Raw genomic sequence first — 57,671 nt, forward strand, 5'->3', positions numbered from 1 at the left:
ATGACGTTGTTCTTTCGTTGCCTGATGAACATTCCCCTGAATCCGATTTCCGGAGACAGGGCAGCAACTTCCCATGCTCCAGAGAGCCTGGAAAGTGTGGATCAAATGAACGACCATGGACTGGTCGAGCTCTTCCGCCCGGCATTTTACGACGCGCACCAGGCATTTTCCCATGCGCACCTCACACGACTGGCTGGCTGGCTGCGACGCTATATCGCAAGGGTGCGCCAGGAAGGAGAACCCGAGGGTCTGCGTTACCATCGCATGAGCCGTGCAAATCCCAAATATGTACTACGCAACTATCTCGCACAGCAGGCAATAGAAGCACTGGAGCGGGGGGACGATTCCGTGATAATACGGTTGATGGAAGTACTGAAGCACCCCTATGACGAACAGCCCGAGCAGGAAGATCTTGCAGCAAGACGCCCAGAGTGGGCGCGTAATAAGCCCGGCTGTTCCGCTTTGTCGTGCAGCTCCTGAGCATGTTTATTGGATGACGACGTGCTTCTGATGTAGGACCGGGAGTTGCAGTGGAAAGAAGGACATGTGCGCTTCTTTTTTATAAAAAGCACGAAAACCAATGGGAAGCTTGCGATGTGGCTCGAAGACCGGTTTCCATACCTGCTCAACATTTGGTGCTAACGCTCCTCTCATCTGAAATAAATAACAACTAGATCATGAGTGCTGTGCCCGAAAAGCTGCTTCCTGAAAGACTGGAAGGGGGATCAGAGGAAGGTTCTCCCGGCACTTCCACTCAGGCGATAGATGAGGAAGCTGCGGCGCTTCGCGCTTTACCTCGTTTTGGGACAGCTATCGCACTCTGGATAATCGCACTGGTTGCACTGCTAGGAGGTCTGCATTTTGCGCAGACCTTTTTTGTTCCCTTGCTGTTCGGCATTCTCGTGAGTAACGCGTTAAGTCCTGTGGTTGATTGGCTTGAGCGCTGCCGTATCCCTCGCGTACTCGGGGCTGCGCTTGTGCTTGTTGTTCTGCTTGGCGGCGTTTCATGGGTAACTCTATCCTTGAGCGGTGATGCAGGTCTCATAGTGGAAAAGCTTCCTGAGGTTGCGCACAAATTGCGGCATAGTCTGAGAACTCTGCGAGCCGACGGTCCAACCGTATTGCAGCAGGTCGAGAAAGCGGCGAAAGAGCTTGAGAAAGCGGCGGTAGATGCGGGGTTGAAATCGCCCGCGGCGGCGGTGGTTATTACAAGCCAGCCGGAAGATGGCGCATGGGTGAAGGATTTTCTACTCAAGCAGTCCGCGTTGTTGGTTTCGTTTGCCGCGCAAATGCCGGTCGTGTTGCTGCTGACCTATTTCCTGTTGGCGGCAGGAACACATTTTCGCCGTAAGCTCATAAAACTGGTCGGGCCATCGCTGACACGCAAGAAGGATGCAGTTCGAATACTGGAGGAAGTGCATTTACAGGTCCAGCGCTACCTGCTTGTCTTGATCATATCGAATACTTTGATCGCCGTACTCACCTGGGGGGCATTCGAATTGTATGGATTGGAACACGCCGGAGTGTGGGGGGTCGCTGCCGGGGTATTACGTTTTGTTCCTTACCTCGGGACGATCATTATCCTGCTGGCAAGCGGTATAGCAGGCTTGCAGCAATTTGGTTCCCTTCCGCTTGCGCTCGCGATAGCGGCGACAACAGTTTTCATTTCCGGCTCCATTGGAATGTTGTTCGGCACTTGGGTGCAGGGAAGATTTGCGCGGGTGAATGAGGCGGTGCTGTTCATCGTGCTGTTATTTTTTGGCTGGCTGTGGGGAGTGGCTGGCTTGCTTCTGGGGGCGCCGCTATTGGCCGTCGCAAAAGTGGTTTGCGACCGCATCGAATCGCTCAAACCTGTGGGTGAAATGCTGGGGCGATAGCGTTGAGTATCCCCTTTGGAGTTGTTATGACGGAGGGTGGCAAGAAATATATAAAACGATAGTATTGCCGCTTTCCGATATTTTACATCTCGCGCCTGAAATCCAGCCAAAAGGTGTACGGCATCAGGAGACTGCGTGAACCAGATCGATCGGAATATACCATCGTGATGCCATGGCATCGAACCAAGATTGTTTGTACGCTGGGTCCTGCAACGGATGCGCCCGGAGTTATCGAAGGTCTGATCAGCGGGGGAATGGATGTCGCTCGCGTCAATGCCTCGCATAGTGATCACATCACACATTCGCGTCGCATCGAACAAGTTCGCCAGGTGGCAAGTGAGGCTGGGCAACCGGTAGCTATTCTTGTCGATCTACCCGGTCCAAAGTTTCGTCTTGGCAGTCTGCCCGATGACTGTTGCAGACTGGCTGAAGGCGCTATCGTTACGCTTGTGGAAGAGGGCAGGGCGCTAGAGGCGGGTACTGATGATATGGACGGCAGCAGGTTGCCAGTGCGCAACCCCGAATTACTCCAGGCGCTGCGTGCAGGGGAGCGGGTATTTCTGGCTGACGGATCGGTCGAGCTTTGTGTAGAGGGCAGTGCGACGGCTCAGTCGGGATTCGACGCCCCCCGAGTCCGATGTGAAGTTCTTATCGGCGGCGTCGTGCGCTCCGGGTCTGGCATCAATATTCCTGAATCGGCACTGCTTGAGCTCGTTCCGACTGACGATGACCGGCAACATCTTGCCTTTGCGCTTTCCCGGCAGGTGGAATGGATAGGAGTTTCCTTTGTTCAGTCAGTTGATGATATCCACCGCGTGCGTGCGTTGCTTCCTTCCACTCGGGGACCGCTCGTGATGGCAAAGATAGAAAAACGCAAGGCACTCGTCAATCTGGAGGAGATTGTGGAGGCAGCCGATGGGGTAATGGTGGCACGGGGAGATCTGGGTGTGGAAACCGATCTTGCCGAAATTGCGCTGATACAGAAGCGAATTATATCGGTGGCGAACGCTCGGGCACGTCCCGTAATTACCGCTACCCAGATGCTCGAATCCATGGTGGCGTACGAGCATCCGACACGTGCCGAGGTAACCGATGTGGCCAATGCGGTGCTGGATGGCACAGACGCGGTAATGCTTTCCGCTGAAACGGCAATCGGACAGTTTCCCGTCACGGCTGTGAGGATTCTTCACCGGGTGATTGCTGCTACCGAAGCAAGGCATAACAGATCCGCCAAACTCGAAAATGCGGGCTTGTATGACAGGCGCGCGCTGGATGAGATGCAGTCTGTGAGCATATCGGGCTCGAAACAGGATAATCTTGGCTTTTCGGCATGTGAACTTGCAGTACGTATGGGCGCGCGGGCTGTCGTTGTTTTCGTTCAATCCGTGGCAGCAGCGCTGGAAGTCGCGCGTTTCCGCCCGCAAGTGCCCATAGTCGCCATCACCGATTCTGCCGCGTTATATCGCAGCATGGCGCTCGCTCACGCGATTGCACCGCTTTTATGCGACGCATGCAACACTACTGCCGAGCCTCGAAGTTTGATAACGAAGGCACGGGCCTGGTTGCTGGCACAAGGATTGGCGCGACCGGAGGACGAAATCGTTCTTCTGACCGCCTCACAGATGATTGACGGAAAACTCGATACCTTGCAGATCGTTCAGTTGGCTTCCTGATTCAGTTCATTTGGCATCCTACGCTTTGCTTATGGACGCTCCACCATGTCGTCCGTTGTCACTACACGATTACGGCCTCCTCTTTTCGCCTCATACATTGCCGCATCTGCCCGCTCAAGCAGTGATTCTTTGGATTCCCCAGGCTTCAGCATTGCCACGCCCAGGCTGATGGTAACGTGGATGTTAAATTTTTTTATATGAAATGGCGTACTCATGACTCCCATGCGTATGCGTTCGGCAATTACCTTCGCCAATTCGAGGTCAGTGTCCGCCATAATGACGACGAACTCCTCCCCGCCGAACCGGCCGATCATGTCGAAGTCGCGCGTGGCGGATTTTATACGCCTCGCCAAATGCTGTAGCACCAGATCGCCGACCATATGGCCGTAGGTATCATTGATTTTCTTGAAGAAATCGAGATCCGACATGATGAGGCACAAAGGGCTGCGTTCTTGGCCTCTACGCATTGCTCGTTCGACATGGTGTTCGAGAGACTCCATGAGCTTTCTGTAGTTCATCACACCTGTCAGCTCGTCAGTCCAGGTTCTTTGCTGCAAGCGCGATGCTTCTGCGCGCAGCTTGTCCAGCTTTCCTTCCAGCTCATCGAGCTCCGGAAGGTGATAACCTTCGGCGGCAAGGTACAAGTCAAGTGCAGTGAGTTTCAGGATAACGCTTAGGAGTATTCTGGTTTTATCCGCATCAAGATCAGACTTGTCCGACAGATTGTCTATCAAAGCCTGCTGTATGAGAAAAGAAGGAAGCTGCAAGGCTCCCAGTGGGATGTTTGCACGCGCGAAAGCAGCAGCCAGCGCCAGCCGCTCTTCAAAATAACCTGGAGTAGCAAAATTTTTGCCAAAGGATTGCAAGCGATATTTCCATTCCTGTCGGAAGGCTTCGGTACCGATATCCCTCTCGATCAGTTCAAAACTATCGCTGCCCACAATCACGGCAAAGCAGGAATTGATTATTTCATCGACCCTTTCAGCGATGACTTCGGTCAGCAGGCTGATTGCCGCCGCTTCTTCTTCATGATCCGCAGCCAGTCCCAGCAAGGAAAGTGCCTGCTGGATTCGGCCTTTGTCGAACCCAAGCGCTGCACAATACGGCGTTGCTTCGGTATTCACTTATTCGCGGACGATTGATATGTAGAAAATCCTGCGGTTGAGCGGTTGCGACATAAAGGATAACGCATTATTCTCCTTCATTGTATTCTTACTATTGGTCCCCTTGTCTGGCGAGGAGCCAAACGCGGCCCCTTCTGGAGTTTCTATGAATATCAGCCGTAGAATAGTACTCGGCTCTGTTATTGCTTCTTTTGCACTGGCCGGCTGTACTTCGCCAAAAAAGTCTTTTCTGGGTGCGTCTTTTCCCAGAGTTACCTATAGGGACATCGCGGAGCGAAATGTGCCGCTTCGGTTAAAGCTCAATGTTGAATTTCAGCGCAATGGCAAACACTTTCCCAAAGGCGATATCCCCTTGAAGGATTATGCAAATGCGATACTCAGGGATACGCGGGTAGTAGTGCCGGTGATTGATCGGGCGGAGGGAGAGGTCAGAGTGGTCTTGAACAACATCGCCGATAGCGGAACAGTCGCATCGGAGGCTGCACGCACGAGATACCCGTTGTGGGTGATTGGCAAGACCATTACTGATGCGTATGAATTATCCATGTTCATCACGACCAAGGAGGGGACGATCAGCCGGACAGGAATAAAACAGGCCGTCCATACCGCGATTGGCAATATGAGCATACCGGAGGAAATACCGAGTTTTCCTCAGGACCAGGCCTTCGGAAAAGTGCTGGAACAGATGATTCTACAGGCGCTGGTGGAGATGCAGCAAAGTGGAGAACTTGTATGGATGAGCTTGCCAGTCGTTGTTTTATCGGGAGAAACAACGCATAGGTATTGTAGGTCAGGCTGTGCCTGACAAAACCGGGGAGGTGGGGGAAATTGACTTCCGATGGTTTACCGGACTATTGTGATATCTGGAGAAATTGCGGCAACTGTTGGTGAATCAAGGCTGGATAAAAACAAGGCTGGACAAAACCGAGATGTCCGGTCAGACTGACAACCTGCAATAAACCAGGTCGGCAAAGATAACGAGCGGAGAGTTTTCCGTTCCAGATGGACGAAATTGGCTTGTTTCTTCTGATTTCGCTTAGTTTCGTTTAGTGCCCCGGTAGAACATGTCTTCGAAGCGGCTCGGTGGCCGGTCCCTCGATGACTGCGCCATCAGGCGCGAAGCGGCTTCCGTGACAGGGGCAATCCCAGCTTTTTTCCACCGCATTCCAATGCACCTTGCACTTCATATGGGTGCATACAGGTGAAACAGCAAATAACGTACCCTCAGCATCCCTGTAAGCAGCAAGCGATTCGCTCTCGAATTTGACTATCGCAGCTTTTCCTGGAGTGAGTTGGGACAGCGGTATAGCCTCCCGATCCGTGATGTAGTCCTTGATGAACGACTTCATTACCGAGATATTTTCCTCGACTATCCCCTTTACGCCTTTCACCGGTTCAAAACGGCTTGCCTTGACAAGCGGGGCAAAGACGTTGTCGCGCCCCGCAATCTGGTCAGCAATGAGTGAGGCCGCAAGAGTTCCATAGGTCAGGCCATCGGTTTCAAATCCGGTTGCGATGAAGCAATCCGTTGCGTCACGGCCGATGTATGGCAGACCATCGGCAGCGCTATAATTCTGGGCTGACCACCGGTAATCAATTTCCTTCATGCCAAGATATTCGCTTGCTGCTGTTTCCAGCCGGTCGATGCTGGTCCTGGTATCCTGCTGTCCGGTTTTATGCTCTTCGCCGACACAGATGAGGTATGTCGCATCCTCGACATCCAGAGTCCGAACCGAAAGCCTCTCCAGGCCGCTGCTCCAGAAGATTCCGGCGGGATATGTATCCTTGGTGATGCGCTTGGCAAGTCCGTATTCTCGGTTCACCACCATTTCGGTCTGCACGAGGTGAACACCCTTGGGCGAGTGAGTTGCAAGCACGATTTCCCTGGCAGTTACTTTGCCATTGGCGGTACGTACGACACGCTGATCCGCATCCACTTCCAGGACCATGGAATTTTCGAAGATGCGGCAACCCTGGTTTGCTGCCTGCTGCGCGAGTTCACGGACATATGTCTGCGGATGGAACTGAGCTTGGTTATCCAGAACCAGCACTCGTCCATGTGGAGCAGGAAAAGGATGGGGAAGCTTGTCTTCCAGACGCACCGATAATCCCGCGGTTAGCGAACCTTCGTATTCCTGTTGCACGCTATCCTTTCCCCCTGCTGAGGTAGCATAGCGGTGTAATGGGCAACGCCAGAACCCGCAGGTAATATTATATTTTCGCACCCGCTCCTCGATCTGATCCACTGCCTGGCGTCGGGCAGTGGTGACAGCATGAGCCACATCCTTGCCCCATCGCTCGACGATGGGATGAATACCACGGCTTAGGGTTTCGTAAAGATTGCCAGTGGAATTTCCTGTGCTGCCAAAACCGCAATCATGCGCTTCCAGCAATACCACTCCGATGCCTTGCTCAGCCAGGTTCAAGGCCAGGGATACGCCGGTTATTCCGCCGCCCACAATCACGATATCCGTAGTGAGTTCTTCCTGTAACATCGGGAAACCGGCAGAAGGCGCTGTGGCGCGCCAGACAGAAGTTGTGTTCATCACGTATTCCTTTTTGTTTGACATTCTCAAGCTATGGGGGTCGGCTTCAAGGAATCACCCGACACGTGCCGAACTCGCTCAGGCATTGGCAGCGGCTTTTAAGAAGTTCTCCTCCCACGGAATAACAGGATTGCGGAAGATTGCTCGTTAGCATTAACGATTCTCCGGGATCTTTCTGTACGCTACGGCACAAAGCGCCTGCCAGAAACCGGTGGGGTTGGAGCACTCCGCCCCATTGATTGATTAGGTGATGATCTTGTGAACTCTGTAGAGCATTTTGTCGAGTCTATGCGGCAGTTTGATTTTTTGTACCAGTGACTCGGCAATGGCAGGGGTAAATTGATTGGCCAACAATGCAGCGAGAGGCCCTGCGGCGGCGGCTGCGGCAAGCCAGGGCATGCTAATGCCCAGCCCGAAGTAAATTCCCACCCCGGGTAGGGCAGCGAGTGCACTCGTGCCGGCAGTGAACAGTTTTGCCAGTTTCTTCTCCTTTGCGATAAGGTCAAAGGACTCAGATTCAATGGCATTGTATTGGCTGATCAAATCCTGCAATTCGAGCTTCCTGCCATCCACATGTGAAGCAGGGCCTAGTTGGCGCAGAATTTCCGCTGCTGCTTTGAGCCTGGAATGGTTGCGCTCCAGAACATCGATGAGTGAATCGATCATTTCATCGGTGAAGACAATCTGTGCCGGGTCCTGGTTGAGGTGTATTTTCAGGGACGCGATGCTGTCCGGGTTCAGAGGCGAATTTTTGTCGAACAGGCAATAAAGCAGCTGGTCGATGAGCTCATCATATTGCGGATCGTCATGAACAGGATCCGAGGGGTAGGCGCGCAGCCGCGTCAGCTCCTTGTATTCGTCTGGCATAATATTGTAAGTGGTGCCGAACGACGCGGTGATCGGTGCGGTAAAATTGAGATGGCATATGCGGGCCAGATGCATGAATTTCGCCATATCCTCAACCGAGTGGGCCGCACGTCCATATGCTTCCGTGAGCTGCTGATTGATCTGGTAAGGGAGATAACCTTCCACGGAACGAAGATATGCGTAGTGCCAGAAAGTGGCAGTTTGCGCTGCCTCGGCATGATAGTTTTCGTATTGCAACGGCTGGCTGGTTTTATTGCCAGAGCCGGTACGCTGGGGGGTTTTGGTAATGGCCGCGTCAAAGATGCTTTTGCGTATCGCGCTGCCGAAATACACCGCGTTCGGGGCTTGGGTAAAGAGCTGTTCAAGCCTGAGTTGACAGGCGTGATGACCGGCGAGACCATTCTGCAGGTCGGAATCGTAGTCCCGCAGATTCAGGTAAATGAATCCTTTCCGTGCGAGCTTGCATAGAGAAGCTAGAGACAAACCGAAAGGCGCGGGGGATTTCAGGGTTTCCAGCGTAAGATCGACCGTCAGTTTCGACTGAGTCATCAATTGCAGCGGGAGCGGAAGGGAATCGATCCAGCTTCCCGTTTCGTTGGCAATCGTTCCAAACTCCTTGATCACCGCCGCCATCGTGTCCCGGGAAAAGTCAGCGAGGTCGGAAATATTCGGGTTTGCAGGCAGTTTTCGAGCCATGGCTGCCTGCGCAGCTTCATGCTGCTGCTGATCATGGCGTTTTATGAGATCATCGGGTGTCATGAGAAGCTCGGCGAAGATATTTATTGTAGTTGGGATGAATCATTATGGAAAAGAATCGCATGAAACTGGAATCTCTGGCATTGCATTACGGATATAAATCAGAAGCTTCGACGAAGGCCGCGGCAGTACCGATTTATCAGACGACTTCCTATACATTTGACAATACGCAGCATGGGGCCGACCTGTTTGACCTGAAGGTGGCGGGAAATATTTATACCCGGATAATGAATCCGACCAATGCAGTGCTGGAGCAGCGTCTGGCAGAGATGGAGGGTGGAGTGGGTGGGCTGGCAGTTGCTTCAGGTATGGCGGCAATCACTTACGCCATCCAGTGCATCGCCAATGCCGGCGACAACATTGTGAGCACCAGCCAACTGTATGGAGGTACATATAATCTGTTTGCGCATACTTTTCCCAGGCAGGGGATCGAGGTGCGTATGGCCTCACATGAGGATTTTGATGGGATCGAGCAGCGTATAGATGCCAAGACCCGGGCAGTTTTTTGTGAATCCATCGGAAACCCCTCGGGAAATGTTGTCGATATCGAGAAGATCGCTGGCATCGCTCATCGGCACGGCGTGCCCCTCATCGTCGACAGTACGGTTTCCACCCCCTATCTATGCCAACCTTTCAAGCTTGGTGCGGATATTGTTGTGCATTCCCTGACTAAATATATCGGTGGACATGGTACGACAGTCGGAGGAATGATTATCGATTCCGGGCAATTCGACTGGGTAAAGCATAAGGATCGCTTTCCCTTGTTGAATGAACCTGATCCTTCATATCATGACGTTGTTTATACAGAAGCATTTGAAGCTGCGGCCTTTATCGGTCGCTGTCGGGTTGTGCCATTGCGCAACACGGGTGCAGCGCTGGCGCCCCACAGCGCATTTTTGATACTGCAGGGACTGGAAACACTGGGCTTGAGAATGGAGCGGCACTGCGACAATACCTTGAAGGTAGCGCAGTATCTGGAAGAGCACCCCATCGTCGAACGCGTCAATTACGCGGGTTTGCCCAGCAGTAAATATCATGATCTGTGCAACAGGATCAGCAAAGGGAAAGCATCCGGCCTGTTGAGCTTTGAGATCAAGGGTGGAGCGGTAGCTGGCAGCCAGTTTATCGATGCTCTGAAGATGATCCTGCGGCTGGTCAATATCGGCGATGCCAAATCGCTTGCCTGTCATCCTGCATCAACCACTCACAGACAGTTGAGCCCCGACGAATTGAAGGCTGCGGGAGTTTCACCGGGTCTCGTGAGGATATCGGTTGGAATTGAGCATATTGACGACATCATCGGGGATATCGCGCAGGCGCTTGATGAAATCACCTGACTTTACGCCGAGTTCAACCAGCCTGCCAGGATGCCTCCTGAAGCATCGAGACGGAGTGGTCCAGGAAAAGTTCGATTTTTCGCTTGAGATCGACTGCCATCGTGATTTGCCGGGATCGCTGATCCTGGGGGTCCATGCGTTCGATGAGCAAACCGTGATCAATGGCTGTCTGGATATATTTGATTGCTGTCCGCTGGCTGATGTGCGGCATGAGCTTATATAACTCGGATTTGCGGAAGGTATCGTCCTCCGAACTGTCAATCTTGAGCCACATCTGCGTGAAAAGGTCGTAGTAGTTCAAGTCATGGAAAAGCTTGTTCCCCAGAACCTCTATCCAGTACTCGTCGAGATCTGTCAGCAGTTGAACGAACTGGCGCCGCCGGGCGTTTGACTGCTTATAAAGTCCGGTCATTTTTCCTTTCTCTTCCTTCCCTTTGTTTTGGAATCCGTGAACTTGATTATAGCGCCAAAATAGTGCACATATTCATGCATTTTTACATGTATAATTGACATATTAGATTTGACATGCCTCTATGGGGCGACTTGTAGTTTCCGGCTGGCGGAGGCGCAAAGGCATAACTGTTGAGAGCTATAAAACCATGCTTACGAAAATCGAAGAAATGTACTTTCGCTGTAAAGGGGGCTTGCTTCCGAGTGTTTCAGCCTTGCTTTATTGTCATTTGAGCTATCTGGGAGGACTCGGACTTATCCTGTCCCTGCACCCGGTTCTTATGGTAATCGGCACATTTGCCTTGGCTCACGGTATGGTGATTGCCTCGTACCTGATTCACGAGTGTGGACACAATACGCTGTTCAAATCACCGCGGCATAATGCGTTGTTGGGTAGCATGCTGAACTGGTTGACCGGGGGTTGCTATGGCACTTTCAAAGATTTGCGGGAAAAGCATATGCAGCATCATGTCGATAATGCAGATGTGGTTGAGTTCGACTACAGAAGTTACCTTGCCCGTCATCCCATCCAACGTAAATTTGTGGAAGTGCTGGAGTGGCTGTATGTGCCCGCTATAGAGCTTCTTATGCATGCCGTGCTCATTTTTGCACCATTCATCTTCAGGGAGAAGAAAGATCAACGGCTTCGTACAGCACAAATTATTCTTGTCCGTTTCAGCTTGCTTGTGATGCTATTCGTGTATTCCCCGCTTGCCTATCTGTGTTACCTGATCGCCTATATCATATTTCTGACAATCCTGCGCTTCATGGATGCGCTTCAGCATAATTATGACATTATTATAGGATTCGATAACGATGCGGAACTGGTAAAATACCGGGGTGACCGGGATTATGAGCAGGCTCACACATTCAGCAATCCGGTTTCGATCAAGCATCCATGGTTGAATCTCATTACTCTGAATTTTGGCTATCATAACGCCCACCACAGCCGGCCGACCACGCCCTGGCACGAGTTGCCGAAGCTGCACGGAGCGCTGTATGGGGCGCAGTATGAGAGCCGGCTGCCGTTTGTCATCCCGTTCCGGAAACAACTCGCGAGCTTCCATAAGAGCAGGGTTGCGCGCGTAATGGGTGATGACAGGGAAGGGCGAGGGAATCTTTTCGCACATCGGCTTCAAAGTGGCTCTGCTGTGGGCGCGAGCGGCGTATCTTTCCTGACTCCATTCTAGAAACTGCTGCCCGCGCCGCAAGTTTCTTTGCGGCAATGGGCACTTTCCCTTATCGCTTTATCGCTAAAGTCATCTGCTACGGGTGACAAGAGGTGATCGCACGATTAACAGTCAGATCAGAGCATCAGTTTCGCCTAGGCAAATATCGGTCCAGAAAATCCAGTATGCGATTTTCGTATTCCCTGCCTGCGTAGGTATGCATATTGAAATGCCCTCCGCCCGGAACGATCCATAATTCTTTTGGTTGACGGGCAGCAGCAAACAGCCTTTCGGTTTCTGCTACTGTCGTATGCCGATCGGCAGTCCCTGAGATCAGCAGAAGAGGCGAGCTGAGATTACCGATGCGGTCGATGGGATTCAACTCGTCGGGATTTACATCGAGACGAAAGGAGAGCTGCCATAGCAGCAAGGAGGAGAAAACCGGCCCGAAGTTTCCAAGGTGAAGTCTGAGGCGGTTATCCACTGCTTCATCGATGGTGGGATGGAGGGATTCAAGCACTATAGCATCGAGCCGCGGTGGATTTTTCGCGAGCACAATCGCGGCTGCCCCAAGCGAGACGCCAATCGCGCCGATTCGCTCGCCGGAAAAAGTATTACGTAGCCAAGCGATAGCCGCTTCCACATCTTCAGCTTCCTGGACGCCGAAGGTGATGCGTTCTCCCGGCGTTTCACCGTGCGCTCGAAGATCGATGAGGAGCGCGCCATATCCCTGCCGGTTCAAAAATCGGGCACGGCTCAGCATTTCCACCCGGTTGCTCCTGAGAGAGTGAACTAGCAGTACCATGCCGCGTCCGCGTACTCCACGCACCAGCCAACCATGCACGTTTGAGTTTGCTTTGTGGGCATCAATGTAGACGGGAATCTCCACTGGTTCGACTGGCAGATCGATCGAGAGCGTATTTACTGCAGTGGGTACTGCTCCGGACAGGAGTTCGCCCACACCAAGCGCTGCCAGCAAGATGACAGCAACGCAGGAGGAAAAGAAAAAAATCCCGATCAGGATCCAGCGGCGCATCTTATAAGAAGATAATGGATCTGTCTCAGGCAGGGTAATGCGGCTGTGTCCGGGCTTGCTGTAAGTGTCCTATACAAGACTTGCCTCTTCCGTCCATCAAGCTTGATTAATGAGAGAGGGTGGCACCAGGAGGTTAAGCCCGGTGCCAAAATCAACATATTTAATGGCAGGATCTAGTCTGATACATGCTCTTCGAGAATCTATTTCAAGATGTGCAGGATTGTGCAATTCCGCCGAGTATGCTGGATGCAAGTGCCGTACCTTGCACTCGTGCTGCAATTTTCGCAAACGCCGTCTCCCTGGTGGTAGAGATATCATCACAAAAAGGCGAAAAACCGCAATCGTCAGTTGTTCCCAGCTGCTCAACCGGTATGAACTCCGCTGCTTCCACGATAAGGTCACAGATGTGCTCGGGCCGCTCCACCTCCGGGTTGATTGGGGAGGTTACTCCAATAAAAATTTTTTGATCCGGCTTTAGATGGGCCCGAATCATATTAAGGATACGTAGACGGTCTTTCTCACCAGCAAAGGCTATATAAAAGTTTTTTGCCTTCAACTGAAACAACTTTGGCAAGAGTTGAGAATAGTCGATATCGGCACTGTGCGTAGAATCGCGGTCCCCTCCAGGACATGTGTGGACGCCTATTCTGGAAAGCTCATCTGAATTAAATCGGGATAGCGCCATATTATTAAGATCAATAAAACTATCCAGAAGTCTTCCTGTGGGATCAATTTTCAGTGCCAGGCGTCCCTCGGTAAAATCGACCTGGACTTTGTGGGCGCCTTTATGGAGGCAGCGTCGAACCTCCGTTTCGTGTTCGTTCAATAAATCCTCGATAAACTGATCCCGAGAGTATCCCTCAATTTCTTGGGCGGGGTACATTAAACTTAATGCAGAAGGGGAAATAACAGCCTGTTTTACAGGTAGATTTGTGTAACGCATGGCTGTTTCGAGATAATAATCCGCATATATGCGATACCGAAATGGTCCTTTCTTCAACATTGGCATCCTTCGATTATGTCCCGCGGAGAAGGGAATAATAAAGCCTTCAGGTGTCGTATTTTCCAGTCCATGGACGCAATACGTCCAAAAGTTGTGATATTTACGCTGTTCGCCATCGGTTATAACAGGGGAGCCCGTCGCTTCAAATCTTCTGATAGTTTCTATTATTGCTGCTTCGTATAGGTGATCAAGTGAGGAATCCATCCGCGGGTTCCAACCCTTGCTCTCAATGGTCTGGATGAGCTCGAGAGGGCGGGGGATGCTTCCGATCGGCTCGGTCGGTATTGTCAACATCATATATTTCAAGTCCCGTTATAGCTGTGTTTTTCAAAAATCCATTAAATTGAGTTTTTCTCCTTCTGGCTTTAGGTGGGCGCAAAGCCAGAGGTTATGTCATATACTTATTTATTATTATTTGGTTCTGGCGTATTTTTTTCAAGTCCCCGCAGACCTAGGGATTGAGCTATATACGATAGGGGATTAGGCAGAAAAGCGCCTGGGGATGTCAGGAAATGCGGATAAGAGTCAATGGGAGAAGGGTCCGTTCAAGTGGCGTAAACGGAATTACGTTCCCCCTTGGTGATAAAGGGGAGAATTCTTTCTTATATAGAAGCAAAAAAACTTATTGAGCTTCCATGAGAGATGAATTATGAGAGGGATTGGCCTGGCACGAGGTCTGTGATGGCTGCAATCAACTTAGGCGTGTCCAGGGGCTTGATGACATGTTTCTGGTAGCCTGCAATCATCGCTTTTGTCCGGTCTTCGGGACGGGCAAAGCCGGTAAGCGCAATTGCTGGTGTAGATGAGCCTGTACTTTTTGGCATGCTTCTTACTTCCCGGATAAACTGATATCCATTTTTGCCTGGCATGCTGATATCGCAAATTATCACATCCGGTCTCTTTGCTTTTAGAATTTCCAGACCTTCTGCGGCACTGCCCGCAATAATTACTGTGCCACCTTGCGTTGTAAGGGCCTCTTTCGCAACTTCAAGAGAATCTCTCTCATCGTCGATGACCAGAAGCGTGAGGCCAGTGAGCGGGAGGCGTGTGTCGTCGCACTCTAATAGAATATCGGTTTGATTCTCGATTCCAGTCCCCGTATCGCGATGCTGAATCAAAGGAAGGCTGATAGTAAAAACCGAGCCTTTACCTTCTCCGTCGCTTTCGGCAATCACGGTGCCTCTGTGAAGCAAGACTAGTTCCTTCACAATGGCAAGTCCTAGACCGAGACCGATCTGTTGCCGACTGGCAGGAGAATCAGCTTGACGGAAGCGATCAAAAACATGGGGCAGAAACTCTCGTTTAATGCCGATTCCCGAATCCTTTACCTTTACTTCAGCGCGAGAACCCACCCTCCGAACATGGATTTCTACTTCTCCTTCCGCAGGGGTAAATTTTATGGCATTAGACAATAAATTCCACAGGACTTGCTGAAATCGATTTTGGTCGGCCAGGACAAATCCTACCTCAGAATCGATTATTTTTCGTAGCCGAACTTTTTTTGCTTCCGCCCCTGGTGCTGCCGAATCTACAACGACTTCCGTAAGACTTGAAAGATCGATTCTCAGCAGTTCCAAGGTAACTTTTCCGGCAGTGATCCTGCTCATTTCGAAAAGATCCTCGATGAGCTTATTTTGGATCTTGGCGTTTCGCTCAATGGTCTCAATTCCTTTACGAATACTCTCGCTATTCATTGTTCCCTGTAAAATAAGCTGGGACCACCCGAGAATGGCATTGAGCGGATTCCTCAATTCATGTGACAGCATTGCGAAAAACTCGTCTTTGGAGTGATTGACTCGTTCCGCGTCTTTACGCATTTCCCGTTCTTTTGCAAGAAAGCGCCCCAATTCTTCGGTTTTCATCTTTGTTTCGTGGATGTCCATACAATATCCCACCCACATCCAGATCCTATCGCCAGCATCGCGGATCGGTATGGCGCAGGATGAGTGCCAGCGATAGCTGCCCGTTGCGTGTCTGAGCCGATTTTCCACCCAGAATGGCTCGCCGGTTCGTAGGGATTGTTTCCACCGTTTTAAATTCTCTTCTATGTCCTCGATGTGAATAAGATCAACCCATGCCCAGCCTACCAACTTCCCCAGACCCACTCCCGCATATTCGAACCAGCTCTCGTTAAAGTAATCCTTGGTGCCATCGACGCGCGCAGTGAATATTTTTAGAGGAGTTTTTTCAGCGACAACGCACGTCCGACATTCGGCTTTCCGCTTGTATGCTTCCTGATATAGATACCCAGGCATTTTCCTGAACTCCGATCTTTCCCTTTCGACAGTACTTGTAGCACGAAGAATGGTGAGCGAATGATCCAATTGTCTTGCCTTATCTTGCAAGTCTAATTTTGCTTGTTCAAGAATGCGCTCAGCCCGGAGACGGGCTCTCAAAATTGTCTGAGCAGTTTGTAAAGCAACCGATTGCAGTAAAGCGTCTTCATTATCCTTTCTTGACATGGGCTATCCTTTCTGGAGAGACTGATCGCACTATGATCGGGGAATCGCTAAATGAAGCTACAGGCCCAGGCTCTGGGGTACTACGGCCTCGGGATATTGAATAGAACGGTGTGTAACGGCTGAAGCGAAATGAAATGAAATGAAATGAAATGAAATGAAATGAAATGAAATGAAATGAAGTCAATGCTACTGAGCAAAGAGGAACTGGTTGCAAACTGTTCTTGCAATGCGGCTAGAATGCAGTGGCATAACATGTACTGTACCACGTGAAGCGGGTAAACGTGGTAATATTGTAGAGGCTGGGCCGCTGCGTCCATGTAATCGGAGTTGTGCTGGGGGTATTAGGCCCGTGTCCCGTTCCTTCCGCGTCAACTTGCCTGTCCGCCTGTCCAAGTATTTATTTACCCGCCCACGCTAGCTACTTGCTGTTTTTGCTGGCGCCATAAGGCTTCCGATGGAAGCGATCAGTTCTTTTGATTCCACAGGTTTGGAGAGGTGCACCTGATAACCCGCCATCATTGCACGGGTACGATCTTCCGAATGCGCAAACGCGCTCAGTGCGATTGCCGGTATCTCCCCTCCCTGGATTGCAGGAAGCCTTCTCACTTCGCGAATAAACTGGTAGCCGTCTTTTCCCGGCATGCCAATATCGCTGATCATCACGTCCGGCATCTGGCTTTTCAGTATCAACAGTCCTTCCATGGCGTTTGCTGCGGTAATGACCTCAGCCTGCTGCTGCGCGAGCACCTTATGGATGAGCTCGCGCGAGTCCCGTTCGTCATCAACGACGAGAATCCTCATACCTGAGAGAAGGATATTGCCATCCTTCTTGGTGGAAGGTGTGGCGTCAGGGAACTGTTGTCTGTCCATACCGTCCTTGATCGGGGCGGGCGGCAAGGTGACGAAAAATGAGGCACCCTGACCTTCTCCCTTGCTCTCTGCGCGAACCGTTCCACCATGCAGTCCCACAAGCTGCTTCACGATGGCAAGTCCCAGCCCCAGGCCCCCATGATTTCGGGTAAGGGAAGAGTCGGCTTGCCGGAAACGATCAAAAACGTACCCGAGGAATTCAGGTTTGATACCCACCCCGGAATCTTTTACGATGACCCTAAGCTGCGATGCGGCGCGTTCCACGATTACCTCTACAGTGCCGCCGTCAGGCGTAAATTTGACAGCATTGGAAAGAAGGTTCCAGATTATCTGCTGAAGGCGATGGTTGTCACCTAGAACCCGTCCTGCAGTGGCATCGATCGTTCTTCGGATACATATTCCTTTAGCTTCGGCTGCGGGTGCAACAGATTCGACTGCTGCCTCGGCTATTGCGCCAAGGTCCAGTTCCTGCATATCCAATCGGATTTTGCCAGAAATGATGCTGCTCATTTCAAGAAGATCTTCGATAAGCTTGTTCTGTGCCCGGGCGTTTCGCTCGATGGTTTCCAGACCCCGCTGAATGTCTTCGTTTTTCATTGTTCCCTGCAAGATGAGCTGCGACCATCCGAGGATGGCATTAAGCGGTGTTCTAAGCTCGTGGGACAGGGTTGCCAGGAAATCATCCTTGATGCGGTTCGCACGTTCGGCTTCGCTTCGCGCAATCCGTTCATTTTCAAGGAGCTGTTTTTTCTCTTCATTTGCGCGTTTGAGCGTATCGATATCCGTGTTCGAACCGACCCACATGGATATATACCCTTTCGCGTCGCGCCGCGCTTGTGCCTGAAGCAGGTGCCAGCGGTAAGTGCCATTCGCTTGGCGGAAACGGCACTCCATCTGCAGATGCTCTCCAGTGTTAAGCGAGTGTTGCCAGTGCCGCACGCACTCCGGGACGTCGTCGGGATGGATGAGCTTGATCCATTCCCAGCCCTGCATTTTCTCAGGAGCAAGACCGGTGTAATCCTTCCATTGCTGATTGAAATAATCCACGGCTCCATCCGCGCGCGCAGTGAATATTTTCTGGGGCATGGCCTCAGCCATGAAGTGGAGGCGCTCGGTACTTTCCTGCAACGCTTCTTCGGCATGTTTACGCGCCGTGATATCTCTAAAGCTCCATACACGGCCTACGCATAATCCCTTTGCATACTGAATCTTCGAAAACCGTTCAAACATCCGGCCATCGGTAAGTTCCAGCAAGTCGTACGTTTCAGGCGGCCAGACAGCATATATTTCCTCTATTCTCTCAAGATATTGCTTCGGGTTCGCCAAGTACTTGCAACTAAGCTTCTGCAGTTGCTTATGCTGATGCAATTCAACGATATCGGGGAGCTTAATCTGCCACATCTGTAGATACCGTTCATTGTAGCGAAGCATATGGCCATACTCATCGGTAACCAGAATTCCGTCGGCAGTGGATTCTATGGTCGCTCGCAGGATAGAGAGTGACTCATCAAGCTGCTTCGTTTTATCCTCAAGGGCCCTTTTGACCTGCTGGAGCTCATGCTCGACCCGTTGACCGGCCTGAAGTACGGCGTTTGTATGCAAGGTAACTGAGGGCGGCAGGCTTTCATCATTATTATCCATTATCTTTTTTATTCCCCTTTATGAAGTTTGTCCAAGCCAGGGTAGCTTTAAGCGGTAATCACCGGCAGCAGACACGCGTGTAAACTGATCTGTTCAAGAGTTTTGACAGCCATATATAGAGGAGGTTTTACTTATTGGGTCTCTGCAAACTCAAGACTGCCCCTGACGCTGGCCGTCATGAATGATTCAAGCAGGACTTGAGGGGGGCCTGCCTTGTTGATGTCGTGGTTGTGCGCAGAAGGAGGGGAAGTGTGCTCCTTGTGTATGGTGTGGCGAGAACCGGAGCGATTTTACGGATATTCGCATTAGAGCGCTCCAGATCATATTGAAATCAGTCAGGAATCGGAAATTTGGAGAGCTTCGTCAGGCTCCGGAGCATGAGTTATGCTAGGCTTTGAACAGGATTCTCCACAATGCGTAATATCAATATTGTGTCAGAAAGAGGAAGGGATGAACGAGCGGGAAACCACAAGCTCTGCAGAACTGCCCAGTTGGCTTCGAGGCAGCGAGATGGGTGAACTGATTTTTGCCCATGATTGGATCGATTCGGGTCTTGGACCTATATCGGCATGGTCGCCTGCTCTTCGATTCGCAGTCAACATGATGTTGCTGATGCCTTCGGCCGTCCTGTTACTGTGGGGACCAAAGCTGATACAAATCTATAACGATGGTTATCGCAATCTGATGGCTGCCAAGCATCCGGATGGATTGGGACAACCTGTTTCGGAGTGCTGGCCTGAGGTATGGCATTTTCTTGCGCCCATCTGTGAGGGGGTGATGGAGCGATGCGAGTCCTTCAGCTTTGATGATCAACCGCTCGTCATTAATCGGACCGGAAACCCTGAAGAGGCTTTTTTCAAACTCACCTACAGCCCCGTTCCCGATATCAAGGACAACTTTTCCAGGGATGCTTCCCCAAGTGCGAAGCAAACCGGAGTGTCGGGTGTACTGGTGACGGTAACCGAGACAACAGAGCTTGTCCGGGCACGTGCTCATGAAGTGGAGAAAATCAGGTTCAAGGAGGCATTGGCTGAGCAAGCGCTTCGTGAGAGCGAGCAGCGCTTCTGCCAGGCACTCGAGATTGAAACGGTCGGAATCATTTTCTTCAATAGCGAAAATCGGATTACTGAAGCGAACGACGCGTTCCTGGAAATGAGCGGCTTCAGTCGGGAAGATGAGCGAGCAGGGTTGCTGCAATGCGATGAGCTAATCCCGCCAGAGTGGCGAATGACTACTTTCCGGGCTGCGGAGGAACTCAAGGCAATGGGACGTGTCGCCCCTCATGAGAAGGAATTATTTCGCAAGGATGAGTCCCGATGGTGGGCATTAATCGCGATGAAGCAACTCAATGGCAACGAGGCGGTAGCATATGTGGTCGACATAACGGAACGCAAACGCGTCGAACATAGCCTGCGCGAGAGCGAGGCAAGATTCCGTGCGCTGGCCGAGGCTTCCCCAGCCTTGATCTGGCAGGTGGATCCACAAGGAAATGCGGTTTATCTTAACCAGCGCTACCAGTACATGTTTGGGAAGAGTCTGGAAGAGTTGATGCCGACCGGATGGCGCGGGCTTCTTCACCCTGACGATGCACCTGCATATATTGCCGCGTTCGAGCGGGCGCTACATGATCGCGCGCATTTGAGATATCGGGTCCGGGCCAGGACAGCCGAGGGAGAGTGGCGCTGGCTGAAATCGTATGCCTTGCCGTGGTTTACCGTCAGGGATGAGTACGCGGGGCATGTGGGCATATCGATAGACATTACTGAAGCAGTAGCTGCAGAAACCGCTCTGCTGGAGGCCGACCGTCGGAAGGATGAGTTTCTGGCTACGCTGGCGCATGAGTTGCGTAATCCGCTCGCACCGATTGTCAGCGCGCTGACACTCATTGCACGCCCCGATGGAGCAGCCGAAATACCTCGTCTGTTGCCCGTTATCAGCCGGCAGGTCAACTACATGGTGCGACTGGTGGATGATCTCCTGGAGATATCGCGCATCACCAGCGGAAAGGTGGAATTGCGCCAGAAACCCACTGATCTGGCCATTGTCTTGCACAATGCAGTTGAGGCCAGTATGGATCAGATAAGGGAAAAGGAGCTCGAATTGAGCGTATCCATCACCACTACGCCTTTGATTGTGTATGGGGACACGGTGCGCCTGGAACAGATCTTCGCGAATCTGCTCAACAATGCTGTGCGTTACACCGGGAGGGGTGGGCAGATCTGGCTTACCGCCCGTCAGGAAGACTATAAAGCTGTCGTATCCGTGAAGGACAATGGTATAGGAATATTACCCGGGATGTTGCCACGTTTATTCGATATGTTTGCTCAGGAGCGACGCAGCGGCATGGGCACTCAGGAGGGATTGGGCATCGGTCTCAATCTGGTGGACCGCCTTGTCCAGATGCATGGCGGTAGTGTCGAGGCCTCGAGCGAAGGGAAGGATAAAGGCAGCGAATTTACAGTGCGCCTGCCTTTGTCCGAGATCACTACAAATGGAAAAAGTGGCCAATCCGCGAAGGTGGCATTCGCACCGCATGAACTCCGCGTGCTGGTAGTCGATGACAATCAGGACGCCGCGGAGGTCCTGTGTATGTTGTTGCAATCAATGGGAGTGGATGTCAAAGCAGTGGATAGCGGGCCTGCCGCACTTGCCACGATTCCCCATTACCTGCCTGATGTGGTTCTGATGGATATCGGTATGCCGGGAATGGATGGTAACGAAGTGGCACGACGTATCCGTGCGCAGCCGCAGTTCAACAATATAAAACTCATCGCGCTGACCGGCTGGGGTCAGGAAAAAGACCGACAGCTGTCGCACGAGAGCGGCTTCGACCATCATCTAACCAAACCGGTAAACTTCAAAGTCCTGACAGAACTGATTGCTTCGATCTAACCGTGTGTTTTGTCTTCCGGGTTGCCCGGCTGGTCTTCGATTCGGGTGACCGAACTGTTTATCGTCATGCTAAGCTTCCTTGGCCCAATCACGTGAAAGTCTGCCTGGGCCTGAACTTTGTGAATCCCGCCTTTCGAGCTGTTTCATCATCTATGGCTCGGCACACTCCCGTTAAGGAGTGGTAAGCACCGTTACCCCCGTGGATGTCGAATGCCCGTTATGTGCGATTCTGCACAGTCGAAATATGGGCCAACTTCTAGCCTTGATACAGCTACCTGATTTTTCCCATGTCATTTTTTCAAGGTGAGAATCATGCAAACCTCTCTTAAACCTCTCAACCAGCAAGTGGTTGTGATTACCGGGGCATCAAGCGGCATAGGCCTTGCTACAGCAATGCTTGCAGCAGAACGGGGAGCAAAGCTCGTTCTTATTGCCCGTAGTGCTAAAACACTCAAGCATTTGGTTGCAAGGATAGCAAACACGGGAGGGACGGCTATCGATGTTGTCGCAGATGTTGCCGATCGGGAAAAAATGCGTCTCGCGGCACAAGCCGCGGTTGACCGTTTTGGCCACATCGATACCTGGATCAATAACGCAGGTGTAGCAATTTATGGACGTCTCGACGAAGTCAACGAAGCCGACAGCCGGCGTCTTTTCGATACCAACTTCTGGGTGTCGTCAATGGTTCGCTTGCTGCCTTGCCCTACCTGAAAAAGTATGGCGGCGCGCTCATAAATGTAGGCAGCGAAACTTCCGAGGCTATCGTGCCTCTTTTGGGAATGTATTCCGCATCCAAGCATGCGGTGAAAGGTTTCACTGATGCATTACGTGTGGAAGTCCAGGAATTCGATAAAGCACCGGTAGTGATTACGCTGATTCAGCCGTCCGCCGTGAATACACCTTTTCCGCAGCATGCCAAGAATTATATGGACAAGGAGCCAAAATTGCCGCCCCCTCTGATCAACCCCGAGCAGGTCGCTGAAGCGATACTAAAAGCAGCTACTGAAGGAGGACGTGACGTAAAGGTGGGTGCAATGGCAATCGTCAACACGACGATATCCAAGCTGGCGCCGAGTCTCGGAGACAAGATGTTCGCCAGGCGTGGAAGCGGTCAGCGGGAAAGAATCCCGCCGCTACATCCACACAGCACTTTATATGAACCGGGAGAATCTGGATCGGCACACGGTCATGCATCATCATGAGTTCCATGGCAGTAGAGACAGGCTATGCATTCATCTTTTATATCCTTTATTTTCCTTTGATAACTTGCTTGATTTTTTGGAGTATGTGTGGCTCCGTACATAAAACAATCAGTTCGCCAACTAAGATGAAAACTGGGTTTCACCAAAGATTTTTCCTGAAATTCGTTGGATGGCAGAGATCAGGCTTCCGAGGACATAAAAGAAGATCGCCGGGGATAGTAGAAGCATATGTTCAATGGGATTCTCAATATTTTTGTACAAGGAGATAAACATGCCTTCATCAAAAAGCGGTAGCGGCAATACCAGCAAGCGGGGGTTCGCTTCCATGGATCAGGAGAAACAACGGGAAATTGCGAGTAAAGGTGGAAAAGCAGCTCATGCGAAAGGTACTGCCCATGAATTCTCTTCCGAAGAGGCTCGCGAAGCCGGACGGAAAGGCGGTGAAGCCTCCCATGGTGGTGGAAGAGGCAGCTCATCTTCAAGCCGTGGCAGTTCATCCAAGTAGCATGGCAAGGCAGGTGACTGAAATGAACAGAATCATTAGGGGGACTTGCCAGAGATTCCCTCAGAGATTCCTTGAGTGAAAAAGGTGGATCCATTTACTTTTTTCCGTTCTGAAATTTATTCTCGGGAGATTTCCATGAAACAGCTTTGGACGTTGAAGAAAGCGATTATCTCATCTCTAGCGACAACGGCATTTGCTCTAGCAGGAGGAGGACTGGTGTACGCCCAGACAGGTACGGGGGCGACGACCGGGACACCAAGTCAGGGAGCATCGGGCATGCACTCGGCGCCGGGTCAATATGACGCTGGCTCCGGAGAAAAAGGTCAATATGATAAAGGTCAGTATGGCCAGAAAGGCGAGCGGTCCAAAAAAGGCACCGATATGGATCGGCGGGGAGACGACAGTAGCACAGGTTACAGGTCAGGTGGTAGCTCTGCTGGCGGTTCGGGCGGAGGTACGGGGAGTACTGGTGGCGGTTCGGGCGGTAGTTACGGGGGTGGATCTGGCGGGCACTCGGGTGGTGGCGGCAGCAAGTACTAGTATTTACTGCCCGTCTGCTGGATTTTGGTTCCTAGCCAGCTCATCTTTTTAAACAAGAAACCAATCAGGGATTGACCATCGGTTGCAAGCAGTAATCAACAACCGTTTTGATGGCTACAGGACGAACGTGATGGTGCGTGTCCCAGTATCCATTTCCCTCTCCCACCAGTGGGGGAGGGACTGAATAATGTAATGCTTCCCAGCGCTTCTCCCCATGTAGGAGAAGAGATAAATGTGCTTCCCAAATCCCCCTACCCACTCCCCTTACGCACGAGAGGAGATAACCGGTATTTCTCCAATTCCTCCATTCTCCCCTGAGCCGTCATTCTTCTTGAACACCGGCACCTTCCCTCAGTCGCCCCGTCCAGATCGTTCAAAAAAGCCATTTTCCGAGTAAACCTCGAGTGTGATCCAGCGTTATAGCGGCTGAATCAGTGCGGCTGTATCCGAACGTATAAAACGCATTCGAACCCACTGGCTATTGCTGGAACAGGAGTCAAAACATCCCTGAATTCGATCAACCAAGAGATCATCCCTTGGATTATCTTGCTCGCCGTTACACAACCGGTGAAGAAAGGCTTCCCTGAATTTCTCCTGTGATGAATATGTCGATCAAGACCAGCTTCACGCCTCTGGTTTGCAACGAGGCAAAATTGATTCCCATTTGCACCCCCATTTCTAGTCAGACTCCTGTGTTTTTTCAACCCTGAGGTTCTTTTTACATGTTCGCTTTTTTTGAGCAGCGCGTTCGGCCCACTGTCGTCCCTAAAAAATCCCCGCCCCCGGAGTTGCTGGCGTTCTATTGGCACTTTATCAGCCAGACGAAAGGTTTATATGCGGCACTGTTTGCTACGGGGTTAGCCGTGGCTCTCATCGACACGCTAATTCCCGTTTTCATTGGGCGTCTTGTAGAGGTGATGGAGGCGACCGCGAGAGTTGCCGCGTTGCGCGATGCAACTTCAATGCTATTAGGCATGGCATTGCTGGTGCTGGTCGCCAGGCCGCTCGCGACTCTGATCGATAGTCTTGTGCGTCACAATGCCGTAGTACCTGGGGTAACCAGCATGATCCGCTGGCAGAGCCACTGGCACGTCATCCGGCAAAGTTGGTCGCTCTTTCAGAACGATTTTGCCGGACGCATGGCAAATCGTGTGATGCACATGGGCGATGCGGTGCGCGAATGCGTAGTGTCGAGCATTCATGCCATCTGGTACATCGGCGTATATGGCGTTTCCTCGCTGTGGATCATGAGCGAGGCTGACTGGCGGCTGGCGATCCCCACGGTGTTATGGTTTATCGCATATGTTTTTTTCCTGCGATACTTTGTGCCGCGCATGCGTGACCTGGCAAGAAGCAGCAGCGAGCGGCGCTCCGCGGTGATGGGGCGTGTGGTGGATAGCTATAGCAACATCCTTACCGTTAAGCTGTTCTCGCGCGCGAGCGACGAAGATGCTTACGTGCGCGAAGCAATCGAACACCATACGATGGCTATTGCCGCTCACATGCGCATGATCACAAAATTCTCCACCACCTTATCCCTGCTCAATGCGTTTCTGCTGGCAGGCACGACTGCGATCGGCATCATGTTGTGGTCCCAGGGAAGAATTGATGCGGGTGCGGTGGCTATGGCTGTGCCGCTGGCCTGGACGATCGCCAATGCGGCGGGATGGGTCAGCTGGGAACTGAATCGGGCTTTTGAACACATGGGCGTGGTCCAGGAAGGCATGCAAACCGTTGCCGTGACGAACGCTCTGGCCGACAAGCCCGACGCGCACGAGCTGGATGCCGGTGAAGTACGCGGAGAAATCCGTTTCGAGAGATTGACCTTTACATTCGGCCGCAGCGATGGTCGCAAGGTGCTTGACAGTCTCAATTGTGTCATTCGACCGGGCGAGCGCGTCGGGCTGGTGGGCAGTTCGGGTGCTGGCAAATCCACCTTGATCAATCTGCTGTTGCGCTTCTACGAGATGGAGTCAGGCAGTATCCGGGTCGATGGACAGGATATCCGTGAAGTCACGCAGGAGAGTCTGCGGCGTTGCATCGGGGTCGTGGCGCAGGATGTATCCCTGCTGAATCGCTCCATTGCCGAAAACATTGCCTATGGCAGCCCGGGAGCAACCCGGGAACAGATTGAGGCGGCCGCCAGGCGCGCTCAAGCGCATGACTTCATCATAAGCCAGAGGGATTGGCTGGGACGCACGGGCTACGACGCCCACGTAGGCGAGCGTGGCGTCAAGCTCAGCGGCGGGCAGAAACAGCGCATTGCCATCGCCCGCGTCATGCTCAAGGATGCACCGATCCTGATACTGGATGAGGCTACCTCGGCCCTCGATAGCGAAGTGGAGCTTGCGATTCAGGATCAGTTGATGGGGCTGATGGAAGGCAAGACAGTGATTGCAATTGCGCACCGGCTCTCCACCATCGCTTGCCTGGACAGATTGCTGGTACTCAAGGATGGATGTATCGTCGAGGAGGGCACGCACGAGGAACTTCTCAGGCAGGGTGGCCAGTATGCCATGCTTTGGCGGCATCAGTCGGGAGGGTTTCTTTGATTTGCGGAATGGGAGGGTATTGATGAAAGGCTTTCTCTGGTATCCAATTTTTCTTGTTACGAACGTGCTCCCAGCATAGATACCCTCTTAACCGGGCCCCTGAATAAAGGGGCCTGCAAGGTTGAAAGAGAGAAAGCGGATTAACACGCAGATGACGTCCGGGCTGAATATCTCGGCATTTCTTATCCGGAAGCTGTTCTGATAACGCTGAAGCCGTTCTCAATTAATGCTCAAATTCAGATCGGTACTTCATACCGAGGGGAAAAACCAGAAACTCGGGACTGGTTTTGAAAAATTCAATTGTTAGTCATTCACCAGTACAGCGACGATGACAGCGGCTCCTATAGCCAACCTATTCCCAATACGCCCAAGCCAATAACCAGTATCACTATATAAGCAATCCAAGAGAGAGTGCTATTCACTGCATTCTCCTGTTTGTTAGAAAGATATGACATGTCTACATCGTTCTTCTTTCTTTTTGCCGGTTATTCCATGTACCAAACCGAAGTGGTTGATCCTTCCCCGAGCGAGGGATCAGCTTCGATTGCGCAAACTGCTCGGGATCAGGGAACGAACCAGCTTGTAACTCTCCTTCACTTCAGTTATTCCTGCTCCTCCATGAGGGCTTCTTTACGCTCCTCTATTTCAGACCCGAGTTCTTCAAGATCCATTTTTGCTTTCTCCACCTTCGGGAATATCTCGTTCTGTTCTTCCTCTATATGGTGATTAACGTATTCGCCGAGGACGCTTACCATAGCGTCATACATTGGGTCTGAGCTGCTCGTTGATTGAATTTTTTCGATGAGATCCTTGGCGGCTTGATGCTCCACAGTTGCTTCGTTCATCAGATCATCATCATCAATTGCTTCACGCGCGGCAGGATAGAATATTTCCTCCTCCAGCTGCGCATGGATCTTGAGTTCCTGGCAGATCTGCTGCACGAGCTCTTCCTTGCCTTCCTCCTGCTTTTTGTGCAGTTTTTCGAACTCCTTGAACATCTTCTTGACTTTGTTGTGGTCGTCAGTCAGCAATTTTATTGCGTCATGTTTGGACCTTCTCGTGGTTTTGTATTCCGTGGTTTTATGTGAAGTGGTTTGCGCAGTTGGCATGATGACCTCTAATGGAATGTAGGGTTGAATGGCTTGCTGTTTATGCTCAGCTCATGAACGCACAGCATGAACGAAAGATAATCTTAAGGATTGGAGAGTTCTGTACGGCAACCCACACTGTTCTTTTCCCCGCTTCCTCCGTTTTCGTGATTCGCAAAATAGAAATGAAGCAAGCAGTCAGGAACGAGGAATGGCAGACCGATGACGAGCTATGTATGCTCTCGCACAGAATGAGCCGTTTTGTCACTTTATGATGTAGTCATTCTCCCGCAAATTGGAGACAGGAGTCACCACTTGAGATGGAATCGGGAAGATTCGATTGAAAGTGTGAACAGTATGAAAACTCCGGTAGGGGAATGAGGAAATCGGGGGGATTCAAAATTCAAGGCTTAATGAGGAACAAGAGTTCAAGGAATACTACCCCGTGTCTTTAAGTTCAATATGCATTTCAAGGAGAGAAAAATGGTGTGTTCATCAATTTTGAACAAGAAAACCTGCATTACGGCAATGGCTGTGCTGGCGTTCGGATTTGCCGGGAGTTCGTATGCTCAAAGCAGTTCGATGTCGACCGGCGCGACAAGCGGGGCGTCCACCGGCCAAGATAATGCAGGCAAGAAGGGCGAGGGTAGTTACAACAAGAAGGACAACCCAACAAGGGGCACGAAAGATACCTTGGGGAGCGACGAGCCTGGCAGCGCGGGAAGCGGAGGGAGCGGTTCCGGTGGTTCAAAATCATCGACGGGAAGCGCATTGGGTGGATCAACAGGGGATAAGGGGTTCAGCAATGTGAGGGAAAATAAAGGAGGTAAGGGTGCGCGTGGCATCCTGGGCGGCAGCACCGATACAAAAGCAGGCCATGCCGGAGAAAGCATAGGCAGTGGCGGTACCGGAAAGAGCGACAAGTCGAAGCTTGACGCAAGCGCCCCCGCGGATGGGAGCAGCGAAGGTGTTGCCAAGTAAGCAAATTCGCATTCAATGCTTGAGTCCACCCGCACCTGAGATTAGCCTTTCCCTGCTTTAGCCAAGGGAAGCTTCCTCAGTTCTTTCATTTTAATCCATGAAAGGTGTTTGTACTGATACTGCCTTCGAGCAACAGCGGGGGTACGGAAACCCTCCACTGCGATAATCCTCTATTCACTACAAGGGAAAGTGAAGGCTATCCTCCAAAAGTCCGGTCTTGCCGTTTGAACCAAGAAAGTGCCTCATCAAAATGCCGGGCTTCAAAATCCGGCCAGAATTCGTCCCGTATATAAAAATCCGCGTAGACTGATTGCACAGGCAGGAATCCACTTGAGCGGCATCCGCCTCCCCATCGCACGATCAGGTCAAGGCGAGATACGTCACTTGAACACAGCTCCCCCTTTGTTAAGCCCGGCGAGATCCCATTCGCAGTCGTAATTGATAAGTAGGTTCACCTTCATGCCACTCCCCCGGCGAATCCTGAACGTTTTCAAAATTTCTGGAAATTGCGCCGAGGTCTCATCTCCCACTACCAGAAGGGCTGCTCCGCGCTGCGCAATTTCAAAAGCAAATGCCACTGATGCATCGGTAAAGGCACGTTTTTGAGCGTCAGGCCGTCGAGAAAGGCAACGCCTTACTTCGGGTAACTGCCATGCCGGGGCGCAATGGACCACCCATTGTTGCTAAATTGCTGCCCAAAGTAATGGGTTCGATGCTGGATTTTGGAAGCAAGAATTCGTTGCGCAGCTACCGGATGTATATCAGTGGTGACATGATGGTTTTTGACGATATCAAGGACATCCCAAAGCGCTACCCAGGGGTCGACCTGGCTCTATTGCACCTGGATGGCACGCGGCTGCTTGGCCTTGTCACCGTAACAATGAATGCCAAAGAGGGTGTCAGAATTATGCAAATCATTATTCCCAACAAAGCTATTCCTATCCACTACAACGATTATGATGTTTTCAAGTCTCCTCTAAGCGATTTCAAGGAGGAAATAGAGCGCGCGGGACTCCAGGAAAAAATAATTTATCTGGAGCATGGCGATACCTACAAGTTTGATTCGGAAGAGAATAATCAGAGCGGCTAACTCCTTCCTCCCTGCATTTGCCAGTTTTCAGCGGGCAGTGCTGTTCAATCTTCACATTTCCCATAATGACCTTTTCTTTGTTTTTCCTGGTTTGAGCGCTTCGATTTTTTCTGCTTTGTGTGTAAACGTACGGAAAGACCCTTTGATCTGAGTAGCATTTCAATTCAGCAATTTTGCTGGATTAATCGTGAGGAATTCCTATGAAAAACATTTTCATACTGAAAAAAGCGGCACAGGTTGCTGCGCTTGCTGGCGTAATCGTTTTCAGCGCTGCCGGGATGGTTCAGGCAGCGGGGACACCAGAGCAGACTGGTGAATATGGAGACATGTCCAAGCACGGAAGCGGAAGCACGGCGCCTGAGCCCCATGGTTATAAGCAGCAACCCGACTCTACCTCCGGCGGCTATGATAAACCGCATGACAAGCGGCATGATAAACCCCACGGTAAGTCCGGGGATAAATCATACGATAAACCGTATGACAAACCTGCTGGTCAGAGCGGGGGATCATCGGGCCAGTCAGGCAGCGGAGGGTATTAGATTTTCAAATCCGGGGTCAAGGCGATAAATCCGCCTTGTCCCCAGCTTTACTGGCGACTGCTTTTTTCAGTAACTAATATTGCGCACCGGTGACGCAACATTCTATTTTTCTCTCATGGGGTTCCCACAGAAAAACCAGAACAGTGAGGAAGTGTTTCCTCACCGGCTTTTCTGTTACTTGAGAGTAGATTTGATTTTTTCTGCGTGCTCAAGGTGCGAGACGAGTGTTGGACGTGTTTTAACCAGCAATGCCTTCAGTTCCTCGTTCTTGACACTGGGCACGAGTTTATTGTCGGCAACTTCGATCACCTTCTTATGAAGCGCGATTTCGCCGTCAATATATGCTTTGTCGAATTCCTTTCCGCTCAAGCCTTTAAGTTTTTCGAGACCGGCTTTGGCGTCGTCCTTCAAGCTCTGACTGATGGCGTTGTCCTTAGGGGTGACATTGAGTTTTTTCGCAAGCTCAGTCGCTTGCTGATTGCTGTCCGTATGGTCCGCGATCATTCGATGTGCGTAGCCATGAACGTCTTCGTTCGAGGCCTTTTTCTTGGCCAGGTTTCCGTTTTCAATATCAGCGGTGTTCGCAGTTACCACAATGTGTGCGATTTCCGCGTCAGTGAGAGCACCTTGAGTATCTGCCGCTTGTACGCTGACGGTAAACGCAGGAAGCATCAGAGCCATTGCCAGTACGACCGATTTTTTCATAATTCTTCTCCTAAGTATGAGTGTTTGGAATGCTTGCATTAATAAAAATGCCACTTGATAAGGGATATGCAGCGGGAACCGCCACTGACAATGATGGGACTGAGCTACGAAAGTTTCTGTGCGCTACCAGACACAACAATGTGTAGGTAAGGTGGGAGGTTGTGCGCTATCGCACTGAGTTTTGGTTGTCAGTGAGAGGAGAATAAGACATATGTAGATTGTAATTGACCGATAAACCTTGCAGGGGCCATCATGGAAGATCCACGAGAAAACAAAGATGAGGAATTGAGGGAAGATGAGACAATGGCTCAAATGCCGGATGAAGCGGATGAGGGTGTGCCCGTTGATGAAGAAACCCACGGAAACAGAGTTCAGGAAAAGATAGGAAACCGTGGAACCAAGAAACAGGAAACTCAGGAGGAAGCGAAAAAATCAATTACCGGAACTGAAGCACATCACGATCCGAGAAACGAGCATCCCGATTCCGGTCCGGCTCCTCTGAAACGGTATTAATTTTTCATCCCTTTTGTTCGATGGAACTGCACATACTACTTTCCGCTTGGCAATTCCCTCCAGAATGCACGTTCTCGGCGCGTGGAGGCACGGGGCAACCAAGAGTGATCGTAGGCACGCGCAGACTTCTGAGGGATATCTTGCCCACGCCGTTAAGTCTACTCAACAGTTATTTCTTCGAACACATCTCATTTCCAACGGAAAAACATCCTTTTGCGGGGGCGCTGTTATTTGTAATCGCCCCATGTATGACGAGTGAGAATTAGAAAAACTTCTATGACGAAGAGGTTTTTCTAATTCTCACATCAGAGAACCTGCAAATAATATGACACTCATTCTCATCTGGATTAATGTTCTGCCCCCAGACAGGAGAGGTTTTTGCTATGGGGCTGATAGTCCTATTTTTTCTCTTGTTACTAAGAACACGATTGATCCCTTCGGAAGAGAGTAAGAGGATAACGGATGCGCAATTCCAAGGCACAAGAAAGGCCAGGGACTACTAAGGATAAAGGGCCAAGGGGTTGCTTTAAGTGTCGCTCTATCATATGCTCATGGATTAACAACGGATTCTATTTGAATCCGTCTGTAGCTTACTCTGATTCCATCATGTGCCGTTGTCATTTGCCCGTCAAATATCAGGAAAACTTTCCGATAAATTCACCTCATTGTCTGCCTGAGTACGTTTCCGCATCTTTTCAAGAATTACCTCAATCCGGGTGTAACGCCCCGCCGTCATAACTTCCACCACCGTCATAACTTCAGCTTTCGATCTTTGAAAAGTTGCAGGGCCGGTAGTTGCCTCAGTTCAAATTTATTTCTGCCGTGAACCGCATTTCCGGCTGCGGTAGGACATTTCTACTACCGTCAATCTGGACGCTCCCCGGAAGAGGGGGGGAGCCAGGGCTGGATTATTCCTGTAGAGCATGGCAAAAAGAAAAAAATCAGCTTCTCTTTCTCTGTGTACGAAATTCATCATTGCTTTGTTGGTGACTACGGTTGCACCGTTATCCTCTCGGGCTCAGCAAGGGCTTATCTGGGATGTAAGCAGTATCGAGAAGGGAATGAGCCGTAATAACGATACCCGGAGCACAATTTCTGCCACTTTGCCTAATGGCATAAGTTCTCAGTCATGGCTCCACAAAACGCGGTTTAGCGGTGCCGAAGATACATTTCAGAATAATACGAATAATGTGAAGGACTCCTCCCACCTGATATTCAATCAGCCGGACAGTATCCACTATGACGGTACGATTTCGGGTTCGGGCTTCCTGAATAAAGCCGACTTAGGTATGCCGATATTATCAGGAGATTCGGGTGCATTCGGGGGGCATACCACTGCCCAAAGCAGCATCCTGACGGTAAATGGAATGATGGACGGCGCCCTGCACGTGTTGCACCATGCTTCCCTTCACGGTACCGGACATATAGGAGCCACGACGGTCGAAGGGACGGTGTCCCCGGGAAATTCGATTGGCATGCTTACGGTTCACGGCAATTATGTCCAGCTTCATGGTTCCACTTATGAGGTAGAAATTCATCCCGACGGTGCCAGCGACCAGGTCATTGTCACAGACCTTGCTGATATACAAGGGGGAACAGTTTCTGTTATTCCCGCAGGTGAGGAGTTCACACCTGGCAGTCGCTTCACCATCCTGACAGCGAATAGCGGCTTGACCGGAAAATTCGATTCACTCACGCATGGCCTAATCAACCTGGGTATCTCCTATGATCCTACTCACGTCTACCTCGATGTTTTGCGCTTTTGCGATATCGGGGAGACGCCTAATCAGTGTGCGACAGGAAGCGCAGCCGAGCAGTTGGGTGCCAGCAATCCTATCTATAAAGCGATTGTTCATCAGCCGGATCAGGAGAGCCTGCATCAGGCTTTTAATAGTCTTTCCGGCGAAGGGCACGCGAGTATTCAGGGTATGATCATTGAAGACAGCCGTTTTATACGGGAAGCGGTTTCAGACCGGGTCAGGCAAGCTTTCCATCTGGTGGGTGCGCAGTCCTCGGATACTCCAGGACATATCCTTCAACAGAACTCTGCTGCCGATGGAGCATTATGGGGACGTGTCCTGGGTTCGTTTGGTCACCGGGATGGAGGTCTTAATGCGGCCCGTATCGGGCGTGCGCTTGCTGGAATTTTTGTGGGCGGAGATATGCAGATCGCCGATAAATTTCTTCTCGGCTTTGCCGGAGGATACACGCAGGGATCCTATGAAGGAGCGCGTCTTTTCACCGCTTCAAGCGACAATTATCACGTTTCCGTTTATGGCGGCGGACAATGGGGGCCTCTTGGCTTACGCGTGGGTTCCGCATACATCTGGCACGATCTGGAGACAGGGCGGGACGTAATCTTTCCAGGTTTTTCAAATCACCTCAATGCCGAATACAATGCTCGCGGAGTACAGGTGTTCGGCGAGGTTGGGTATGGTTTGCCCCTGAACGTCATCTCACTCGAACCGTTTGCACGGCTCGCTTACGTAAACCTGCGTACAAAAGGTTTTCAGGAGCGTGGAGGGATATCAAGTCTGCGCAGCGGTAGCAGTCAGCAGGATACCGCATATACCACTCTGGGCGTCAATATGGCGAAGACGCTATCCCGACTGGAGAAGATAGTTACCACGCTTCGCGGGAGCATTGGATGGCGGCATGCCTTCGGTGAGATGACGCCGGTTTCGACTTTTGCTTTTGCCGATGGCTCACCCTTTGCCACAGCCGGTGTGCCTATTGCCCGCAATGGAATAGTCCTGGGCGGAGGCGTGGATGCGCATGTCCTCGGAGCTGCGACCTTGGGTATTTATTATCAGGGACAAATTCTTCACAACATTGCCGATCACGGTGTACGTGCCAACTTCAGTTGGAGATTCTGAGTTTGACGCCTGGCATTTTTCCAATCGGCTGTCCGTCACTTTTTACCTTTCCAGGCTCGCAAAAACCTCTGTCGGTGCGGGGATATGCCAGGGAATGTAAGTTATCAAGCAAACTCAACCTTAATCACTGAATCGTTTTTCTAATGTCATAGACGTCTGTTACAGTGTTTCCATCAACTCAAAACCGTAGGAAGAGGGCGATGCAACCTATAATAAAAATTGACGGCGGAACAAGGTAAACTCCACATTTTATCCACGTAAACATTAAGGTGTATCCGTAACCAGGCGATAAGGCAATGAAATGTCTTTTCGACTAAGATTCTGCCTAGAGGAATAATATGAGAAAGACAAACCCCGTGAGGACTGTGACTGCGCTCATGCTCTCCATGTCAGTGGCCGCGGCGATGATGGCGGATATCGCGTGCGCGGCTGCGGAAACCAACGCTGACAAAGGGTTCCGGTGGAGAGATGGTGTAGAAGTTTATTCCAAGGTTTGTGGTTATTGCCATGGAGGTCAGGTAGGGCCTCGCATTCTGGGTCGAGAACTTCCGCCGGAATACATTCGTGCCATCGTACGAAACGGGAGCAGGGCAATGCCTCCATTCCGGCCGTCGGAAATCGACGATGAGTCGCTGGCGAAATTGGCCGAATATATCCAGCGCAATTAATCGACAGCGCGGATTGAGGAGGGAAATGGTGAACGTACGCAGACGTAATCTCATGAAAGGCTTGGTGACGGGAGGAGCGCTATTGGCGCTTGGAATCCCTCTACGAGTGTTTGCAAGTACAACGGCTGGAAGCGTGCGGAAATTTGGATTAATCCTGGGAAATACTCCAGCAGACGCGGCATTCGCAGCCGGAGTGCGTACTGCTTACGCTCTCAGCAGTAATGTACGGCTAAACGGAACTGCTGAAAGTGAGGCGGCAGGGCGAACGGAGTCGATTGGGAAAGTCTGGTTCTCTCCACCCCGCGTGATAAAACTGACAGGCGGATTACTTAATGAGTATGAGGCGGTGGCGAAACTGCTGGAAGGTGCTCGTGGAGTACGTTGGATTGCCGTCATGGATGATGGCAGTGCGGCAGTTTTTATGGAATTGATGCGCAGTGCCGGTGCAGGACTGATTCTTCGGGGTTCACACGCATTTTCCGGTCATGGCGCCTTCGGCCGCTCCAGCTTCTCCCGGGATGTTCCCGAGCTTCGGCATGTGTGGACTGCCGCATCCCCAGAATTCAGCGCGGGCGATGTCCTCGCGGAGAAACTTCTTCCGGGTTACAGCAGTTTTTCTATTGTAGAGGATTTTCTTTCAAGCCCACATTCCGCTGCTGGGATGTTGGCTCGCAGAGTAAATAAGCCTAAACCGGGCTTCTTCAGTTACCGATTGGATGGGTTTGATGATATTCATCTTCATTGCTCCGGTCTTTCAGCAGCCGATGGCTGTGAGTCGGTGGGGTGGAGCAAGGCCGGCACGTGGGTGCCCCTCAAAGGACAGGAGCTCGAATCGGAGGAGGGCCCAGCGCCACCGAGGCATCCACAGTTGCAATTCACCGGCTGGATTGAATCCGTAGGATATGCTGCCATGACTGCCGCGATAGGGTTGCATTCATATCAAATTCCGTGCTCCCGACGCGCATTTGTACATCAGCTACCGCTCGTTACACGTCCTCGACGGAATATACGAACCGAACGATTTGCCTCATTCGTGATAGAGACCTAACCCGGATAGGAGCAAGGGACTCAAAATGTCAAATAAATACATCGCATTGCCGAAAGGAATATCCGAAAAGACTTTCGATTCTGCCATAGCGGATTTTCGCAGTGTACTCGGCGACGCAGCCGTGTTTACCAGTGCACAGCAGCTTGCCCCTTACATCAAAACGATGATGCCCGTGCCTGATTCGGATCACGCTCCATCCGCCGCGTTGATGGCGACGACGGTGGAGGAGATTCAGAAAATTGTCGGGATATGTAACCGGTACAAGGTTCCCATCTGGACCATTTCCACTGGAAAAAATCTGGGCTATGGCTCAGCGGCACCGGCTGAACGCGGACAGGTTGTGCTCGACCTCAAGCGAATGAACCGCATACTGGAAGTCGATAAAGATCTGGCCTATGCCCTGGTTGAGCCGGGAGTGACTTATAAGCAGCTTTATGACTATATCGCCGAGCACAAGCTGGGACTGTGGTTATCCATGCCCGCTCCTTCCGCAATTGCAGGACCGGTTGGCAATACGCTTGATCGTGGAGTCGGCTATACCCCCTACGGAGAACATTTCCTGTTTGCCTGCGGTATGGAGGTGGTCCTGGCAAATGGCGAAGTGCTGCGCACCGGAATGGGGTCGATGCCGAATTCCAATACCTGGCAAGTGTTCAAGTGGGGATACGGACCCTATCTGGACGGGATTTTCACTCAATCCAATTATGGCATCGTCACCAAGTTTGGCTTCTGGCTTATGCCCGCCCCACCTGCTTTCAAGCCCTTCGTCATTCAGTACGAGAATGAGGAAGATATCGTGGAGATCGTGGAAATCATTCGTCCGCTGCGCATCAGCGGGGTAATCCCAAATGCGGTTGTCATTGCCCACGCATTATATGAGGCCCCGGTCAAGGCCCGCCGCAGTGACTATGTGACCGGCCCCGGGTCTATTCCGGATGCAGCAGTGCGCAAGCTCGCGAAGGATCATCACTTGGGAATCTGGAATGTGTATGCAGCCCTGTATGGTACGCAGGAGCAGATCGACCTCAACTGGAAAATTGTGACGCAGGCGTTCGGTAAATCCGGCAAAGCGAAGATTCTGACCGAGCGGGAGGTGGGTGACGATCCTGCCTTTAAATATCGTGCAGCTCTCATGCGCGGCGACATGACACTTCAGGAGTTCTCATTGTACAACTGGCGTGGGGGCGGTGGCTCCATGTGGTTTGCGCCGGTGTCTCAAGCAAGGGGAAGCGAGACACTGAAACAGATGGCGTTAACCAAGCAGATCCTTGCCAAGTACGGTCTGGATTATTCCGGGGAATTCATCGTCGGAATGCGCGATATGCATCATATCGTAGACGTGCTCTATGACAAGACCGACCCAGGTCAGGTCAAGGCGGCATACCAGTGTTTCGATGAACTGCTGACGATCTTTTCTGCGCAGGGGTATGGGACCTACCGCGTCAATACGGCGTTTATGGACAAGGTGGCGGAAACATACGGACCGGTACAACGTCAAGTCCACAAGACGCTAAAGAAGGCGCTGGATCCGAACGGTATTCTGGCGCCGGGAAAATCCGGTATTCGCTGACCCTTTACTGGCCGATAAATTCAATCGGCCAGCAGGACGTACATTTTTAGTGAGGGTACCTCCACTGAGGGGAGGTGCTTCTTAATCAGGATAACCCGCGACGACTCCTTCTTGTCCCGATCCACCCGATCAATGTAAGACCGGCGAGCATCATAGCGTAGGTAGCGGGTTCGGGAGCAGGGGACACCGGCCCTTCTTCGATGGCAAGATTCACGCGGGCAGAAGTGGAAGGATTGAACTGAAGGTTCTCGACATTAATCAGCAGTTCATCCCCCACCAGACGCACATCCGATGGTTGCAATCCCAATGTTGTCACGCTGTTGTCAATTTCTGCTGCGGCAATGCTCCTCGCGGTCTCGCTGTCAAACTGAAAAACAATTGTATTCTGGAACCCGGCACCCAGCCGTGCGAAAGGGGTTGAGTTGGCAAAGTCGATGGTAATGTGGTCGTTGGCGATATCGATAGCAGCATTAACAAGATTTGGCGCGAATTCAGACTGTCCTCCTGTTGCCGGATTGAGGAGGTTCATGATGAACTGCGTCGGGCTGGCATGCTCGGGAATCAGCTTGCGGGTCGTTATTGCCACCTGGGGGTATTCGACTCCAGGTCCCGCCGTCACTGTCCGCTCGATAGAGGTAATGACCGGGGAACTGGATGATGTATCCTGAAGGACTGTTCGAAGGGTGACATCGGCACCGTTCAGCCCCGCATAGGCGGGCATGGTTAACAGGAGAGTTGTTGTCAGAACAAGCTTTTTCATCTTTCGCTCCTTGTATTATTAATGTTAGAGAGTTACGAATCAGCTAAAACATTTTATGAATGTGGCACTTGGAATTCAATTCTATAGCTAAAATTGAGGATAAGGTAATTTTTTATATGGGCAGAAATTTCTGCCGCTTCTACGCATATGATGAAAATCCGGGCAGCGACAATTCGACAGAAGGGCGGACCATTCAGGATCGAGAATTTGACTCTGGATGAGCCACGGCCCGACGAGGTGCTGGTTCGTATCGCGGCTACTGGCATGTGTCATACCGACATGGTAGTGCGCGATCAGCTCTATGATGTCCCCCTGCCGATCGTGCTCGGGCATGAAGGCGCGGGTGTTGTCGAACGGGTAGGCAGCAACGTGAAAAAGTGACGGCTGGAGATGCTGACCTATATGCGGTGTGGACACTGCAGTCCGTGTCTCAATGGAGATTTAACCTATTGCCGGAATTTCTATGCACTGAATTTTGGCGGCGCCAGGGAAGATGGCAGCAGCTCCACTCGCGATGCGAGGGGTTCGCTTCATGACCATTTCTTCGGTCAGTCGTCATTCGGGACTTTTGCTCTTACCCACGAACGTAATGCGATCAAGGTGCCGAGGGAAGCTCCGCTGGAACTTCTTGGTCCGCTTGGCTGCGGCATTCAAACTGGTGCCGGTGCAGTGATGAATGCGCTTAAAGTCAATCCAGGCGCCAGTCTTGCGGCTTTTGGCGGGGGAGCGGTAGGACTGAGTGCGGTAATGGCGGCTCGCGTCACGGGCGCCACAACGATTATTGCTGTGGATGTCGTTCCGTCCCGGCTCGAGCTGGCGAGAGAGCTCGGGGCAACTCACACGGTGAATAGCCGCGAAACCGATCCCGTTGCGACGGTGCGCAAGATCAGTGGCGGGGGGGTAGAGTACACTCTTGAATCCAGCGGTCGCCCGGGGGTATTGCGCCAAGCCATCGATGCGCTGGGTATCCGCGGCACTTGCGGCATTGTCGGCGCACCCGCTCTTGGGACAGAGGCCAGCTTTGACGTGAATGGCGTAATGACCACCGGCAAGCGCATCCTGGGGATCATCGAAGGCGATAGCATACCGGACCTCTTCATACCAGCCCTTGTCGAGCTTTATATGCAGGGACGCTTTCCATTCGACAAGCTCGTGAAGTTTTACCCTTTTGACAGGATCAATGAGGCGGCAGAGGATAGCGAGAAGGGTATCACTATCAAGCCGATTATCAGGTTGGCATTATAAGAATCCTATGCTTCCGCTTCTTGCATATGCGGGAAAGGCAGGGAAAACCGCTTCCGTGAATATTGCACTCAATCCTCATGCAGTAAGCGAAAACGCTCTGCGAGAAAATCAATGAGCGTTCGCACCGATGGCAGAAGGCCGCGCCGAGATGGAAATACAGCGTGGACAATTTCCCGGTGAGGGGTCCAATCAGGTACGAGCCTGACCAGCGAACCTGCCGCCAAATGATCACGTACCATCAGCACAGGCAGCTGTACGATTCCCACACCGGCCAATGCCGCATTTCTTAAGGTAATCATATCGGTGGTGATTAAACGCGGCATGTGATGAAGTGTTGCCTGGGCGCCATCCGGGCCATGCAGTACCCATTTATGGATTTGTTGAGGCGTTCCCAGTCCGAGGCTAGGCCAGTTGCTCAACTCGCCGGGTGTGCGAGGAAAACCGAAGTGCCGTACAAGCGCCTGATTCCCCACCAGACACTGTCCCCGATCAGCCAGGACCCGCATGACCAGATCACTATCCTGCAAGGGTGGTGGTCGCACGCGAATGGCTACATCCACTGCTTCGCTCAGCAAATCCACACGCCGATTGGTGGCCTCGAGATGGAGCGTGATATGGGGATAATGCACCATAAAATCGGCCAGCATCATCCCGACATTCACATGCAGTAGCGCCACGGGACATGTTAGACGGACGACACCCCGAGGTTCCGCTTGCATTGCGTCTATTGCTTCCTGAGCGGCCTCTGCTTCCACCAGCATCGCCTTGCAGTGCTCGTAATAGGTTTGCCCGACTTCAGTAACCGTAAAGCGACGTGATGAACGTTGGATCAAGCGCACTCCTAGCCGCTCTTCCAACGTTGCGATGCGACGGCTGAGCTTTGATTTCGGTATTCCCAGCGCTCGGCCTGCCTGGGCAAAGCCACCATGATCGACTGCCTGGACGTAGTAGTAAAGATCATTCAAATCTTGCACTGCAATGCCCTATCGTCCTAAAAATAGGACTCTGATAGCTATTTTAGCAGTCTACACACTTACTGGCTTCGAATCTATACTTTTACTACATTCTATTAATCAGGAGTTCGACATGAAAAGAATTCTCGGTATCTACAATGCACCTCGTCCCCATTGGGTGGGAGATGGCTTCCCTGTGCGTTCCATGTTCTCGTACCAAAGTCACGGCAAGCAACTCAGTCCTTTCCTGTTGCTCGATTATGCAGGGCCAGCCGATTTTTCACCTGCTGACACGCCTCGTGGTGTGGGTAAGCATCCCCATCGTGGTTTTGAGACCGTTACTATCGTTTACAAAGGCGAGGTGGCGCACCGCGACTCGACCGGACAAGGTGGAACTATCGGTCCAGGTGACGTGCAATGGATGACAGCGGGCGGCGGTATCCTGCACGAGGAGTTCCACTCCCCAACATTCACTGAATCCGGCGGCGTACTGGAAATGGTACAGTTATGGGTGAATCTGCCAGCCAGGGACAAAATGACTGCACCCCGCTATCAAGCCATCCTCGACCGTGATATTCCAAGGGTAGCGCTCCCTGGCGAGGCGGGAACGGTTCGCGTGATTGCAGGCGAGTATGCTGGTCATGCGGGTCCAGCCAGAACCTTCACGCCAATGCACGTCTGGGACATGCGGTTGAAACAGGGGGGGTTGAGCGAATTGACACTTCCTGAAGGATGGAACGTGGCAGTGATTGTTCTGCATGGGACCGTGCTCGTGAATGACGAAACAGTTGCTCGTGAGGCGCAGATGGTGGTGTTGGATCGGGCGGGTCGAGGCCTCTCGATTGAAGCCAACAACGACGCTGTAGTATTGCTGCTAAGTGGCGAGCCCATTGACGAGCCCATTGTCGGTCATGGCCCATTCGTGATGAACAGCCAGCAGGAAATTATCCAGGCCATGAATGATTTCAACAGCGGTCGCTTCGGGCAAATAACCCACTAGTCCCAGTTTGCTGTTTCCGGCGGAGCAACAGTTATTTTCAGTCGGGCAGGGATGATTCGGTCCAATCGCACATTCCTGCGCGCGTCAAATGAGGGGCAGGATCGGGCGGGGACGGATAGCAGGAGTTCGTTCCTTCGCTTTTAGCTATCACAATGAACGAAAGGAAAAACATGACTCTTAGACTTCACATCATTATCTGCAGTACTCGGCCCGGCCGGGTGGGACCCTCCGTTGCCAGATGGTTTCATGAATTTGCCGTACAGCACGGAAAATTTGAGGCCCTGCTGGTCGATCTGGAGGAATTCAATCTGCCGGTATATGATGAACCCGAACATCCAGTCCGTCAGCACTACCAGCATGAGCATACGAAGAAGTGGGCGGCGAGCGTGAGTTCGGCAGATGCCTATGTATTTGTGACGCCGGAATATAATTTCGGGGCGCCGCCTTCTCTCCTGAATGCGCTCAATTATGTTTACAAGGAGTGGAATTATAAGCCTGCGGCATTGGTAAGCTACGGTGGAGTCTCAGGTGGCATGCGCGCGGCGCTGGTTGAAAAACTTACTCTTACGACACTGAAAATGATGCCCATGATGGAGGCGGTCGCGATCCAGAATGTGTCGGCACATCTGGATGATGTCGAAAATTTCGTTCCGGACGACCACCATATGAGTTCGGGTACATCCTTGCTCAACGAACTCCATAAATGGGCGGTGGCGTTGAAGACAATGCGGCAATGAACTTTAACCCTGTTTATCGTAGTCAACTTCATTATCACTCTTGAAATGTCCCGGATCGGCGCATTGCTCTCGTTATCCCGTGAACACCATACTTCACTGGTAGTGGCGCGGGATGCGCGACGTGCAGCCAGTACCGGCGACCCCGCCGTATTATCCGCAGCTATCAGGGATATCGAGAGCCATTGGGCTACGCTTCTAGTCCGGCATTTCGAGGTGGAGGAACGGTTGCTGGAAACCGTGGGGAGCGCGTTCGCTGCAGAAGTGGCAGCACGAATCCGCGCAGAACACGAAGAGCTGCGGAGGCTGGCGTGCAATACCTGCGAGCTTACTCCGATAGACCGGTTACGCCGGTTCGGCGAGCTTCTTGGTTCGCACGTGCGTTACGAGGAACGAATCGCTTTTCCACAGTTGCAATCGCATTCATGCATCACCAAGGCGGATATATAGCATAGCCTGTGCAGACCGCTCACGTTTTTCCAGAAAACCTGTTAGTCAAAAGTCAAAAGGAGACGTATGCATTTTCCCGATTTCTATGAAAAAGCACCTGTGATACGCACTCGCGATCCATTCGCCGCTATGCTCGGGGCGGCGCGCGACGGCGTGCTGGAATACCGTTATGTTGATGCCGTACGTCTCGCTGGACATTCCTGCCCTACAGTTGGGGGCGCGTTCCTGGTGGGGCGTGCAGCATTGGCCGCTCTGTACCCTGATGAGCCCGCGGAACGCGGTAATATTGCCGTGTATATGCCGGCGCCAGAGCACGAAGGGGTGACGGGTGTCATGGCGCAAGTGCTGACTTTGCTCACAGGGGCTGCTTCCAGCAACGGTTTTCATGGCATTCGCGGACAATTCCGGCGCCAGGGTTTGCTCACTTTCGCAGAGCAACAGGAAGGGGAGGCGATTATCTTCAAACGCCTCGATACGGGTGCAAGCGTAGCGGTGCATCTCAACGTCTCGCCGGTGCCGGCGAATCCTGCTCAGGGAGAACGGTTGACGGCCATCCTGGAGGGTCATGCCAACGACCTGCAGCGGGGGACGTTTGCCCAGGCATGGCAGGAACGTGTACGCCGCTTGCTATTGGAGTTTGCGGATGATCCCGACGTGATAAGAGTGAGGCCTGTATGACAGTCCTGCATTAGCATTTGGCACTCCAATCCGGATAGCAGGGGAAAATGCTGACAAAAGTCCGGATTTATGTTGCTACCGTGAGCTACCGCACAATGTTTCGTGCACGTTTATGCGATGTTTGGGAGCAAGAATATTCCCAACAGAGTTCAATCATGAAAGAAACGGTCAGCGATTTCCTGGTTCGACGTTTGTCCGAATGGGGGGTAAAACGTATCTTCGGCCTTCCTGGCGACGGCATCAACGGCATTATGGGGGCAATCAATCGAGCTTCAGATAAGCTCGAATTTATCCAGGTCAGGCATGAAGAGATGTCGGCGTTCATGGCGTGCGCCCATGCCAAGTTCACGGGGGAAGTGGGCATTTGCCTGGCCACCTCGGGCCCAGGAGCCATCCACCTGCTCAATGGTTTATATGATGCCAAGCTCGATCATCAGCCGGTGGTGGCGATAGTAGGTCAGCAGAAACGTACCGCTCTGGGGGGCAGCTACCAGCAGGAAGTCGATCTTGTTTCGCTCTTCAAGGATGTGGCGCATGAGTATGTTCATATTGTGACAACACCGGGGCAAGCGCGCCACGTGCTCGATCGGGCTATGCGTATTGCAAAGGCCGAGCATAACGTATGCTGCGTTATTGTTCCCAATGACATCCAGGACATGGAGTTTGTGAAACCCCCTCACGAACATGGCACGATTTATTCGGGAGTAGGATATCGGCCTCCCCAGGTGATTCCAGAGGTTGAGGACCTGCAACGGGCTGCGGATGTCCTGAACGATGGGTCGAAGGTGGCGATTCTGGTTGGCGCGGGAGCATTGAACGCAACAAGTGAAATTCTCCAGGTGGCTGATCTGCTCGGCGCGGGAATTGCCAAGGCGCTACTGGGAAAAACCGTGGTCCCTGACGATCTGCCTTATGTGACAGGGACAATCGGCATGCTGGGCACAAAGCCGAGCTACAGCATGATGACCGAGTGCGACACACTCCTGATGATCGGTTCCAGCTTTCCCTATTCCGAATTTCTGCCTGAGGAGGGGCAGGCACGCGGCGTCCAGATCGATATCGATGGACGAATGATGAGTATGCGGTACCCGATGGAGGTAAACCTCGTCGGGAATAGTGAGGATACGCTAAAGCTGTTGATACCGTTACTCAAAAGGAAGGAAGACCGTACGTGGCGCAACCGTATCGAGAGCAATGTCGACGAGTGGTGGAAGAAAATCGAGGCAAGAGCGATGGAGCCGGCAAACCCCATCAATCCCCAGCGTGTATTCTACGAGTTATCCCCACGGCTTCCGGATAATTGCATTCTCACAGGCGATTCGGGTTCTTCAACTTTCTGGTATGCGCGAGATATTCGAATCCGTAAAGGCATGATGGCTTCGCTCTCTGGCGGTCTTGCTACGATGGGATCAGCCGTGCCCTATGCGATCGCGGCTAAATTTGCGCACCCTGACAGGGTGGTAATAGCCGTGACAGGAGATGGCGCCATGCAAATGAATGGCATGAACGAACTCATTACCGTCGTCAAATACTGGCGGCATTGGAGCGATCCACGACTAGTGGTACTGGTTTTGAATAATCGCGATCTGAACCTGGTAACCTGGGAGCAGAGGGCCACTGAGGGTGATCCAAAATTCGATGCCGCTCAGGATCTTCCGGATGTCCCATACGCAAGTTATGCAAAATTGATTGGTTTGCACGGTATACGCGTCGATCGCCCGGAAAATATCGCCAGCGCGTGGGATTGTGCCTTGGCCGCAGATCGGCCGGTGGTGCTCGAGGCATGTACCGATCCGAACGTGCCACCGTTGCCACCCCATGTCACTTTCAAACAGGTGAGAGCCTATACCTCAGCAATCATGCAAGGTGATTCAGACTCGAGGGAAATCTTCAGGGAGACAGTCAAGCAGATTTTTGCCTGATCAATTTGGTATGCTGGTGCAGCACGGATAATTCAGCTCGCAATCCAGTTTGCGGTGAATTCGTTGTTGAAAATCGACGCACTGCTTTCGAGTAGGGCGGTCTAGCTGGTAAGCCATTCACAGTTCCGAGTGCCTGTTAGTGCGTCCGCAAGCGTTTGACCGTTACTGGAACCACACTATTTGATGGACAGACCGGCTGCAAAGAGATAAGCATTGAGTACTGCTATCATTGATGCTCCCCTTGTTGTCGCGTAGGTGGCGTTCTACGAGGCAAAGTTGTGCTATGACTTTTCTGCGGTGGAAGCTCGCCATTTATCGTGTAGATAGGGCATGGTCCTGAATACCCTGGTATCGAGGGGGATCGCGTTGAGGTGATCTTGATGACTTGTCGGGCACCGGTTCCTGTCCCTGCTTCCGCAGTTGCATCTCTGTTCAGGTTTGGGGGATTACAAATGATATAACCATTGAATCTGTGAAGAGGCGTCCCGTGCGGCATGTAACTGCCGGGGTATTGAAAGCCGGATACCGTACCAATATAAGGCTGTATAGGCAGCACAATGACCGGCCGGCCAAATGAATACGCGTTGAACTGGGTGTCATGATGAGCTTGTGCGGATACACCAGGCTGATTTATGAGGGCCGGAGAATAAAGAGACGAGTAAAAAGAGCTGCCAAGGGTACTTGGTGCCTCTTCCGCTAGGGATCCGGCTACCGGAACAATGCCTTCTGGCACACCCATTTCCCCCGCTCCCAACTCTTGTGCTGTAGCGTTTGAATATGGCAGACCAAATATAAGAAGCGTTACGAGTTTTTTTATCACAGAATTTCGTTTAAAAGTATGAATAAGGCTTTGGAAGCAGGAGAGAGGAGGGTGTTTAGTCGACTCAACGACCTCTAATTTATAGCACTGGCGGGGGGAAAATCAATTTTGCTGTGGTTGGATAATTCAGGGGAAAAATCCCTTTCTCTTAAGGTCAAGTTGGTAGCAACAAATAGCTTGACAATGGTGAGTAACGGTGTATAATATGCCTCCATATTGTGGATTTTCGTGCACGGACACAAAACTAAAAACTCGTTGTAGCGCTTGTACATAGCCCGCCTCGTGCGGGTTTTTTATTGCCTGCTTTTTAAGCGGGTTTTTTATTATCCGTCGAAGCCTAATATTATCCATGCACAGTATCAAATAAGAAAAATCGGCAAGTAAGTTGTTTTTTTACTTGTAGTAGCAGGGGTAATGAAACTTTGGCAGAAGATAAAAATGTTTGCAAGAAACTGTACCCTGGCTATCGGGTCAGGAAATAATTGAACCGGTATGATCGATATGTCGTGCCTGCCTATTGGCCTTACAGCTTCATTTATTGATGTCAGAAGACGAAGCGAAGCTGAAACAGTGCGATAGGCTCGGTGCTTCAATAAACATCCCCTGAGTCTCGTTCATCACCTCGATCCTTGCAACCCAGATCAGAGCGAATGAGAGACAAAGGAGGGCCTAGGATCAGCTTATTCATATGTTCAGTTAATTCTAAACCCGTATCCGGTCTTTGCAGTAACAGTCAACCCGCCTGGAGCGGGTTTTTTTATGTCCGCTTCTCGCGGATTTTCGAGGCAATAATACAAATGTTTATCAGAAAATGATTACGGCACTCAAACCAGTGATTAACGCCATCGAACCAGTAATTGAGGCAATCAGACCAAGGATTACGGTAATCCTGACTGCCATTTTTGCAGCGTTTGCTTTTACCGGTGGATACTTTGTCAGTGATTGGCGATCTGCATCGCAGCTGCAGCGCTTGAATTCGCAGAATGCAATATTGTCGGCGGCAAGCGAAAAGTGCGCATTGGATATCCGATCGGTGAGGACAGCGATGAGTACGCTGACAGAAGTGGCGGCTGAGAGAGAGAAGAATGCAACTGAGGCAATGCGTCATGCGGCGGCTGTTGCGGCAAAGCACACGAGTCGCGCAAAGAAAATCCGTGCCCTTCCAGCAGTAGCAGCCGAACATCAATATGAGGCAATCACGAGAGAGCAGATAGAGTATGTGCAGAGCCGCCATCAGACCGATTAGATCCAACCCCGCGTATTCCCGTAGCACCTCCTCGCGACTCAATCGCTGCCTACCAGTCCACCTGGCGCTAGTTTTTGCGACCCTATTGGCCGGTTGTGCGGGGAAGCCGGTGATTCAGACTCAGGTGATCGAGAAACCTGTTGCTGTCCCTTGTCTCGTTGACAGTCCACCCGAGTGCAAATCGGCCTACGCGGTTGATCGCGTGTCAGTCAAGGACGACCCTCTGACGATCAATAGAGCGCTACGTACGGAAATAGAAGAAAGATCGGCATGTGAGGTCAAATTACTTGCCGCATTGAGAGGATGCAAGAAGGGTATGAGGAGCATGTAAAAGGAAATGGAAAGGGAAGCGCTGATAAAGCCGGCCATGTGTAAATTTGAGGGTGAAGTATCCAGCGAGGAAGCAGAAAAAGGTGCAGTAAGCGTAGAGCCCGCGAGTCCGAAAAAGAGCAGTCGAGCCATAAAGAGGCGTGAGGTACTTGATGCGATCTTTGCTGGCATTTCACTTGGAAAATCGGCTCGTGCGATGTGTGTGGAGGTCGGTATCAGTCAGAGGGTTTTATGGAACTGGCTGGCGAGTGACGAAGAACTCATGCGCCAATATCAACGCGCCAAGGAGCTTTGCGTGGATGCCTATGCGGAGGAAATCATCGAAATTTCGGACGAGGGATCGAGAGATACGTATGTTGATGAAAAGGGACGGGAGGTCATAAACCGGGAGGTTATTGCGCGTGCGCAATTGCGCATCGATGCACGCAAATGGTATGCCGCCCGGCTTGCACCAAGGAAATATGGCGACAAATTACCTGCTACCAACGAGGGCGGCGATGCCAAGAAATCTGTGCATAACATTGCGATAGCTTTTGTCGCTCCGGAAGATAGAGGCAATGAGCCAAATGTGTCGTCGTAAATGGCGGCTCAAGTGATATGACCCCCCATAGAGCTGAATTTCCGATAAAGCTCAGGTTTTTGTTTGAACCGGCACGCTACAAGATTTTATACGGGGGAAGAGGGGGTGCAAAAAGCTGGGGCGTTGCCAGGGCATTATTGATTCAGGCGGCTGCAACCCCATTGCGCATCTTGTGTGCGAGAGAGTTTCAGAATTCTATCGTCGAATCCGTGCATCATTTATTGAAAGCACAGATAGAGGCCATCGGCTTAAACTCATTTTACGAGGTGCAAAATAACGTTATACGGGGAACAAACGGTTCCGAGTTCATCTTTGCCGGTCTGCATAGCAACATAACCAGGATCAAGTCGTTCGAGGGTGTGGACAGGGTCTGGGTGGAAGAAGCCCAGACAGTGAGCAAGACAAGTTGGGATACGCTTATTCCGACTATTCGTAAAGAGAGGTCGGAAATCTGGGTGACTTACAACCCTGAGCTCAATACCGACGAGACTCATCAGCGATTTGTAGTCAATCCTCCTGCTGGCGCTGTCGTAGTAAAAATCAATTGGAATGACAACCCATGGTTTCCGGAGATACTGCGACGGGAGAAGGATGAACTGAAAGCGCGTGACCCGGATGCTTACCAGAACATATGGGAAGGGAATTGTAGGGTAGCGCTGGAGGGAGCGGTTTATGCGAAGGAGCTTCGATTGGCACAGGAAGAAGGAAGGATACGAAGCGTGCCATATGATGAGGCAAAGCCGGTACACACCTTCTTTGATCTCGGTTGGGCCGACAACACCAGCATCTGGTTTGCGCAGACTGTTGGCAACGAACTCAGATTGATCGATTACTACAGTAATAGCCAGATGCCAATTCAGCATTATATCGGAGTGCTGCAAAACAAAGGGTATATGTATGGTACAGACTGGTTACCGCACGATGCCAGAGCCCGGACGCTGGCAACCGGACGCAGCGTGGAGGAAATTATGGTTGCGGCGGGGCGAAAAGTAAGAATCGTGCCAAATCTCTCCATCCATGATGGTATCAACGCGGCGAGAACGGTCTTTCCACGTTGCTATTTTGATGAGCTGAATTGTGCAGAAGGCCTGCAGAGCCTGCGGCATTATCGATTTGATGTCGATCCTGATTCCGGTCAATTCAGCGCAAGGCCCTTACATGATTATCACAGCCATGCAGCCGATGCCTTTCGCTATTTTGCCGTGGCAATCGAGGAGGATAAACCGGCTGTGAGCGCACGAGGTATTAATATGAAAGGTTGGCGGGCATGACTGAGGCAGGTGTTACGGCAGATATTTCGATTGAGGCTTACGACAAAATATGCCGGGATATTCGGGATCAACCGAAGTGGCGGTCGGATTCGGACACGGACTGTGATTATTACGACGGCGCACAGACCAGTTCGGAGGTGATCGAACGACTGAAGATGGCCGGTATCCCGCCTCAGGATTCCAATCTGATCAAACCGACGATCAACGCAGTATTGGGGTTGGAAGCGCGTAGCCGAGCGGATTACAGGGTGACGGCGGACGATGAGAGTCAGGCAGAGATTGCGGAAGGTCTTTCCGCAAAAATCAAGGAGGCCGAGACCGAGTCACGCGCTGACCGGGCCATGTCGGACGCGTATTCCAGCATGATTCGGGCGGGCATTGGGTGGGTAGAAATATCCCGGGAATTTGATGCGCTCAAATATCCATATCGTATCCGGGAGGTGCACCGTAACGAAATTTATTGGGACTGGAGTTCAAGGGAGCCGGATTTGTCCGATGCGCGATATCTGCGACGCGATAAGTGGATAGACCGGCTTCAGGCTGCACTTATGTTCCCTGACCGGGCGGAAATCATTGCAAATAGCTGGAAGGGATGGAACGGAACCGACGTATACGAAGGTTATGACAATGGCTTGGCGAGAGCGTATGAAATCGAGCAGGCCTGGAATCGCAACCAGGAAGATTACCTGAACCGGAACTCGGGTATGGTCAGGCTCTCCGAGTTATGGTATCGGCATTTCGAGGATGCATACGTCCTGGTATTGCCCGATGGAAAGATAATCGAATACCGCGAGGATAACCCATATCATCAGGCAGCGGTTGCCCAAGGTCTCGTGCAGGCCCAGAAATCGGTTCTCACCAGGATGCGGGTCTCGATCTGGTTGGGGCCGCATAAACTCATGGATGTTCCGAGTCCATTACCTCATTCAGATTTTCCATATGTTCCATTCTGGTGCTTTCGCAAGGATAGGAGTCGAGCTCCTTACGGATTGATTCGTGATATGCGGGGACCGCAGGATCAGATTATCGATCTGGATATTCTTCTCTATGAAGTCCTCAATTCGGTAAAAGTCGAAGTGGACAATGATGCGCTCGATCTCAGCCAGAATTCTTATCAGGAGGTTGCGAATAATATAAGCAGTCTGCGCTCGATGACCATCCTCAACTCTCAGCGAAGGAATACCAGTGGCTTCAGGGTAATACGTGAGCATCAGCTTGCGGCTCAAGTGTTTCAGCTCGTGCAGGAACGCAAGCGCAGGATCGAGGAAGTGGGCGGAATCTACCGCACTATGCTGGGAGCGCATACCTCAGCAAGCAGCGGTGTTGCGATCAACAGTCTGGTGGAGCAGGGGTCGACCGTGTTGGCGGAGCCCAATGATAATTTTCGCCATGCTCGCCGACTTGTTGGCCAGCAACTTCTTGCGCTGATCAAGGAGGATCTGATTGGAAGACCCGCTCAAATTACAGTCCAGCAAGGTAATAAACCCAAGGTGGTTTATTTCAATCGCCAGTTGGATGACGGGTTGGTACACAACGACATTGCTTCTGCAATGGTCAAAGTTGTGCTTGAGGATATTCCTGCTACTCCGACATTTCGGGCGCAGCAGTTGCAAGCCATGTCGCAAATCGTACAAGCTGCGCCCCCTCGGTTCCAGGCCGTACTTTATCCGGTAATGCTCGAGCTGTCCAATGTCCCGAACCGGCATGAGTTGGCCCATCAGTTAAGGCAAGTGGCCGGCATCGACGATAATCCCCGATTCCAGGCTTTGCAGCAGCAAGTGCAGCAGATGATACAGGAGGCGCAAGGGCAGATTGATGAGTTGCAGCAGAGATTGGGAGAGGCTGAGCAGCAGCTTAAGGATAAGGCATGCGAACTTGACTTGAAAGCGTATGCGCAGGCGCATAAAGAGGATATGGATGATGCGAAACTCCGTCTGGAGGCGGAGAAGATTGCTGATTGTCATATAGGTAACGCATTATCCGCATAAAAGGAGTAACAAGATGATTCGGTTTCTGAATGATGAAACTGTGGCGGGATACAGATACGGTAAGGGCGCAATTTCCAGGTTTGATGATGTGACTGAGGCGATTTTGATCGCTCAAGGTGATGCTGAAGATTATCCGGCAGTTACTAAGCCGGTAGAGGTACTGTCGAGTTCGGCTGTGGCTGCCTCATGCGCCTTGACAGCGGCGGATGAAGTTTTGGGGTCGTTTACGGTTCATGCGGGAATCATCGGCGTCAACAGCATCCTCCAGATCGAGCCGGTGTGGACATTCAGCAGTAGCGCGAACAACAAGATTCTGAAAGTCAGGGTTGGTAGTGTGACAGTTTACAGTGCCACCCGCACTATGTCTGTCAAAGAAGCGCCACTGATCGTTCTGGCAAATCGTAATTCCCTGACGTCGCAAATACAACCTTACGACAATGCGTACGTAACGGCAGGATCGGATACTCCAGCAACTTACACTATTAACTTTGCAAACAGTGTGACGGTCGATATTACCGGACAGAGAGCAAGCAATGGCGATGCGCTTAAACTCGAATACTATCGAGTGCTGCATTTCGTGGGGGATTAAATGGCAGAGTGGTTCATTCGTCCTGACACGTCACACAGCGGAACGCGCAACGGGCAGTCTTATGATTTTGCCTGGGGAGGCTGGTCTGAGATTGTTTGGGGCAGTGCGGGAGTGGTCGGCGGTGATACTCTCTACGTGTGCGACTCACATTCATATGCCGCAATCCTTACCATAGGTGCGCACGGCGCAACGTCAGGCAGCCGCGTGACTATTCGGGGGGATTACACGGGCCATCCGGGTGTAATCACGTTTTCTTCCGGAACTTACTACATTGATGCCAACAGAAATTATACGACTATAACTGCGCTGACAATCAACGCGGGGAATAACGCTTGCATCTCTCCAGGGGGCGCACCACTAAAAGCCCTTTGGATCACAAACTGCACATTTTCGTGCGGCGCAGAAGCTGCAATCAGATTCAGGACATTCAATACCTGGGCCTACGAAGATTGCATCATCAGCGGGAACTCTTTCAACGGGGGCTCAGGCTCGACTGGTGGCTCTGCAATCCAATGGTATAACACGGCAGCCGTGGTGAGTACGATAAGCAACCTTCAGATTTACGGCAACACTTTTACCAACTGCTCATCGCAACGAGCCGTGATCCTGCTCAGGGCGCTGAATACGGTAGCCGTCGGGACCAAGCTGTCTGACATTGTGATCCGGGACAATACCTTTACCAATTGCTCTGCGGTCGCGGTGGAGGCGTATGGGCCGGAAACATATGGAGTGCATGCGGGAATACGAGTTTACAACAACAGGATAACCAACCAGTCCCAAGTCGGTATTTTGGGCGGCGGGTTTTCAATTGGTGGCTTTGGGCCATCAGCAACCCCGGGATTCGGCACAAACGACATTTACAACAACTGGTGTTCAGGGCTTCACGGGTTAACAGGCTTCTGCAACCCGATGTATGGGACATACCGCATTTTCAATAATTACGCGGAGAACATTACCAGTACTGACATAGATGGGTGCGGTGTGCTGTTCGATCATCAATGCAAGGATTCGGTGGCTTTTTCAAACGAATTCAGAAACATTACCGGCGACAGTTCGACCGGCAACTACAGAAGCGGATTCGGCATACTCGTACTTGATGCGACGAATGTAACAGCCTTCGGAAACTTGATCGTAAATTGCGTGACGGGTATTGCATTCGGAAACAAGGGTCCGGGGCAGTCATCTAATATTCACAACAATACTTTTGTTAATTGTTTCCAAAGTGGCGTGTATCTCGTCGGTGGCGCTAACAATACGACAAATATTGTGCGCAACAACATATTCACCACAAACAACAAGGCTCTTCCGGCAGTGAAGGTAGATTCGGCTGCGTGGACCGGCGAATCTAATAACTGCTTTTATGGATTTGGCGCACCATCCAAGCATACTCTGGCAGCATCGACAATTACAGCCGATCCACAACTGAATAATTCCTATCGCCCTCTGGCAGATGCGACAAAGCGCAAAGGCGTTTACCTAGGGGGCAAGGACTTCTACGGAAAACAGTTTTATAACACTCCCAATATTGGGGCAGTGGAAGACGTAACGAACACCCCGCGTTATACATTGAGATATAGATAGAACCAAACAGATCAATCAGGAGCCGCCTCTGGAAACATTGGCGGCTTTTTATTGGCTTTCGCTCATGCGAATGCGCTAGCGGCGATTATGCAGTTGTAGTGTTGAAACCCCTGATCAATGTGCTTCTTGTGCTTGCTCGGGGGTTTCTTTTTGAACCCTGCTCAAGGCAGGCCCGCTCACTGGGTTAAGTAGTTTGGAGGAAAGATGGAAGTGGATCAGCTTAATTCGCAAATCTTACCCCGGAACAAATCGAGATATCGGAAAGCGGCTTGGGCAAGCTTGCGGAGGTTCTAGGCAGGCAGGAAGCACCGGAGGAAGAGGAAAAGGAGAAATCCGGCCCCGATGTGAAGGATGCCATGCTCAGCAAGGAGAGCGACGATGAAGGTGAAGATAGTCTGTCATTCTGAACAAGAGCGGCAAGGGAACTGCTCCCTATAGAAGCACAAGGAGTTGCGGGTAGAGAACTATTTAATATTTGGATAAACGGAAAGGGCAAATATGATTCGATTTCTGAGCGATACAACTTTATCAGGATATCTTTACGGGAAGGGAACTGCTGTGTCCTTCGATAAAAGTGTTGAGGACAGTCTGATAGCACTGAAGAGTGCTGAAGCGTACGATCCTGACGGATTCCATCCTTATTACCACTTTCACGGCTTCACGGGAAACCAGGTTGCAGACGACGATAAATTTTACGATCTGACAGGAATAAACCATGCTTCGCGCGGCGTAAACCTGTCGGTCTCGCAACTGTGGACGCCGAATTCCGGCTATGCGTCCACGATTGACCCGGCAAGCGGTGCAACCGATTCCGTATTGCGCATTCCCAATCTGAACTATGACTATGCGGGTGGCGAGAAGCTGATTATCTGGTGGCTTGGCAAGGTTACGGCAGAAACAATACCTGCCCGGATGATGGGCGATGGTTATGGTACGTCCCCAGGACAGGGAGGCATTCGTATCGCATTATACACAACCGGATTTGTCGGTTTCGTACTGTCGGGTGCTACCGAAGTTTACTCTTCAAATGGGCACAAGAGCATTTCCGGCGGCGTGCACAGTTTTGCCATAGCCATAAGCGGTGGTGGGCAGAAGGGGCAGCACGGCATATGGGTGGACGAGGAATATTCATTCTCTGAAGGCTCATATACCTCGCTAGCCGGCGGGATAGATACACGCAATTCCAACACGTTCAACATCGGCACATCCTACCCTGCGTCTGCCAAATCCACTTTGGGTATCGCAACGGCTACGAGGGCTTTGGTAATACTCAAGCTTCCTGCCAGCTATCCCATGCCTTCTGTGGGAACTCTGACAAGTGTTTTTCAACAGCTTCGCTCGAATCCGGGCAATCCCATTTTGAGGAGCGCGTTCTGATGACTCAGTTATCCAATTTTCCTCTTGACGTCGACTTCGCCGGTACGTATTTACAGGCAAATGGCATCGAGGGCCCGGGAAATAAGATGCTGAGCGGAATTTCTGATCGACTTGAGATTATCAACGGAGCAGCCAGAACAACGTTATACGGTGCGGACCGGCAAACAAACTACGGGTACAGAACCGAAATACGACTCGGAACATTTCCTAATTCCGGCGAATGCTGGTCCTCAGTAGATTTCATGATTGATCCCTCGTGGACAACTAACGGAGTTTCTGGTCTCGGTTCCTGGTATCCGACACCGGATGCCGGGGAAGAGTTGCTTGTTAAGCACGTCAATATCGGTTTGCGTCTCGTGAATAGAGATACGCTCTTTGTGAATGTCCCTGCTGCGGTGTTGCCTGCTGTAAGTAGTACGGGCAAGACAGTTGCGATTGCCAAGATACAGCAAGGGCAGTGGCATACTGTAACGATCAGAGTAAATCTGCAAACAACTGCTGTTGGATGGCGCGAGGTTTATCTGGACCACGTGAAGATTTTCGGGGAATACAACGTACCCACGGCTTATGAGGACGCAGTTGGTCCCAGTTTCAAGATGGGGCCAAGAACGCTCGTCCAGGACTATGACAAGGTGAGAATGTGGGTACGGAACGCCAAGCAATGGATTGGCAATGAAAGTTTCTCGACGGTGATGAGGGAAGCGCCAGTGTCGCCCTCGAGAATGCTGCGGCAATAACGTTTTAATCAGACTCTATCGAGCCGCCTCTGGAAACAGTGGCGGTTTTTTTATTTGGATAAACGGAAAGGGAAAGGGTAAATATATGATTCGATTTCTGAGCGACACAACTTTGTCAGGATATCCTTACGGGAAGGGAACTGTTGCGTCCTTCGATAAAAGTGTTGAGGACAGTCTGATAGCACAGAAGAGTGCTGAAGCATACGATCCTGACGGATTCCATCCTTATTACCACTTTCACGGCTTCACGGGAAAGCAGGTTGCAGACGACGATAAATTTTACGATCTGACAGGAATAAACCATGCTTCGCGCGGCGTAAACCTGTCGGTCTCGCAACTGTGGACGCCGAATTCCGGCTATGCGTCCACGATTGACCCGGCAAGCGGTGCAACCGATTCCGTATTGCATATTCCCAATCTGAACTATGACTATGCGAGTGGCGAGAAGCTGATTGTCTGGTGGCTTGGCAAAGTCACACCCGAGGGTTCGGTCGCTCGAATGATGGGCGATGGTTATGGTACGTCCCCAGGACAGCGGGGCATTAATATTGTATTGCAAACAACCGGACTTGCCGGTTTCGTACTGTCGGGTGCTACCGAAGTTTACTCTTTAAATGGGCACAAGAGCATTTCCGGCGGCCTGCACAGTTTTGCTATAGCCGTAAGCGGTGGGGCGCAGGGGGGGCAGCACGGCATATGGGTGGACGAGGAATATTCATTCTCTGAAGGCTCATATACTTCGCTAGCCGGCGGGATAGATACACGCAATTCCAACGCGTTCAACATCGGCACATCCTACCCTGCGTCTGCCAAATCCACTTTGGGTATCGCAACGGCTACGAGGGCTTTGGTAATACTCCGGCTGCCTGCCAACTATCCCATGCCCTCCGTGAAAACTCTGACAAGTGTTTTTCAACAGCTTCGCTCGAATCCGGGCAATCCCATTTTGAGGAGCGCGTTCTGATGACTCAGTTATTCAATTTTCCTCTTGACGTCGATTTCGCCGGTACGTATTTACAGGCAAATGGCATGGAGGGGCCTGGAAATACCATGCTGGCCGGGATGAGCGATCATATCAAGATTGTGGATGGAGCGGCACAACTGACGCTGTATGGCACAGACGCAGAAACAAATTTCGGTCATAGAACCGAAGTCAGTTTTCCTGCATTTCCTAATTCCGGCGAATGCTGGTCCTCAGTAGATTTCATGATTGATCCTTTGTGGACAACTAACGGGGTTTCTGGTCTCGGTTCCTGGTATCCGACACCGGATGCCGGGGAAGAGTTGGTTGTTAAACACGTTAACATCGGTCTGCGCATTGTCGATCAGGAAACGCTTTTTGTGGCCGTCCCCGCGACTACGCTTCCGGCAGTAACTTCAACCGGAAGGATTGTAGCAGCAAGGAAGGTGGAAAAAGGCAAGTGGCATAACGTCACGATTCGCGCAAATCTACAAACAAACGCTACCGGCTGGCGCGAGGTTTATCTGGACCGCATGAAGATTTTCGGGGAATACAACGTACCCACGGCTTATGAGGACGCAAATGGTCCCTATTTCAAGGTGGGACCAAGAACGCTTTCTCAGGACTATGACATGGTGAGAATGTGGGTACGGAACGTCAAGCAATGGACTGGCAACGAAAGTTTTCCGGCGGTTATGGAGGAAGTGCCAGTGTCGCCCTTAAGAATGCTGCAGCAATAACGTTTTAATCAGACTCTATCGAGCCGCCTCTGGAAACAGTGGCGGCTTTTTTACTGGCTTTCATGCGAACGCTAGCGGCAATTGCAGTAGTAGTCCTGGAAACCTCTGATCAACGCACTTCTTGTGTTG

Annotated in this window: 51 protein-coding genes and 1 pseudogene (1 of these 52 cut by a window edge); 38 read left to right on the forward strand and 14 right to left on the reverse strand. The window is 51.5% G+C overall.

Translation table 11 applies throughout. The annotated features are described in order from the left end of the window. The 3 genes from BMW46_RS07790 to pyk all read left to right on the forward strand — a co-directional run. On the forward strand, nt 1-480 hold the end of the coding sequence (locus BMW46_RS07790; protein WP_081355731.1) for a protein adenylyltransferase SelO. 1,218 nt of this gene lie to the left of the window's left edge; 480 of the gene's 1,698 nt are visible here — the last part of the coding sequence; its start codon lies off the left edge, out of view; its stop codon occupies nt 478-480. A 197-nt stretch (nt 481-677) separates the two neighbouring features. Further along, entirely contained in the window at nt 678-1,877 is a 1,200-nt protein-coding gene (locus BMW46_RS07795; protein WP_074706900.1) for an AI-2E family transporter, read from the forward strand. Nucleotides 1,878-2,044: 167 nt separating this feature from the next. After that, nucleotides 2,045-3,550 (forward strand): pyruvate kinase, encoded by a 1,506-nt coding sequence (gene pyk, locus BMW46_RS07800; RefSeq protein WP_074707341.1) that lies wholly within the window; start codon nt 2,045-2,047, stop codon nt 3,548-3,550. Nucleotides 3,551-3,579: 29 nt separating this feature from the next. Here the strand turns inward: pyk and BMW46_RS07805 are convergent, their stop codons facing one another. Continuing rightward, the gene (locus tag BMW46_RS07805) at nt 3,580-4,674 is read right to left on the reverse strand and encodes a GGDEF domain-containing protein (RefSeq protein ID WP_074706903.1); all 1,095 of its coding nucleotides are present in this window, start codon (nt 4,672-4,674) and stop codon (nt 3,580-3,582) included. Nucleotides 4,675-4,819: 145 nt separating this feature from the next. Between BMW46_RS07805 and BMW46_RS07810 the strand changes: the two genes are divergently transcribed. Then, complete coding sequence (locus tag BMW46_RS07810) at nt 4,820-5,479, forward strand: hypothetical protein (RefSeq protein WP_074706905.1); 660 nt, start codon at nt 4,820-4,822, stop codon at nt 5,477-5,479. A gap of 241 nt (nt 5,480-5,720) precedes the next feature. On the opposite strand, the gene BMW46_RS07815 is transcribed toward BMW46_RS07810, so the two are convergent. Continuing rightward, a complete protein-coding gene (locus tag BMW46_RS07815; protein WP_074706908.1) occupies nt 5,721-7,220 on the reverse strand; it encodes an FAD-dependent oxidoreductase in 1,500 nt (499 codons plus the stop codon). A gap of 243 nt (nt 7,221-7,463) precedes the next feature. After that, nucleotides 7,464-8,846 carry a hypothetical protein gene (locus tag BMW46_RS07820; RefSeq protein WP_074706911.1) on the reverse strand — a complete coding sequence of 461 codons (1,383 nt, stop codon included), beginning with the start codon at nt 8,844-8,846 and terminating at the stop codon, nt 7,464-7,466. Between the two features lie 59 nt (nt 8,847-8,905). Here BMW46_RS07820 and BMW46_RS07825 point away from each other — a divergent pair, with 59 nt between their 5' ends. After that, nucleotides 8,906-10,180 (forward strand): O-acetylhomoserine aminocarboxypropyltransferase/cysteine synthase family protein, encoded by a 1,275-nt coding sequence (locus tag BMW46_RS07825; protein WP_074707344.1) that lies wholly within the window; start codon nt 8,906-8,908, stop codon nt 10,178-10,180. Between the two features lie 13 nt (nt 10,181-10,193). On the opposite strand, the gene BMW46_RS07830 is transcribed toward BMW46_RS07825, so the two are convergent. Then, nucleotides 10,194-10,592, reverse strand: coding sequence for a ubiquitin carboxyl-terminal hydrolase family protein (locus tag BMW46_RS07830; protein WP_074706914.1), 399 nt, complete (start codon nt 10,590-10,592; stop codon nt 10,194-10,196). 187 nt (nt 10,593-10,779) lie between these two features. Between BMW46_RS07830 and BMW46_RS07835 the strand changes: the two genes are divergently transcribed. Continuing rightward, complete coding sequence (locus BMW46_RS07835) at nt 10,780-11,820, forward strand: fatty acid desaturase (RefSeq protein WP_081355732.1); 1,041 nt, start codon at nt 10,780-10,782, stop codon at nt 11,818-11,820. A gap of 124 nt (nt 11,821-11,944) precedes the next feature. Here BMW46_RS07835 and BMW46_RS07840 read toward each other — a convergent pair whose 3' ends face one another. The 4 genes from BMW46_RS07840 to BMW46_RS07855 all read right to left on the reverse strand — a co-directional run bounded on the left by BMW46_RS07840 (nt 11,945) and on the right by BMW46_RS07855 (nt 18,811). Then, complete coding sequence (locus tag BMW46_RS07840; RefSeq protein WP_074706916.1) at nt 11,945-12,835, reverse strand: alpha/beta hydrolase; 891 nt, start codon at nt 12,833-12,835, stop codon at nt 11,945-11,947. Between the two features lie 205 nt (nt 12,836-13,040). Then, complete coding sequence (locus BMW46_RS07845) at nt 13,041-14,135, reverse strand: uroporphyrinogen decarboxylase/cobalamine-independent methonine synthase family protein (RefSeq protein WP_218141772.1); 1,095 nt, start codon at nt 14,133-14,135, stop codon at nt 13,041-13,043. A 350-nt stretch (nt 14,136-14,485) separates the two neighbouring features. After that, nucleotides 14,486-16,300: a hybrid sensor histidine kinase/response regulator gene (locus BMW46_RS07850; RefSeq protein WP_074706919.1), complete on the reverse strand. Its 1,815-nt coding sequence runs from the start codon at nt 16,298-16,300 to the stop codon at nt 14,486-14,488. 414 nt (nt 16,301-16,714) lie between these two features. After that, nucleotides 16,715-18,811, reverse strand: a complete 2,097-nt coding sequence (locus BMW46_RS07855) for a PAS domain-containing hybrid sensor histidine kinase/response regulator (RefSeq protein WP_074706922.1) — start codon at nt 18,809-18,811, stop codon at nt 16,715-16,717. Between the two features lie 450 nt (nt 18,812-19,261). Here BMW46_RS07855 and BMW46_RS07860 point away from each other — a divergent pair, with 450 nt between their 5' ends. The 5 genes and pseudogenes from BMW46_RS07860 to BMW46_RS07880 all read left to right on the forward strand — a co-directional run bounded on the left by BMW46_RS07860 (nt 19,262) and on the right by BMW46_RS07880 (nt 26,502). Continuing rightward, a complete protein-coding gene (locus BMW46_RS07860) occupies nt 19,262-21,703 on the forward strand; it encodes a PAS domain-containing hybrid sensor histidine kinase/response regulator (RefSeq protein WP_256376999.1) in 2,442 nt (813 codons plus the stop codon). Nucleotides 21,704-22,096: 393 nt separating this feature from the next. Then, nucleotides 22,097-22,905, forward strand: a pseudogene (locus BMW46_RS07865) (SDR family oxidoreductase). Between the two features lie 271 nt (nt 22,906-23,176). Beyond that, a complete protein-coding gene (locus tag BMW46_RS07870; protein ID WP_011380822.1) occupies nt 23,177-23,410 on the forward strand; it encodes a KGG domain-containing protein in 234 nt (77 codons plus the stop codon). Nucleotides 23,411-23,545: 135 nt separating this feature from the next. Beyond that, complete coding sequence (locus BMW46_RS15115) at nt 23,546-23,950, forward strand: hypothetical protein (RefSeq protein ID WP_143121429.1); 405 nt, start codon at nt 23,546-23,548, stop codon at nt 23,948-23,950. 722 nt (nt 23,951-24,672) lie between these two features. After that, on the forward strand, nt 24,673-26,502 hold the full coding sequence (locus BMW46_RS07880) for an ABC transporter ATP-binding protein (protein WP_074706929.1): 1,830 nt from the start codon (nt 24,673-24,675) through the stop codon (nt 26,500-26,502). Between the two features lie 602 nt (nt 26,503-27,104). Here BMW46_RS07880 and BMW46_RS07885 read toward each other — a convergent pair. Then, nucleotides 27,105-27,533, reverse strand: a complete 429-nt coding sequence (locus BMW46_RS07885; RefSeq protein WP_256377000.1) for a hemerythrin domain-containing protein — start codon at nt 27,531-27,533, stop codon at nt 27,105-27,107. Between the two features lie 540 nt (nt 27,534-28,073). Here BMW46_RS07885 and BMW46_RS07895 point away from each other — a divergent pair. Next, on the forward strand, nt 28,074-28,571 hold the full coding sequence (locus tag BMW46_RS07895; RefSeq protein ID WP_143121430.1) for a hypothetical protein: 498 nt from the start codon (nt 28,074-28,076) through the stop codon (nt 28,569-28,571). Between the two features lie 196 nt (nt 28,572-28,767). On the opposite strand, the gene BMW46_RS15955 is transcribed toward BMW46_RS07895, so the two are convergent. Both BMW46_RS15955 and BMW46_RS15560 read right to left on the reverse strand, forming a co-directional pair. Continuing rightward, entirely contained in the window at nt 28,768-28,929 is a 162-nt protein-coding gene (locus tag BMW46_RS15955) for an undecaprenyl diphosphate synthase family protein (RefSeq protein WP_218141773.1), read from the reverse strand. Between the two features lie 22 nt (nt 28,930-28,951). After that, nucleotides 28,952-29,149: a hypothetical protein gene (locus BMW46_RS15560; protein WP_218141774.1), complete on the reverse strand. Its 198-nt coding sequence runs from the start codon at nt 29,147-29,149 to the stop codon at nt 28,952-28,954. Nucleotides 29,150-29,223: 74 nt separating this feature from the next. On the opposite strand from BMW46_RS15560, the gene BMW46_RS07905 reads away from it, so the two are divergent. Beyond that, nucleotides 29,224-29,661, forward strand: coding sequence for an MBL fold metallo-hydrolase (locus BMW46_RS07905; RefSeq protein WP_074706940.1), 438 nt, complete (start codon nt 29,224-29,226; stop codon nt 29,659-29,661). A gap of 200 nt (nt 29,662-29,861) precedes the next feature. Then, complete coding sequence (locus tag BMW46_RS07910; RefSeq protein ID WP_074706943.1) at nt 29,862-30,200, forward strand: hypothetical protein; 339 nt, start codon at nt 29,862-29,864, stop codon at nt 30,198-30,200. A gap of 174 nt (nt 30,201-30,374) precedes the next feature. On the opposite strand, the gene BMW46_RS07915 is transcribed toward BMW46_RS07910, so the two are convergent. Then, the gene (locus BMW46_RS07915; protein WP_074706945.1) at nt 30,375-30,905 is read right to left on the reverse strand and encodes a DUF4142 domain-containing protein; all 531 of its coding nucleotides are present in this window, start codon (nt 30,903-30,905) and stop codon (nt 30,375-30,377) included. Between the two features lie 252 nt (nt 30,906-31,157). Between BMW46_RS07915 and BMW46_RS07920 the strand changes: the two genes are divergently transcribed. From BMW46_RS07920 to BMW46_RS07940, 5 genes are all read left to right on the forward strand, one after another. Further along, on the forward strand, nt 31,158-31,418 hold the full coding sequence (locus BMW46_RS07920; RefSeq protein WP_074706948.1) for a hypothetical protein: 261 nt from the start codon (nt 31,158-31,160) through the stop codon (nt 31,416-31,418). Between the two features lie 1,190 nt (nt 31,419-32,608). Beyond that, nucleotides 32,609-34,294 (forward strand): autotransporter outer membrane beta-barrel domain-containing protein, encoded by a 1,686-nt coding sequence (locus BMW46_RS07925; protein ID WP_177171057.1) that lies wholly within the window; start codon nt 32,609-32,611, stop codon nt 34,292-34,294. A gap of 338 nt (nt 34,295-34,632) precedes the next feature. Beyond that, nucleotides 34,633-34,962 (forward strand): c-type cytochrome, encoded by a 330-nt coding sequence (locus BMW46_RS07930; protein ID WP_074706951.1) that lies wholly within the window; start codon nt 34,633-34,635, stop codon nt 34,960-34,962. A gap of 25 nt (nt 34,963-34,987) precedes the next feature. Beyond that, nucleotides 34,988-36,010 carry a hypothetical protein gene (locus BMW46_RS07935; RefSeq protein WP_074706954.1) on the forward strand — a complete coding sequence of 341 codons (1,023 nt, stop codon included), beginning with the start codon at nt 34,988-34,990 and terminating at the stop codon, nt 36,008-36,010. A gap of 25 nt (nt 36,011-36,035) precedes the next feature. Continuing rightward, a complete protein-coding gene (locus tag BMW46_RS07940; RefSeq protein ID WP_074706956.1) occupies nt 36,036-37,580 on the forward strand; it encodes an FAD-binding oxidoreductase in 1,545 nt (514 codons plus the stop codon). Between the two features lie 85 nt (nt 37,581-37,665). Here BMW46_RS07940 and BMW46_RS07945 read toward each other — a convergent pair whose 3' ends face one another. Then, nucleotides 37,666-38,340 (reverse strand): PEP-CTERM sorting domain-containing protein, encoded by a 675-nt coding sequence (locus tag BMW46_RS07945; RefSeq protein ID WP_074706959.1) that lies wholly within the window; start codon nt 38,338-38,340, stop codon nt 37,666-37,668. A gap of 147 nt (nt 38,341-38,487) precedes the next feature. Between BMW46_RS07945 and BMW46_RS15875 the strand changes: the two genes are divergently transcribed. Beyond that, nucleotides 38,488-38,721, forward strand: a complete 234-nt coding sequence (locus BMW46_RS15875; protein WP_305728729.1) for an alcohol dehydrogenase catalytic domain-containing protein — start codon at nt 38,488-38,490, stop codon at nt 38,719-38,721. Nucleotides 38,722-38,742: 21 nt separating this feature from the next. Then, a complete protein-coding gene (locus BMW46_RS07950) occupies nt 38,743-39,585 on the forward strand; it encodes an NAD(P)-dependent alcohol dehydrogenase (protein WP_305728730.1) in 843 nt (280 codons plus the stop codon). Nucleotides 39,586-39,653: 68 nt separating this feature from the next. Here the strand turns inward: BMW46_RS07950 and BMW46_RS07955 are convergent, their stop codons facing one another. After that, the gene (locus BMW46_RS07955; RefSeq protein WP_074706961.1) at nt 39,654-40,559 is read right to left on the reverse strand and encodes a LysR family transcriptional regulator; all 906 of its coding nucleotides are present in this window, start codon (nt 40,557-40,559) and stop codon (nt 39,654-39,656) included. Between the two features lie 112 nt (nt 40,560-40,671). On the opposite strand from BMW46_RS07955, the gene BMW46_RS07960 reads away from it, so the two are divergent. From BMW46_RS07960 to BMW46_RS08035, 17 genes are all read left to right on the forward strand, one after another. Then, nucleotides 40,672-41,538 carry a pirin family protein gene (locus BMW46_RS07960; RefSeq protein ID WP_074706964.1) on the forward strand — a complete coding sequence of 289 codons (867 nt, stop codon included), beginning with the start codon at nt 40,672-40,674 and terminating at the stop codon, nt 41,536-41,538. A 170-nt stretch (nt 41,539-41,708) separates the two neighbouring features. Further along, nucleotides 41,709-42,275, forward strand: a complete 567-nt coding sequence (locus tag BMW46_RS07965; RefSeq protein WP_074707354.1) for an NADPH-dependent FMN reductase — start codon at nt 41,709-41,711, stop codon at nt 42,273-42,275. A gap of 45 nt (nt 42,276-42,320) precedes the next feature. After that, nucleotides 42,321-42,722, forward strand: a complete 402-nt coding sequence (locus BMW46_RS07970) for a hemerythrin domain-containing protein (protein ID WP_074706967.1) — start codon at nt 42,321-42,323, stop codon at nt 42,720-42,722. A gap of 66 nt (nt 42,723-42,788) precedes the next feature. Continuing rightward, nucleotides 42,789-43,400: a hypothetical protein gene (locus tag BMW46_RS07975; RefSeq protein ID WP_074706969.1), complete on the forward strand. Its 612-nt coding sequence runs from the start codon at nt 42,789-42,791 to the stop codon at nt 43,398-43,400. Between the two features lie 155 nt (nt 43,401-43,555). Then, nucleotides 43,556-45,322, forward strand: coding sequence for a thiamine pyrophosphate-requiring protein (locus BMW46_RS07980; protein WP_074707357.1), 1,767 nt, complete (start codon nt 43,556-43,558; stop codon nt 45,320-45,322). Between the two features lie 1,631 nt (nt 45,323-46,953). Further along, the gene (locus tag BMW46_RS15565) at nt 46,954-47,388 is read left to right on the forward strand and encodes a hypothetical protein (protein WP_074706972.1); all 435 of its coding nucleotides are present in this window, start codon (nt 46,954-46,956) and stop codon (nt 47,386-47,388) included. 109 nt (nt 47,389-47,497) lie between these two features. After that, the gene (locus tag BMW46_RS15120; protein ID WP_143121431.1) at nt 47,498-47,719 is read left to right on the forward strand and encodes a hypothetical protein; all 222 of its coding nucleotides are present in this window, start codon (nt 47,498-47,500) and stop codon (nt 47,717-47,719) included. A 6-nt stretch (nt 47,720-47,725) separates the two neighbouring features. After that, nucleotides 47,726-48,298, forward strand: a complete 573-nt coding sequence (locus BMW46_RS07995; RefSeq protein WP_074706976.1) for a terminase small subunit-like protein — start codon at nt 47,726-47,728, stop codon at nt 48,296-48,298. Nucleotides 48,299-48,315: 17 nt separating this feature from the next. Beyond that, a complete protein-coding gene (locus BMW46_RS08000) occupies nt 48,316-49,569 on the forward strand; it encodes a PBSX family phage terminase large subunit (RefSeq protein WP_074706978.1) in 1,254 nt (417 codons plus the stop codon). Further along, nucleotides 49,566-51,557 (forward strand): portal protein, encoded by a 1,992-nt coding sequence (locus tag BMW46_RS08005; protein ID WP_074706981.1) that lies wholly within the window; start codon nt 49,566-49,568, stop codon nt 51,555-51,557. Before BMW46_RS08000 ends, BMW46_RS08005 begins: the two co-directional genes overlap by 4 nt. A 13-nt stretch (nt 51,558-51,570) precedes the next feature. Then, on the forward strand, nt 51,571-52,146 hold the full coding sequence (locus BMW46_RS08010; protein WP_074706983.1) for a hypothetical protein: 576 nt from the start codon (nt 51,571-51,573) through the stop codon (nt 52,144-52,146). After that, on the forward strand, nt 52,147-53,727 hold the full coding sequence (locus BMW46_RS08015; RefSeq protein ID WP_074706986.1) for a right-handed parallel beta-helix repeat-containing protein: 1,581 nt from the start codon (nt 52,147-52,149) through the stop codon (nt 53,725-53,727). A 269-nt stretch (nt 53,728-53,996) separates the two neighbouring features. Then, nucleotides 53,997-54,134: a hypothetical protein gene (locus tag BMW46_RS15360; RefSeq protein WP_177171059.1), complete on the forward strand. Its 138-nt coding sequence runs from the start codon at nt 53,997-53,999 to the stop codon at nt 54,132-54,134. 151 nt (nt 54,135-54,285) lie between these two features. Next, nucleotides 54,286-55,104, forward strand: coding sequence for a hypothetical protein (locus BMW46_RS08020; RefSeq protein ID WP_256377001.1), 819 nt, complete (start codon nt 54,286-54,288; stop codon nt 55,102-55,104). Nucleotides 55,105-55,190: 86 nt separating this feature from the next. After that, a complete protein-coding gene (locus BMW46_RS08025) occupies nt 55,191-55,841 on the forward strand; it encodes a heparin lyase I family protein (RefSeq protein ID WP_256377014.1) in 651 nt (216 codons plus the stop codon). An 85-nt stretch (nt 55,842-55,926) separates the two neighbouring features. Beyond that, nucleotides 55,927-56,805: a hypothetical protein gene (locus tag BMW46_RS08030; RefSeq protein ID WP_074706994.1), complete on the forward strand. Its 879-nt coding sequence runs from the start codon at nt 55,927-55,929 to the stop codon at nt 56,803-56,805. Continuing rightward, entirely contained in the window at nt 56,805-57,542 is a 738-nt protein-coding gene (locus tag BMW46_RS08035; protein WP_074706997.1) for a heparin lyase I family protein, read from the forward strand. The genes BMW46_RS08030 and BMW46_RS08035 overlap by 1 nt, the downstream gene beginning before the upstream one ends. Nucleotides 57,543-57,671: the final 129 nt, after the last annotated feature.

The sequence above is a fragment of the Nitrosospira multiformis genome, from assembly GCF_900111585.1.
Taxonomy (GTDB): domain Bacteria; phylum Pseudomonadota; class Gammaproteobacteria; order Burkholderiales; family Nitrosomonadaceae; genus Nitrosospira; species Nitrosospira multiformis_B.

What these genes read in the sequence shown, in the direction of transcription:
- BMW46_RS07795 (WP_074706900.1), top strand. Translation starts at nt 678, where the DNA reads ATGAGTGCTGTGCCCGAAAAGCTGCTTCCTGAAAGACTGGAAGGGGGA.
- pyk (WP_074707341.1), top strand. Translation starts at nt 2,045, where the DNA reads ATGCCATGGCATCGAACCAAGATTGTTTGTACGCTGGGTCCTGCAACG.
- BMW46_RS07810 (WP_074706905.1), top strand. Translation starts at nt 4,820, where the DNA reads ATGAATATCAGCCGTAGAATAGTACTCGGCTCTGTTATTGCTTCTTTT.
- BMW46_RS07815 (WP_074706908.1), bottom strand. Translation starts at nt 7,220, where the DNA reads ATGAACACAACTTCTGTCTGGCGCGCCACAGCGCCTTCTGCCGGTTTC.
- BMW46_RS07820 (WP_074706911.1), bottom strand. Translation starts at nt 8,846, where the DNA reads ATGACACCCGATGATCTCATAAAACGCCATGATCAGCAGCAGCATGAA.
- BMW46_RS07825 (WP_074707344.1), top strand. Translation starts at nt 8,906, where the DNA reads ATGAAACTGGAATCTCTGGCATTGCATTACGGATATAAATCAGAAGCT.
- BMW46_RS07830 (WP_074706914.1), bottom strand. Translation starts at nt 10,592, where the DNA reads ATGACCGGACTTTATAAGCAGTCAAACGCCCGGCGGCGCCAGTTCGTT.
- BMW46_RS07835 (WP_081355732.1), top strand. Translation starts at nt 10,780, where the DNA reads ATGCTTACGAAAATCGAAGAAATGTACTTTCGCTGTAAAGGGGGCTTG.
- BMW46_RS07840 (WP_074706916.1), bottom strand. Translation starts at nt 12,835, where the DNA reads ATGCGCCGCTGGATCCTGATCGGGATTTTTTTCTTTTCCTCCTGCGTT.
- BMW46_RS07845 (WP_218141772.1), bottom strand. Translation starts at nt 14,135, where the DNA reads ATGATGTTGACAATACCGACCGAGCCGATCGGAAGCATCCCCCGCCCT.
- BMW46_RS07850 (WP_074706919.1), bottom strand. Translation starts at nt 16,300, where the DNA reads ATGTCAAGAAAGGATAATGAAGACGCTTTACTGCAATCGGTTGCTTTA.
- BMW46_RS07855 (WP_074706922.1), bottom strand. Translation starts at nt 18,811, where the DNA reads ATGGATAATAATGATGAAAGCCTGCCGCCCTCAGTTACCTTGCATACA.
- BMW46_RS07860 (WP_256376999.1), top strand. Translation starts at nt 19,262, where the DNA reads ATGAACGAGCGGGAAACCACAAGCTCTGCAGAACTGCCCAGTTGGCTT.
- BMW46_RS07870 (WP_011380822.1), top strand. Translation starts at nt 23,177, where the DNA reads ATGCCTTCATCAAAAAGCGGTAGCGGCAATACCAGCAAGCGGGGGTTC.
- BMW46_RS15115 (WP_143121429.1), top strand. Translation starts at nt 23,546, where the DNA reads ATGAAACAGCTTTGGACGTTGAAGAAAGCGATTATCTCATCTCTAGCG.
- BMW46_RS07880 (WP_074706929.1), top strand. Translation starts at nt 24,673, where the DNA reads ATGTTCGCTTTTTTTGAGCAGCGCGTTCGGCCCACTGTCGTCCCTAAA.
- BMW46_RS07895 (WP_143121430.1), top strand. Translation starts at nt 28,074, where the DNA reads ATGGTGTGTTCATCAATTTTGAACAAGAAAACCTGCATTACGGCAATG.
- BMW46_RS07905 (WP_074706940.1), top strand. Translation starts at nt 29,224, where the DNA reads ATGCCGGGGCGCAATGGACCACCCATTGTTGCTAAATTGCTGCCCAAA.
- BMW46_RS07910 (WP_074706943.1), top strand. Translation starts at nt 29,862, where the DNA reads ATGAAAAACATTTTCATACTGAAAAAAGCGGCACAGGTTGCTGCGCTT.
- BMW46_RS07915 (WP_074706945.1), bottom strand. Translation starts at nt 30,905, where the DNA reads ATGAAAAAATCGGTCGTACTGGCAATGGCTCTGATGCTTCCTGCGTTT.
- BMW46_RS07920 (WP_074706948.1), top strand. Translation starts at nt 31,158, where the DNA reads ATGGAAGATCCACGAGAAAACAAAGATGAGGAATTGAGGGAAGATGAG.
- BMW46_RS07930 (WP_074706951.1), top strand. Translation starts at nt 34,633, where the DNA reads ATGAGAAAGACAAACCCCGTGAGGACTGTGACTGCGCTCATGCTCTCC.
- BMW46_RS07935 (WP_074706954.1), top strand. Translation starts at nt 34,988, where the DNA reads ATGGTGAACGTACGCAGACGTAATCTCATGAAAGGCTTGGTGACGGGA.
- BMW46_RS07940 (WP_074706956.1), top strand. Translation starts at nt 36,036, where the DNA reads ATGTCAAATAAATACATCGCATTGCCGAAAGGAATATCCGAAAAGACT.
- BMW46_RS07945 (WP_074706959.1), bottom strand. Translation starts at nt 38,340, where the DNA reads ATGAAAAAGCTTGTTCTGACAACAACTCTCCTGTTAACCATGCCCGCC.
- BMW46_RS15875 (WP_305728729.1), top strand. Translation starts at nt 38,488, where the DNA reads ATGATGAAAATCCGGGCAGCGACAATTCGACAGAAGGGCGGACCATTC.
- BMW46_RS07950 (WP_305728730.1), top strand. Translation starts at nt 38,743, where the DNA reads ATGCGGTGTGGACACTGCAGTCCGTGTCTCAATGGAGATTTAACCTAT.
- BMW46_RS07960 (WP_074706964.1), top strand. Translation starts at nt 40,672, where the DNA reads ATGAAAAGAATTCTCGGTATCTACAATGCACCTCGTCCCCATTGGGTG.
- BMW46_RS07965 (WP_074707354.1), top strand. Translation starts at nt 41,709, where the DNA reads ATGACTCTTAGACTTCACATCATTATCTGCAGTACTCGGCCCGGCCGG.
- BMW46_RS07970 (WP_074706967.1), top strand. Translation starts at nt 42,321, where the DNA reads ATGTCCCGGATCGGCGCATTGCTCTCGTTATCCCGTGAACACCATACT.
- BMW46_RS07975 (WP_074706969.1), top strand. Translation starts at nt 42,789, where the DNA reads ATGCATTTTCCCGATTTCTATGAAAAAGCACCTGTGATACGCACTCGC.
- BMW46_RS07980 (WP_074707357.1), top strand. Translation starts at nt 43,556, where the DNA reads ATGAAAGAAACGGTCAGCGATTTCCTGGTTCGACGTTTGTCCGAATGG.
- BMW46_RS15565 (WP_074706972.1), top strand. Translation starts at nt 46,954, where the DNA reads ATGATTACGGCACTCAAACCAGTGATTAACGCCATCGAACCAGTAATT.
- BMW46_RS07995 (WP_074706976.1), top strand. Translation starts at nt 47,726, where the DNA reads ATGGAAAGGGAAGCGCTGATAAAGCCGGCCATGTGTAAATTTGAGGGT.
- BMW46_RS08000 (WP_074706978.1), top strand. Translation starts at nt 48,316, where the DNA reads ATGACCCCCCATAGAGCTGAATTTCCGATAAAGCTCAGGTTTTTGTTT.
- BMW46_RS08005 (WP_074706981.1), top strand. Translation starts at nt 49,566, where the DNA reads ATGACTGAGGCAGGTGTTACGGCAGATATTTCGATTGAGGCTTACGAC.
- BMW46_RS08010 (WP_074706983.1), top strand. Translation starts at nt 51,571, where the DNA reads ATGATTCGGTTTCTGAATGATGAAACTGTGGCGGGATACAGATACGGT.
- BMW46_RS08015 (WP_074706986.1), top strand. Translation starts at nt 52,147, where the DNA reads ATGGCAGAGTGGTTCATTCGTCCTGACACGTCACACAGCGGAACGCGC.
- BMW46_RS08025 (WP_256377014.1), top strand. Translation starts at nt 55,191, where the DNA reads ATGCTGAGCGGAATTTCTGATCGACTTGAGATTATCAACGGAGCAGCC.
- BMW46_RS08030 (WP_074706994.1), top strand. Translation starts at nt 55,927, where the DNA reads ATGATTCGATTTCTGAGCGACACAACTTTGTCAGGATATCCTTACGGG.
- BMW46_RS08035 (WP_074706997.1), top strand. Translation starts at nt 56,805, where the DNA reads ATGACTCAGTTATTCAATTTTCCTCTTGACGTCGATTTCGCCGGTACG.